Raw genomic sequence first — 42,833 nt, forward strand, 5'->3', positions numbered from 1 at the left:
GCAGGGCTACATAACCTTTGTTCGGGTTTCGACTTTTCGATTCGTCAGCTGAAATCGACAAACCTTATCCCTCCTCGAACTCCACAGCCCGGAAACCGGGACGCTGAAATGAATCCCTGCAGGGCTGCCATTTCCATGGAGTACCCGGCCCCTGCTCGATCAACCATGACGAAGCTGTGACCGAGGGGCTTGTGACCGGGCGCGACCAGCACCCATCCCGCGGCGGGACTACGCTCAGGCGATGCCCGGTCCAGAGACCCTTCCGCCGCCACGCAACGGTGTCGGCCTCGCGGCGTTGGTGCTCGGCATCATCGCCTGCGCGGTCTCGTTCATTCCCGTCGTCAGCGAGTTCGTCGCCGCCCCAGCCGGTATCGGCGCCGTGGCCGCCGCGTTCATCGGCTGGGATCGGATCGAGAACGGTGTGGCCACCAACCGCGCCGACACGATCGCGGGCGGCATCCTCGGCGCGATCGCGCTGGCGGTCACGGCCCTCGTCTACCTCGCGACCCACTCCGGCTGACGAGCGCATTCCGTCGCCATGCACGCGGCGAGCGAAGTCCGTAGCCTGAAAATCGTGATTACTCTCAAGAAGGAAGACGGCGCGGCCGATCTCGCCGGTATCACCAAAATGAGCGTGGGGGTGAGCTGGGATCCGTCGGCGGGTTCCAGCGGTGGAATTCTCGGAATGGCCCGGCGCAAGCGCGGTGTCGACCTCGATCTGATCGCCGTGCTGTTCCAGGGTGCTGAGCCGGTGCGATTCGCCGGCCTGGATTCACTCGATCCGCTCGGCAACGGATCGGTGCTGCACACCGGCGACGAGCAGACCGGTGCGGCCGCGGGCGACGACGAGACCGTGCACGTCACGTTCGCCACTGTTCCCCCCGCGATCGACTCCATCGTCTTCGTGGCCGTCGCGTTCAAGAAGGGCAGTTCCTTCGAGAAGGCGAACAACGTCTCGTTCAAGATCTACGACGCGACCGGGGGCGATACCCAGCCTGTCGCCGATATCTGGCCGTCACTGCTCGGCGCAGAGAACGCCAATGCGATCGCGCGGACCTTCCGCAACGGTCCGGTGTGGCAGCTGGAGGTCCTCGACCGCAAGGGCAAGATCAAGCAGGGCGATCGCCAGGCGTTGCTGCGCTTCGCGATCGGCTGACGTCGCGGCGGCAGGGCCCGGCGCGCAGTGCGCCGAGCTCCGCCGTGGCGCGGCGAACAGACCTCGCACTTTCCCACTTTTGCGACATCGGCGAAGTTCGTCAAGACCACGCGATTTCGGTGTTCCCTGAATAGTTGCTGCGCTACGGTTTTCCGCATGGACGACATCGAGTTGGATTTGCCGAGCGTCGCTACTTCCCACAACGCCGGACGAATTCTGGAAATCGGCGCGGTCGGTCTGCGCAACCCCCTCCCCGTCGACGGCGAACAGGCCCACGCCTATGTGTGCTGCGTCGACGGCACCACCCTGCAGCTCCCGGATTCGCTGCAGAACTGGGCCATGCAAACCCTCGCCGCGAACTTCGACCTACGCGCCACCGGCCTACCCTCACTGTTCCCCTGCCGCTTCGAATTCGGCATCCGCGACGGCGCGGCCTACGCGGTACCGGTGACCCAGCGGTCGCTGCGCGAGAAGGCGAACGCGTGACGACCTGAGCAGAGAATTCCTTTGTCGCACAACGCGTCTACCGCCAATATCTGCGTGCGCTGAAGAACTAGGCGATCGGCGGCAGGTGGACGACCTGGCCCGCGTAGGCCAGACCGGCGCCGAAGCCGAGTAGCAGCGCGGTGTCGCCGGGGTCGGCGGCGCCGGAGCGCACCAGCTGTTCCATGGCCATCGGAATGGAGGCGGCGCTGGTGTTGCCGGTTTCGATGATGTCGCGCGCGACGGCGACAGTTTCGGGCAGGCCGAGGGTGCGGACCAGCGCGTCGGTGATGCGGATATTGGCCTGGTGCGGAACGAACGCGTCGAGGTCGTGAGCCGTGAGGCCCGCGAGGTCGAGCGCGTCACGACACGCCTTCTCCAGAAACGTGACGGCCCAGCGGAAGACCTCGGTGCCGTTCATCCGGATGTAGGGACGTTGCGACGTGCCACCGCTGGCCTCCGCCGCGGCGACTTCGGCGAAATACTCCAGGAAGTCCTTGTCCTGCTTGATCGCCGAGGTGCGCGCGCCATCCGACCCCCACGCGACCGGGCCGATCCCCTCCTGCTCGGCCGGCCCGACGACGACCGCACCGGCACCGTCGGCGAAGATGAACGCGCACCCGCGATCGGTGGTGTCGAGCAGATCCGACAATCGCTCCACACCGATCACCAGCACCTGCCGCGCCTGACCCGAGCGCACCAGATTCGCCGCATCGGCCAACGCGTAGCAGAAGCCCGCGCAACCCGCGGAGATGTCGAACGCGGCGGTGTCGTGCATGCCGAGTTCGGTCGCCACCACCGCGCCCGCCGACGGACCGAGCACCATCTGCGACGACGTCGCCAGCACCACGGCGTCGATCTGCTCGGCGCTCACCCCCGACGCTGTGAGCGCGTCCCGAGCAGCCGCGACACTCATCGAGACGATCGTCTCGTCGGGCTCGGCCCAGTGCCGGGCGGCGATCCCGGAACGGGTCTTGATCCACTCGTCCGAGGACTCGATCGCGTCGACGATCTCGGAGTTGGGCACGACACGGCGCGGGCGGTACACGCCGAGGCCGAGAATTCCCGCGTGGGTGACCGGAACCGCGGTGGCAATGGGGGTGGGCATGACATCCTCTCCATATGAACCGATCGGTTCACGTAGGAATAGGTCTAACATGAACCGATCGGTTCAATCAAGGGGTAGGAGAAGATCGGATGGCCGCCGGACCACGCGCCCGACTCATCGAGCACACGATCAGCACCGTCCAGGAACACGGCGTGCACGCGTCCTCCCTCAGCGAACTACTCGAGCGCAGCAGGACCTCACGCAACTCGCTGTACCAGCACTTCCCGTCCGGAAAGGGCGAATTGGTGCAGACAGCGGCACGGATCGTGGCACGCCTGGTGTACTCACATGTGAGCGCCATGGCGGACGCCCTGCAGACCGCGCCGTCGGCCCAGCAGTGGCTCACCGACCTGCTCGCCTTCTGGCGCGCCCCGCTGGAGAAATCCGACTACACCGCGGGCTCGTTCATGATGGCGGCCGCTCTCGACGAACTCGACCCCGCCGTCCAGTCCATCGCGGGCCAGGCGTTCGCCGAATGGACCGCCCGGCTCGCCGACGGGATCGTCGCCACCGGGATCGAGCGATCGACCGCGGTGTCGCTGGCCGGGTTCCTGCTCACCACCATCGAGGGCACGATCGTGCACAGCCGCGCGCTCAAGTCCGCGCATCCGTTCGACCAGGCGGTCACTCAGCTGACGATCCTGTTCACGGTGCACCTGACCGAACGGTGAGCCGTCTCACGAGATACTGTGTGCCGCATCGAGTTCGGCGCGCAGGGTGGCGATGATCCGGCGACGGGCCGCCGCCCCTTCGGGGCTGGGCGTCAACGGGTAGACGTGCACGAGTCCGGATTCTTCCTGATAGTCGAGGTCGAGGCCCGCCGCGCGTGCCTTCGCCGCCAGCAGGCGGGCGTCGGGGTTCAGGATGTCGTCGGTGCCGGTGAACACGGTGATCGGGCCCAGCCCGCCGAAGTCGCCGAACAGGGGGCTGACCAGGGGGTCCTTCATCGAGAGTTCGCCGCTCCACATCCGGCCGAACACCAGCCCACCGTCGCGACCCAGCCACGGGTCACGCAGCAGAACCGCGTCGATCTCGGGGTTCTCGAGAGTGAGGTCGAGCGCAGGAGAGATCAGCAGCGTGCGGGGGACGATATGACCCGCGTCGCGCAGGTGCAGCGCGGTGGACAGCGCGATCTGACCGCCCGCGGAGTCGCCGGCGAGGAAGGTCGGACCGTAGCGCTCGTCGGCCGCGGTGACCAGTTCGGCGACGCGGGGAATCACCTCCGCCGCGGTGCCGAACGGAATCAGCGGATAGATCGGGACCGTCACGACGAGATGCGTCCGAGCGGCGATCCTGGCCGCGAGTTGCCAATGTTGCGAAGCGATTTCGCCCACCCAGCCGCCACCGTGCGCGTACACGAGGCCACCGCGGGAGATCCCGTCCGACGGGGTCAGCGTGTAGATCGGCCAGCCACGGTCGTGCTCCACCGAGATCTCGACACCGCGGAGTGTGCGCGGCGGACCGTAGGCGAGGGGCCGCAGCGCGCGCTCGCGCACATGCGCAGCGGCCAGCTCGGCATCGACGTAATTCCGGTTGCGCCGGGTGACCCGCAGGAAGCCCGGAATCACGAACCGACTCATCACACCGGGCACCGCGACCTCCACTCGACGACGAGACCGGTGCGGTCCACAGCGCTCGGGCCGAGCGTCACCGGTGCCAGCCAAGCTACTCCGTGCCGGCCTCAGCCGAGGGGCTGCTCGGTGATATCGGTGCGCAAGCTGGTGCCGTTGAGGTCCAGATAGAGCACGCCCTCGGTGACCGAGAGGGTGGCGGTATTGCGACGGTCGACCAGTCCCGCGGCCTCATCGATGAACGCGCGATCGAAACTGACCAGCGGAATCTGCGCCGCGTTGTGAATCTTCTTGCCCGCGTACTGCGCGAGCACCTTCGCCGGGTCGCGGTGGGTATAGACCACAGCCCGACCAGCGAGTTTGCTCCCGCGGTGAATACGGTCCGCGTCGGGCGCGCCGACCTCGATCCACGCGGTCGTCCGGCCGGTCATATCCCGAACCTGCACCGCTGGCTCATCGGTGGCCGAGATCCCGCCGTCGCTGAACACGATCCCTTCCTCGTACTGCAAGCAGTACGCGAGGATCCGGGTGATCATGTACTCGGCCGTCTCCGACGGGTGCCGGGCAACCCGCAACTCGAGATCCTCGTACACCCCCCGATCCACATCGGCGAGCTGAACGGCGAAGTTGTGCAGTGTTGCGCTGAGTGCCATAGGAGCTCCGACCCTACCGGGCCGCGACGTCGACTACTCGCGCACTCCCGGTTGCGCTGACCGGTCCGGACCGCCAGCATCTGTACATGAGAATCACTCACGTTTCGGCTCTGGCCGCCGTTTTCCTCGCACTCGGCACGGCAACCGTTGCGGCAGAACCGAACGCGGCCGACTCACCCCGTCAGGCCATTGCCCGCGCCTACCTCGACGCTCTGGTGTCCCACGACGCGAGCGCGGTCCCCTTCGCCCCCGACGCCACCCGCGTCGAGGTCGGCATCCGAACCGGCTACTCGGGCCCCCAGCTGAGCGCCGACTTGGAGAACGGCCTCCAGTACCGCGTGATCCAGGGCATTCGCGACCTCACCATGTCCGAATCCGGCGACACGGTCACCACCCACTACCTCCTCGACGCCGGAGTGGCCGACATCCGCCTGACCACCGTGGAGATCACCGAGACCTTCGTCATCCCGGTGGACTCCATCCAGACGATCGAGGCCACGATCACGCCGGTGCTGTAACGACCTCGCGGCCGACGAGTTGTCTCGCGCTCACTGATCCGCATCCAGCAAGGCCCGCGGGGCGGCCTGACACCACGAGTCGGTGACGATGGCTTCCAGTTCCTCGCGATCGTCGAGTGACGCCAGGCGGACGCGGACCCAGGGGTTACCGGACTCGTGCGAGGCGATCCAGAATTTGCCGGGTTCGGCGAGGACCAGTTCGTCGCGATCGAGAATCGGGCAGCGGACCGCCATCGAGGTCTCGTCCTCGGGCAGGGTGAGGAACAGCTTGCCCGCGACCTTGAAAATCGGCATGCCCCAGGCGAAATGCTCTGTCGTCTGCGGCAGCGACAGCACGAAGGCGCGGACGTCCTCCCCGGTGACATTCATGCCCACATCCTGACACCACACACCGACACGATCGGATCCATCGCCGCGGGACCGCTAGTCGACGGCACCGAGGGTGGCGACGGTTTTCCTGGCGCGGGAGGCGGTGATCCGGCGGCCGATCACGCCGTGGCGGGGGGCGAAGAGGTAGACGAAGGTGAAGGCGACGCCCTGGGTCACCACGACCATGCCGCCGGCGGCGGTGTCGAGGTGGTAGCTGATGTAGAGGCCGGTCACCGCGCACAGCACCGAGATGGTGGGGGCGATGACGAGCATGCGGGAGAAGCGGTCGGTCAGGAGATAGGCGGTGGCGCCGGGGATGATCAGCATGGCCACCACCAGCACCACGCCGACCGCTTGCAACGCGACCACCGAGGTCAGGGCCAGCAGGGCCAGCAGGGCGGTGCCGAGCACGCGGGGGTTGAGGCCGATGGCGTGGGCGTGGGTGGCGTCGAAGGCGTAGAGGGTGAAGTCGCGGCGTTTGAGGACCAGGGCGACCAGGACGATGGCGGCCAGGATCATGATCTGGATCATCTCGCCGCGGCTCACGCCGAGCAGGTTGCCGAAGACGATGTGGTTCAGGTCGGTCTGGCTCGGCGTCACCGACACCAGCACCAAGCCGAACGCGAACAGGGTGGTGAACACGATGCCGATGGCGGCGTCTTCCTTCACCCGGCTCGTATCGCGGACCACGCCGATCAACGCCACCGCGAGGAACCCGAAGATCACCGCGCCGACAGCGAACGGCCAGCCGACGATGTAGGCCAGCACCACACCGGGCAGCACCGCGTGCGATACCGCGTCACCCATCAGCGACCAGCCGATCAGCACCAGCCAGCACGACAGCACCGCACAGACCACGGCGGCCGTGACCGTGGTGGCCAGCGCGCGCACCATGAATTCGTAGCGCAGCGGGTCGATGAAGAATTCCTCGAGGCTCATCGGTCTCCGTCCACATCCAGGCCGAAGGCCTTGGCCAGGTTCTCCGGGCGCAACACCACATCGGGGTCGCCGTGCTCGAGCACCCGGCGGTTCAACAGCACTGCCTCGTCGGCCAATTGGGGCAACGCGTGCAGATCATGGGTGGACACCAGGATGGTGGCCCCGTCGGCGGCGAGCTCACGCAACAGCGCGGTGATGGTCGCCTCGGAGCGCTTGTCGACACCGGCGAACGGCTCGTCGAGCAGCAGGATCGTGGCCTCCTGGGCGATGCCCCGAGCCACGAACGTGCGCTTCTTCTGACCACCCGACAGCTGCCCGATCTGCCGGTCGGCCAGGTCGGTGAGCTCGACGCGGGCCAGCGCGGCGTCGACGGCGGCACGGTCGGCCTTGCTCGCCCGGCGGGTGAAACCCATTTTCCCGTAGCGCCCGGTCATCACCACATCGCGCACCGACAGCGGGAAACTCCAGTCCACGTCCTCGGACTGCGGCACGTAACCGAGACTGCCCGCCTTGCGCGCGGCGGCCGGGGGGCGGCCGTTGATCAGCACCCGGCCTCGATCGGGCGTGACCAGCCCCATCACGGTCTTGAACAGCGTCGACTTGCCCGAGCCGTTCATACCGATCAGCCCGCACACCCGGCCCGATTTCAGGGTCAGCTCGACAGTGTCGAGCGCGAGCACATCACCGTAGTGGACTGTCACGTCCTGGATTTCGACTACCGGTGCGGTCATTTCGAGACTCCGGCGAGTGCGGTCGCGATGGTCTTCGCGTCGTGGCGGATCAGGTCCAAGTAGGTCGGGACCGGTCCGTCGGCCTCGGAAAGCGAGTCGACATAGAGCACGCCGCCGAACCGTGAACCGGACGCCTCGACCACGCGTTGCATCGGCGCGTCCGACACCGTCGATTCACAGAACACGGCGGGCACGCCGCGCTGGCGAACGAAGTCGATGGTCGAGCCGATCTGCTGCGGGGTGGCCTGCTGTTCGGCGTTGACCGGCCAGATGTACTTCTCGGTCAGCCCCGCGTCGCGAGCCAGGTAGGAGAACGCGCCCTCGCAGGTGACCAGGGCGCGCTGGTCGGCGGGCAGGGTGTTCACCGCGGCGACGAGATCGTCGCGCACGGCGCCGAGCTGCGTCTTGTAGGCATCGCCGTTGGCACGGTAGGCGTCGGCGTGTTCGGGGTCGAGATCGGTGAACGCGCGGACCATGTTGCCGACGTAGATCTGCGCGTTCACCGGCGACATCCAGGCGTGCGGATTGGGCTTGCCCCGGTAGGCGTCCTCGCTGATGTCCATCGGCGCCACCCCCTCGCTGACCACGGCGTGCGGCACATCGAGGTCGGCGACGAACTGGGTGAACCAGGCCTCGAGGTTCAGCCCGTTGTCCAGGATCAGATCAGCCTTGGCGGCCTTCTTGATATCGCCCGGCGTCGGCTCGTACCCATGGATCTCAGCCCCCACCTTGGTAATCGATTCGACCCGCAGATGCTCGCCTGCCACATTCCGCGCCATGTCGGCCAGGACCGTGAAGGTGGTGAGAACCACCTTCTTCCCGTCGTCATCGGAGGTGATCCCACCGCAGGCAGTGAGCGCGAACGCCATGACACTCAGAACACATGCCGCAAGCACCCGGCGGCGCGCCGGCGAACGGTAGAACCCAACCCTCATTCCAGAATTATATTGTTCGGGTAGCCGAACTTTCAAGTTCAGGGCTAGAAACAGTCGCGAGGACGGCTCAGGATGCCCAGGGCGGGGTGAAGGTAGAGCCGTCGGGGAGCTCGGCCGCGAAGCCGACCCGCACAGTCACCAGCAGCCTGGCGATCTCGTCGGCCGAGTTCGCGAGGGCGATCATCGAACCGGCGGGCGCGACCGCCGCGTCACCGGGTTTCATCGGCGCGGATTCGCCGTCGATCGTCATGGTCACCTCGCCCGACAGCACAACGAACGCCTCCTCGCCCAGGATGCGATGGGGCACGCCGACCGAATCGGCCCGAACCTCGGTCTGCCAGACGCACAGCTCGGCACTGCCGGTGCCGGGTCGGACGAGGGACGTGAAGCGGGCGTTGTGCACCTCGTGCACCTGCGCGTCTGCGGAACGGATCACCGGCATTCGAAACCTCCATAAGGTCAAGCAACTTGTCTATATAGTCAAGTAGATTGACTATTATGTCAAGTGCCAGAATGACTGTCGTGCCCGTGAACGCAGACCTCCCCCTCCTGTTGCTCGCGGCAGCGGCCGAGGTGACCGAGGCGGTGCACGCCAGGGTCGCCGCGGCGGGATTCACCGACATCCGGCCGACGCACGGCTTCGCGTTCGTCCGCATGGCGCCCGACGGCGCGACGGTCGGGGAGATCGCCGACCACCTCGGCGTCACCAAACAGGCAGCCAGTCAGCTGGTCGACGAGCTGGTCACCAAGGGTTATGCCGATCGCAATCCACACCCGCGCGATGCGCGCGCCCGCCTGATCACCCTCACCGAACGCGGCTGGGCATGCACGCGAGCCGCCGACGCCGCCATGGCCGAGTTCACCCAGACCTGGTCGGACACCCTCGGCGCGACCACCCTCACCCAGGTCAGCAAGGCGCTGGGTCGCGTCGTCACCCCGGGGCGAGTCCGCCCGAGCTGGTGAACCGCCACCACCGCCGTAACCAAATCTTGCAAACCGACGATGTGCATAACGGGTACCCAACAATCCGAAGAACTGGATTTTCAAAACCTGCGCGGTGTCACGGCGAGCGGCATACTCTCGGATCGAGCGGTGACGCGCCACCGCAGCACCCGGGCCGACGGTCCGGGTAGCGCACTCGTCACGTCACCGTTCGTCTCGATCCCGGAGGGTCAATGTCAGCCCTGGTCACCGTTCACACCGTCGACACCGTCACTCGGCACAAGTACGAGCGGCTGCAGTACACCGGTTCGGCCGGCGTGGTCGCCTCGCTCGAGGACGCCCGCCTCGTGGATCGATGGCGCGCCGACTACCCCGGCTGGGACGGCGAGCACTGGGCGTTCGACGCGGGCACCGACAGCCCGGGACGGCTGCGCCCGATCAATGTCGCGGCGCGCAACAACTGATCAACGCGGTGACGAGCGCCTGATCAGCGCGGTGCGCACCACATGATCAGGCGGCACCCGCGGCAGCAGCCCGATCGATGATCCGCGGGAACGGGCTCGCCGCTTCCAGCTGGTAGGCCAGGTCGAGCAGCGTCCGCTCGTCACCACGGCGCGCGGCCAGCTGGATCGATCCGGGCAGACCGCTGGGCACCAGGCCGTGCGGCAGCGAAATGCCGGGTCCCCCACCGACGTTGTTGAGCGGAGTGAAGCCGACGTAGTCGGCGAGCTTGGCGAACAGCGCGTCGAACGGCTGGCCGGGCGCGAGCTCGCCGATGCGCGGCGCGGGATGCGAGAGCACCGGGGTGAGTAGCACGTCGACCTCGGCGAAATGCCGGTCATAGGCCGCGACTCCCCCGCGCAACCGCCACGTCGACGCGGCCACCGCGAGCGGATTGCGCTTGGCCAGCCCGATCAGACCGGTGGTGAACGGGTCGAGTTTGCGCGCATCGAAGTACCCGCGGTGGCCCAGCCGGAACGACAGTGCCATCGCCGCGGCCATCACCGCCCAGTACTGCTTGAAGTCCTCGACGAAGCGCGGATCCACATCCAGCCGCATCTCGACGATCTCGTGGCCGAGACCCTCGAGTACCTTCGCCGCCGAGGCCAGGACCGCGCCGTTGTCGGCGTGCACCGGCCGGCCGAGGACATCGGCGGTGATCAGGCCGATCCGCAGCCGTCGCGCACTCGGCCCCTCGACCAGACCCACCGGCGGCAGCGCCGGATTCGCGCCGAATCGTTCCACGGCGGCCAGGTAGTGCGCGGTATCGCGGACCGAGCGGGTGACCACGCCCTCGGCGACCAGATGCACCGGCAGTTTGCGGGCGCCGGGCTGGTCGAGCAGGCGGTTGCGGGTGGTTTTCAGGCCGACGAGACCGTTGGCCGCGGCGGGAATGCGGATCGAGCCGCCACCGTCGTTGGCATGCGCGATCGGCACCACCCCGGCCGCCACGAGCGCCGCCGAACCGCCGGAAGAGGCGCCCGCCGAGTACTCCGGATTCCACGGATTGCGGGTCGGCGCGCGATCGGTGAATTCGGTGCTCGCGGTGAGCCCGAATTCCGGCAGCGTCGACTTACCGAGCACGATCACGCCCGAGTGCAGGAACTGCGCGCCGGGACCGCTGGTCACCGTGGCCGGATGCGGTGTGAACGCGGCCGAGCCGTGGCAGCTGGGCAGCCCCGCGATATCGGTGTTGTCCTTCACGAACGCGGGCACCCCGGCGAAGATCCCCGCGGCCTCGGGCGCCGACGCCGCGCGATCGAAGCACGTCACCTGCACTGCGTCCAGCCTCGGATCGACCCGCCGCGTCCTGGCGATCGCGGCCTCGAGAACCTCCGACCGGCTCACCTCCCCCGCGCGCAACGCCGCGGCGACACCGACCGCGTCCAGCGTTCCCAGGGCATCGTCGGTGAATCCGTGCACGGCAGAGCTCATATCCGCAGCGTAATGCGAGCCCGGGTCCCTTCGCAGCAGTAACGAACCTGCTGACCCTTCTCGACTATCGCATTTCTATTGATAATGGTTATCATTAGCATCTTGCTCGAGGTTGGAGGACATGTGGGACACCTGTTGATGGTGGAGAGCTGGGTCGGTTCGATGAGCACCTTGCTCCCGGCGGGAATCGAGGACAGTGGCCACGAATTCAGCTTCCTGACCCGAGATCTCGGGCACTACCTGCGGCCGGGAACACCCCTGCCGCATCCCCTGCTCGGGGCGGCCAACGTGTTCACCGCCGACACCAACGACGAGTCGACACTGCTGCCGTACGTGCGAAAACTGCAGGCGGCATTCGGTTTCGACGGCGTGCTCACCTCGTGCGACTACTATCTGCCGACCGTCGCCGCGATCGCCGCCGATCTCGGCTTGCCCGGGCCCGGCCGGACCGCGGTGGCCGATGCCTGCGACAAGTACCGGACCAGGCTGATCTGCCGTGCCGCCGGTGTCGCCGGTCCCGCCTTCGCCGTCGCGCGGGAATGGGATGAGATCGTGGGCGCCGCAGCCGAACTCGGCTATCCCCTGGTGGTCAAGCCGGTCGACCTCTGCGGCGGGATGTTCGTGCGCCGGGTCGGCGACGAGGCCGAGTTGCGCGTCGCGGTGGACGCCATCGCCGGATTCCCGATCAACGCCCGAGGACAGCACCGCTCACCACTCGTCCTGCTCGAAGAGTGCGTGGACGGGCCGGAATTCAGCGTGGAAACCGTCACCGTCGCCGGGCGGACGACGGTGATCGGAGTGACCGACAAACGGATCACCGGTGCCCCCGCCTTCATCGAGTCGGGCCACATGTTCCCCGCTGCCCTCGAGCCCGGCGATTCCACCGCGGTGGCCGAGCTGGCAGTCGCGGCGATCACCGCGCTCGGTCTCGACGCGACCGTCGCCCACACCGAGGTCAAACTCGGCGCGCACGGCCCCCGCCTGATCGAGGTGAACCCCCGCCCCGCCGGGAATCGCATCACCGAACTGGTGCGACGGGTCACCGGAATCGACCTCACCGCCGTGCACGCCGAAGCTGTCGCGGGCGGCGAGCCCGATGTCACACCCCGGGAGACCGGTATCGCCAGCGCGGCCGTCGCGTTCGCGGTTCCGACGGATACCGGCCTGCTGACCACGGTGGACGGAGCACAGAACTGGGCGGCGGACCCCAGGATCGTGGAGCGCAAACTGGCGGATCCCGGCACCGAGGTGCGTCCCGCGACCGACAACAACACCTATCTCGGTCACGTCATGGTGGTGGACGACATGCACCGCACCACCGGCGATCTCGCACAGCGGTTGATCGCCGATCTCCGTTTCGAACTCGACGCTGCGCGATGATCGCCGCCGACGTGCGCCCCGACTCCGTCGCCGAGCTCATCACGTGGGCGCGCCGGGGCAAGCTCGGACCCGAACCCGCAACCCTGCACGCGTCCACGGCGTTTCGCACCGCCTACGGCACCCGGCACGCGGGCCGCTCTCGCGGATACCGCAACGAGGTGCTGAGCCTGCGGGTCGGCGCGGCGGTGGGCTCATGTGGTCTCGAACCCGGCTCTGCCACCGACGATCTGGTCGACAGCTGTGTCGCGGCGACGATCGACGAACTGCTCGCGCATCCGGTGCCCGCGGTCCGGATCGCCGCGCTCGATGCCTATCTGATGCACGTGCGTCCGCATCCGCACGCGGGTGGCGTGCAGGGCGAACAGGTGGTGATCGAGGGGCCGACCTCGCTGACGAAGTCGCGCCGCCGGGCGAGCACCGTCGTCGACCTGCTGCCCGCCGGGGTGTCGCGGGTACTGGTGGTGGGCGTCGTCGGTTCGCTGCTCGCCGAACTGCGGGCGCGCGCCATCACGTATCTGCCGTGCGACCTCGCCGGTGGCGTCACCGAATGGGGTGAGCCGGTCTTCGAGTCGGTCGCCGACGCTCCGTCGGACTACGACGCGCTGCTGGTCACCGGAATGTCGCTGGGTAACGAGACATTCGACGAATTCCGGGCCGTGGCGAACCGGCGCGGCCTGCCGCTGGTGCTGTTCGCCCAGACCGGCAGCGCGGTGCTGCCCTGGTTCCTGGGCACGGGCGTGCACGCGGTCTCGGCCGAGCCCTACCCGTTCTTCTCCCTCGACGGCGGGCCGAGTGCCGTCGTCACCTACCGAGAGCTGTCATGACACCCCCGCAACCCGCGCTTCTGCAGTTGATCGGCGGCACGCCCGCCGTGCCCATTCCGTCCGGAAACAGCTGGTACACAGCGAAACTCGAGGCAGCGAGCGTAGCGGGCATGAAAGCCCGTGCGGCAGTGTCGATGTTGCGCGCCGCTGCGGCGAGAGGTGAGCTCGCGCCGGGCGCGACGATCATCGAATCCACCAGCGGCACACTGGGACTGGGCCTGGCGCTGGCCTGCAAGGCACTGGGCCATCCGGTGCTGCTGGTGGTCGACGACGAGCTGGAACCCGATCTGCGCGCGTTGTTCTCGGCGTTTCAGATCCCGCTCGACGTGGTCACCGCACCACACCCCTCCGGCGGCTGGCAGCAGGCGCGGCTGGATCGGCTGGCCGCATTGCTCACCGCCACACCGGGTGCGTACTGGCCCGACCAGTACGACAACCCCGACAACGCGGGCGGCTACCAGGCGATGGGCGAGGAAATCCTCGCCCAGGTCGACGGCGTCGATGTGCTGGTCGCCTCGATCGGTTCCGGCGGGCACTGCGCCGGGCTCGCCCGGGTGCTGCGCACACGGTGGCCCCGGCTGCGGGTGATCGGGGTCGACGCCGTCGGCTCCCGGATATTCGGCCAACCAGATCGCCGCCGGCTCATGCGCGGTCTCGGCAGCAGCATCCTGCCCCGCAATGTCGCCTACGCCGACTTCGACGAGGTGCACTGGGTCGACGCCGCCGAGGCGGTCGCGTCGTGTCGCCGGGTCGCGGCGGCCACCGGCATCGCGGGCGGCTGGAGCACCGGCGCCGCCGCCCTGGTCGCGGGCTGGGTCGCCGAGCGTGAACCCGACGCCCGCGTGCTGACCGTGTTCCCCGACGGGCCACACCGCTACCTGGGCACCATCTACAACGACGACTGGTGCCGAACCAACGGTCTCTTCCGCGCGCCCGCCACCGCACCCACCACGATCGCCGCCCCGGACAGCGCCGAAGTGCTCGGCTGGGGCCGATGTTCGATCGTCCGCGACCCTGCCGCTGAGGTGAGCGCGTGACCCCCGCAACGGCTTTCCAGCCCGGAACCGGCAGATGAACGGCATCGACACCTTCCGCGCGCTACCGGGCGCCGTCCGGCTACTGCTCGTGAATCATCTTGTGGGGCATATCGGTTTCTATCTCCTCGTACCGTTTCTGGCCGACTACCTCCTCGACGACCTCGCGCTGTCGGCGGCCGTTGTCGGCATCGTGCTCGGGGTGCGCAATCTCAGCCAGCAGGGTCTGTTCCTCGTCGGCGGCTCGGCGGCCGACCGGCTCGGCGCGCGCGGCGTGATCATGGTCGGCCTGGCGATCAGGGCACTCGGCTTCTCGCTGTTCGCCGTCGGCGGTTCGCTGCCGGTGGTGCTGGCGGCCTCGGTGCTCACCGGTTTCGCGGGGGCACTGTTCAATCCGGCGGTCCGCGCGTTCATCGCCCGGGACAGCGGTGCGCATTCGGCGCAGGCCTTCGCGCTGTTCAACGTCTTCGGCAATGCGGGCTCCGCGATCGGACCGGTACTCGGCACCGTGTTGACAGCGGCGGGCTTCCGGATATCGGCCCTGGTCGCGGCGGCGATCTTCGCGGTGCTGGCCGTGGTGCAATGGCTACTGCTGCCCGCGCGACCGGTGCCCGCGCACGAGGGTGGGGTCGGTACCGACTTCGCGACGGTGTTCACCGATCGCCGGTTCTGGGCGTTCACCCTCGCGCTGATGCCGATGTTCGCTTTGCAGAGCCAGATCTACTTCCTGTTCACCCTGCAAGCGCAGGACAGGGCCGGGCCCGGGCACGGTCCGGCGGCGGTGGCGGCGCTGTTCGTGGTCGAGACGATCGCCGTGGTGGCACTCCAGGTTCGGGTCACCACGGTGCTGGCGCGCCGACCACAGCGCGGGCCCGCGATGGCGCTCGGGATGGCCGTCATGGGAGCCGCGTTCCTCCTGCCTCCCGCCGTCGCGGGGGTGGTGCCGTTCGAGGGAAACAGCGTGGTGGGCACAGTGATCCGGATTGCTCCGGTGGTCGCGGCCGCGGTGCTGCTCGCGATCGGCGTGACCGCGGTGCAACCCTTCGTCAACGAGGCGATCGGCCGCTTCGCCGGAACTCGGCTGACCGGAACCTATTTCGGCGCGTTCTATCTGGCGTCCGGCATTTTCACGGTCGTCGCCACCTCGATCACCGGCGCCGTCCTCGACCACACCGGCGGCCCCCTGAGCTGGCCGCCCTCGCTGCTGTGCGCCGCGGCCGGTGTGCTGTCGGCCCTCGCGCTGCTGCGGCTACACCGCCGCAACCTGCTGCCCGGCCCCGCAGCGATCCGGCCCGAACTCGCACCGGTCGCCGACGACAACACCCCCAGCGAAAGGCGATGACTCCGATGACCATTGATCTCGCCACGCCGGGAATCGGTGTCGGCCGCGCCTACGGAAGCTGCGGCGAACTGCTCCAGGGCGTCACCGAACAGAATCGGCATTTCCTGGTCACGCTCCCCATTCGGCGCGGCACGGTGGCCGTCTTCGAGCCGGGCGGCGACCGCATAGATGTTGTGCCGGAGGGCAAGTCGAAGGCGGCGCGACTCGCGAGCGGGATGGTCGGCCGATCGCGCGTGCTGGGTGGCGGGCGACTCACCCTGCACAGCGAACTTCCCGAAGGCAAGGGGCTGGCCAGCTCCACCGCCGATCTCGTCGCCACCGCCCGCGCGGTCGCCGACGCCGAGGGTCGCTCGGTGCCCGTCGCGGAACTCGAAGCCGACCTGCGCGCCATCGAACCGTCCGACGGCGTCATGTACCCGGGCACCGTCGCCTATTTCCATCGCGAGGTGCGGTTACTCGCCCGCCTCGGCACCCTCCCGGCACTGACGATCGTCACCGGCGACGAGGGCGGCTCGGTCGACACCGTCGAATTCAACCGGGGCGAACCCGGCTTCAGCGCCGCTGACAAACGCGAATTCGACAGGCTGCTCGGCGAACTCGGCCCGGCGATCACCCACGGTGACATCGCCGCGATCGGCGCGGTGGCCACCCGCAGTGCCGTGCTGAGCGCCGCATCGCGTGACCGTCCGCATCTGGACGCGACCATCCGGGCGGCGCGCGCCATCGGCGCGGCCGGAGTCGTCGTCGCCCACAGCGGCACGACCACCGGAATCCTGCTCGCCGACAACGATCCACGTCTGCGCGAGCAGGTCCTCGCCGCGCACGAGATCTGCGCCGCCTTCGCCTGCTCGGTGGCGGTGCATCACTCGTGGCGACCCGGCACACAGCGCGTTCCCACCGTCGATCACCCACACCCGGTGACGATTCCCCGAACAGAGAGCTCTCCGCGATGATCACCGTCGACCAGATCCGCTTCGCCTACGACGGCCGAATCACGCTCGACGACATCAGCTTTGGTGTGGCACCCGGCAGCACGCTCGGACTGATCGGCCCCAACGGTTCGGGCAAGTCCACGCTGCTGCGGCTGATGTACCGGGCACTGCGCCCGGCGGGCGGATCCGTCGTCGTCGACGCGGTGCCGGTGGAGCGGCTGCGCGGGCGCGAGCTCGCGAGTCGCCTCGCCGTCGTCGCCCAGGAAGCGCCGCCGGATACGCCGGTCACCGTGGCCGAGACCGTGCTGCTCGGCAGGTCGCCGTGGGTCGGTGCGTTCCAGGGGTATTCGCGCGCCGACCGGATCGCCGCCGCGGCCGCGCTCGAACACGTGGGGGCGCGGGCGCTGGCCGACCGCCGTTTTGCGACGCTCTCCGGCGGCGAACGCCAGCGCGTCCTGATCGCCAAAGCACTCGCCCAGCAGGCCGACCACCTGCTCCTCGACGAACCCACCAACCACCTCGACATCCGCTACCAGCACGAATTGCTCACCCTGGTCCGCGGTCTCACCGCGACCACCACGATCGTGGTGCTGCACGAGCTGAACCTGGCCGCCCGCTACTGCGACCGCCTGGTCCTGCTCGACCAGGGGCGCGTCGCCGCCGCAGGCACTGTCGCCGAAGTCCTGACCCCGCGGATCCTCGAACCCGTCTACAAGATCCCCGTTCGCCGAACGTCGGCCTTCGGCGCCGTCCAACTCCTCTTCGGCCCGGCTGCCGAACCTCCCGCCACAACACTTCCGTCCGAGACCAGAGAGGCGGCCACGACATGACCGCGACCCTGGTGGCCGATCCGGCCATCGACGACCTCGATCACGCCCGCCACCGCGGCCGCGCAGTGCTGCTGACCGCCGGGCTCACCATCGCGCTCGCCTGCACGCTGGTGGTCGCAGCCGGGCTCGGGCCGGTCGCCGTCCCGCCGGGCACCGTGGCGCGGATCATCGGCCACCATGTCTTCGGTCACCCGGTATCCGTCGATTGGAGCGCCGCCCAGGACTCCATCGTCTGGTTGGTGCGGGTGCCGCGCGTGTTGCTCGGCGCACTCGTGGGCGCCGCCCTGGCGATCACCGGTGCCGTCTTGCAGACCATCGTGCGCAATGTGCTCGCCGACCCCCACATCCTCGGCGTCACCTCGGGCGCGTCGACCGGTGCCGCGGTGTATCTGCTGTTCGGGGTCGCCGCGGCGACCACCGCCACCGCCCTCGCGGCGAGCGCCTTCATCGGCGCGTTGATCGCCACCGCGCTGCTGTTCGTGATCTCGCGGATCAACGGCCAGCTCACCTCGCTGCGGCTGCTGCTCGGCGGGGTGACCATCGGCTACATCTTCTCGGCCGCGACCAGCTTCCTGATCTTCGCCTCCGACCGGCCCGAAGGCGCGCGCACCGTGCTGTTCTGGCTGCTCGGCTCGCTCGCGCCTGCCGCCTGGTCCTCGGTGGCGACCACCGTCGCCGTCGTCGCGGTGGCACTGGTCGCGGTGCTGTTGATGGCGCCCCGGCTGGACGCACTGGCCGCCGGTGACGACACCGCGCGCACGCTCGGCATCGCACCGAATCGCATTCGGCTGTGGGCGTTGCTGATCGTCGCACTCGCGGTCGGCGCGGTTGTCGCCGTCGCCGGAGCGATCGGCTTCGTCGGGCTGATCGTGCCGCACGTGGCCCGGCTGTGTACCGGTGGCACACATCGGCACCTACTCGTGGTCAGCGCGCTGATCGGCGCGCTCTTCCTCGTGATCGCCGATGTGGCGGCACGCACCGTCTTCGCGCCACGCGAACTGCCCATCGGGATCGTCACCGCCACCGTCGGCGCCCCACTGCTCCTCGTCCTGATCCGCCGCTTCCGTGCCACTGGCGAGTCCTGAAACCCGCACTCCACCCCCGCTGTCCCGGTCACGACGACCGGGCGAAATCCCCCCACCGATCGATGAGGACCACCGTGTTCACCCGTGTCATCTCCGCCCGCCGCTCCGCCGTTCCCGTACTCGCCCTCCTCACCAGCGCGATCGTTACCGGTTGCGGCACACCAGCTCCCGCTACCGCACCCTCGGCAAGCGGTTTCCCGCTGACGATCTCGAGCTGCGGTCGCGACGTCACCTTCTCCTCGCCCCCACAGCGCGTCGTCACGGTCGGTTCCATCGCCGCACCACTGATCGCGGCCGCGGGCGCAGCGGACCGCATCGTCACCCGCACCTTCGAAGCCGCCGCCTTCCCCGGCCAGTACGACGAGGCATTGCAGGGCATCGAAATCACCGCGCCCACCGCCGAACTCGCCCGCGAGGAGATCATCAGCAGGGCCCCCGACCTGGTCGTGAGCGTCGAAGGTCTCTCGGTGACCCCCGACGATCTCGCCCAGGTGGGCATACCGCTGATCGTGACCCGCGGCTACTGCCGCGACGCGGCCGGCACCTTCGAGGACGTCTTCGCCGACATCGCCCTCTACGGAAAGCTCTTCGGCACCGAGAGCGCGGCCGACACCGAAGTCACCACACTGAAGCAGCGAGTACAGGCGGTGACCGAACGGCACAGTGGCACAACGACTCCCCGTCCCGCCGCCGCGCTGATCCTGTCGCGCGACGGCGCCCAGCTCAAAGCCTATGGCGCCAAGAGCACAGTCCACGAACAGCTGAAGATCCTCGGCCTCGGCAATGTCTACGGCCAGATCGACAAGCGCAACTTCGAAGCCAACACCGAAACACTCATCGCCGCCGACCCCGAAGTGATCATCCTGCTCACCCAGGGCGACCAGACACCCGACTCGGTGCGCACCGCCCTGCGCCAACGTCCCGAACTGGCCGGGCTGCGCGCGATTCGGGAGAACCGGATCATCGTGGCGCCCTTCGGTTACACCGGGCCCGGACCGGTAGCCGTCGAGGGTCTGGAAGTGCTCGACCGCGAATTGGCGCAGCTGCGATGACCGCCACCACCGGCTACCTCGTCCGCGAGGCAGGCACCGCGGATCTCGCGGGCGCGCGCAGCGTCATGCTCGACACCTTCTACCAGGTGTTCGGCATCGGCTATCTGCCCGAATATCACCAGGACGTGATCGACCCGGACACCGCGTATCTGCGGCATCCGCGCCACCGGCTGTGGGTCGCCGCGCACGAGGGCGTCATCGTCGGCACCACCGCGATCCGGGCGCAGGGGCCCGCCCATCCCCCACATCCGGCCGAGCTCGCGCGCCGCTACCCCGACGAGACCACCGCGCAGCTGTTCCGGGTCTATGTGCGGCCCGAGCACCATCGACGCGGACTGGCCACCCGGCTCGTCACCGCGGCGGTCGAGCACGTGCGCGCCACCCCGGCTTTCGAGCGGCTGTATCTGCACACCGACGCGCGGACACCCGGTGCGCTCGAATTCTGGCTGACCTTCGGCCACATCGTGTGCGACGCCCGAGGGCCACATGGCGGCTTCCAGACGGTGCACCTGGAGATTCCGCTGGATCGCGGCGATCAACAGCCGGTCTGACGGTTCCCTGCTGGCGCGGTGACGGCATACACGGCACTATCGAACGCGTGGAACACTTGCGAATCGCGCGACGTTCGGGCGCTGTGTCGTGACCGCGCTGGCTCCCGGCGAGAACCGGCCCGCGCCCGGTGACCAACTGACCGTCACGGTCGCGAGTTCGGCGTCGGTCGACGTGTCGGCCCTGCTGGTGAACGCGGCGGGCAAGGTGCGCTCCGACGCCGACTTCGTCTTCTTCAATCAGCCGACCGGGCCGGGCGTGGTGTACCGGCACGGCAACGGCGGACCCGATGTGGTGGGCGTGCAGACCTCGGCGTTGCCCGCCGATGTGGACAAGGTGGTGGTCACCGCGAGCCTCGACGGTCGCGGACCCGCGACGTTCGCCGCCGTCGGCACCTTGACCACCACCATCGAATCCGGTTCCACCGCACTGACTTTCCCGATCCCCGGACTCACCACCGAAAGTGGTGTGGTGTGTGTGGAGATCTATCGCCGCAACGGCGCGTGGAAGGTCCGCGCGATCGGTCAGGGTTACGCCGACGGGCTCGCGGGCATCGCGTCGGCTTATGGTGTGAACCTCGACGACGAGCCCGAACCCGCTGCGGCGCAGGGTAATTCCGGTGCCGTGGCGGGCACTGCCGGCGACTCCCGAGGCGCACCCGGCCCAGGTCACCTGCCGCCGCACCCTTCCGGTTCTCACGCCCCGATGCCACCCGGTCAATTCGCGCCGCCCCCTGGGGCACCCCCTGTTCCTGGTCAGCCGGGGACGCCATCCGGCTACCCGCCCGCACCCCTGCCGGGCGCACCTGCCTACCCGGCCGCGCCCACACCGGCCTACCCGCCACCCGCCTACGGACAGCCCGGCGGACCCGCTCAACAGCCAACGTATGCATCTCAGCAAGGAGCCCAGCCCGTGCACAGCGACCTGTTCGACCCCTCGCATGCCGAGGTCAACGGCCTCGGTATCCAGAAGCAGGGCGGCAAGATGGTGAAGGTCGGCATGAACGGGGAGGTGATGGCGCGATCCGGGTCCATGGTGGCTTACCAGGGTGACCTGAAGTTCGAGGCGCTCGGCTCCGGCGGCATCGGCCGCGCCATCCGCCAGCATCTCACCGGCGAAGGCGTGCCGCTGATGAAGGTGACCGGCCGCGGCGACCTGTTCCTGGCCAACAGCGCCGCCGACGTGCACATCATCGACCTCGACGGCACCGACGGGCTCACCATCAACGGCGCCAACGTCCTCGCCTTCGACTCCACGCTGCGCTATGACATCGGCCGCGTCCAGGGCGCCGCGGGCTACGCCTCCAACGCGGGCCTGTTCAACTGCGTCTTCACCGGCCGCGGCCGCATCGCCATCACCACCCACGGCACCCCGGTCGTCCTCACCGTCGACCAGGCCACCTACGCCGACCCGAACGCCGCCGTAGCGTGGTCGTCGAGCCTGCAGACCGGCATCAAGCGCAACGACTCCTTCGGCCTCGGCCGCCTGATGGGCCGCAGCACCGGCGAAGCGAGCACCCTTGCGTTCTCCGGCCGCGGCTTCGTCATCGTCCAGCCCTCCGAACTTCCCCCGGGCGGCCTCATCGGCGGCACCGGCGGCGGCCAGCAAGCGGGCACCGGCGGCAGCATCTTCGGCTGACCCGAACACGGAAAAGGCCGATACCCGCGCGGTCGCGGGTATCGGCCTATGTCCTGCCTGCTAGTTCGCGCGCTCCTTGCGGGCCTGGCGGCGGGCCTCACGCATGTCGTTGAGTTCCTGTTCCAGGCTCTCCGCGATGCGGAACTGGCCCGTGTCGTAGATGCTGGTCGGCTCGATCGCCTCGTAGCCGAAATTGGCTTCGGCGAAAGCCTTTTCGACCCGGGCCTCGATGTCGGAGATGGCGCTCTTGCGGGCGGCGGGAACCGAATCGGTGGCCGGCTCCGGCTTGGCCGGCTCCTTGGCGGGCTCCGGTGCCACCACGGGCGCGGGAGCTGACTTCTTGGCGGTGGCCTTGTCCGCGGAAGACGGCTTGCCGATGCCGAAGCGCTTGCGCTTCTCCGGCGAGCGGCCGTTGCCGTTGGCAACCGGCTCGGTGGGGGTCCAGGCGGGTTCGCGGGTGATCGGCGTGGTAGCGGCCGTTTCGGTGGCAGCGATCGCCTCGGCGCGAGCTGCGCCCGTCATCGGCGGGGTGTAGGTGAGGCGGATACCCTCGGTGGCCTGGCGGCCGAGGATGTTGTCGGCGGGGTCGGGCAGGTCCCTGACCTGGCTGGTCGCGCGGGTGATGGCCAAGCCGTACCGGGCGCTGACCGCGTCGTGGATCAGTAGCGCGACACCGATCATCACCGGCGCGACCGCGTGCACGGCAACGTCGTACCACCGCCCTTCCCGCACGTAGGGATAGGTGTTGAGGGTGACGGTGAGCCCCAGCAGCGCGAGCTCGGCGAGCGCGACCTGGCGGCGGTTGTCGATCACGCCCCACTCGGCGACCTTGTTCGTCCCGACCATGATGATGATCAGACACACGCTGATCATCGCTTCGAGCAGATAGCTGAACCAGAACAGCGGATCGCTCGGCCCACCGGGCGCGATGTTCTGCTGCACGTTCACCGCGGACCACAGCATGCCCGCGCCGACCACGCCGGCCAGTGCCTTCAGCGACCACGACCGGTGCCGGTACAGCGAAGCGAGCTTCGCGTGCGGGCTCGATTCGCGACGCTGGGACGCCATCGCCTTCCTGGCGAGCAGCAGATCTCGCATGTCGGCCTTCTCGATCGCTTCGGTGGTCTGTCGGCTGCGGTCCGATGCGGACGCCATCGCCTGGGTGTGCTTCCAGCGCTGTTCGCGATCCTGTTCACGGATGCGTTCGGCGAGTTCGCGTTCGGCGCGCAGCTCATCTTCGGAGAGCGCGTCGGTGAGGGCCGGATCGAATTGGTAAGCGAGACGCCCGCGGGCACGTTCGACTCGCTGGGCGAGCTGGCTGACGTCGTCCTCGAGACCGGATTCGATCGTCATGCCAGACCACCGCCCCGGGCGCGCGAAGGCAGGCAGGTGACCACAGGTGTGAACGGCACGGACCATTCTTACAGCATGTCTGGAAACTCCGATAGTTTTCAGGCACCGCCCTTCTCGGGCGTCGTCGGGCTGACAGTATTTGCTGTCGCCGCTATTGCCGACGGGGTGGAGGTCGCCCGCTGCGATACCGCTCCTGAACCGTTGGCCGCTGGGCTGAGTCAGGAACGACACCTGGCGAAGTCGTTTTCTCGCAAAACGGTGCTCTGCCTGTGGAACGATCAGTGCGGCCCTGTCGTTGGCGGATCGAGTGTTCCTCTGCGAGTGTGGGTTCAGCGCAGATCGTGACCACAACGCGGCGCGGTCGATCCCGACCCAACCCTGGCAATCACTGTCTTCGCGCGGCTCATGACGGTGCGCCGGATGCAGATCGGACGATTCGGTAGTCAGGCTGACCCGGGCAGAGTCACTGACCGCGCTGTGTGTGGTCACCGACCCGGACAGACGCCCGCCCGGTTTTCGCCTGGATGCTGCGGAGCCGAAACGACGAGACAGTTTTGCCCTTACTGTCGAAACGGGGAAACCCGATCCGCTTACATTGCGGACCGCGTTCGACAGTCGTGTGGCGGCTCATCATCAGCGAGTGTGACACAGGCCACCGACATCACACTGAACGCGCAGCCACAGGACAGTTCCAGGTTTCAAGTGCGCTCAGAGCAGACATCGCGAGGTGACCTGCGTTGATTTCGCGAACACTTGTCGGAGCTCCGTGTCATGCTGTGCGCCACCACTGGGGAGTGGGTGGACTGACTCGAAGGGGACGAGCATGTCTATGGAGGGAACGGTGTTGTCGCCCGCGCCGCATTGCGAGCCGCGGTTGGAGGGTGGGGAAGAGGTGCCGCGTTCTGTCGCCGTGAATACCGCTGTGCCTCAACGGATTACTGGTTCCGGTCGCCCGAGGGCCGCGGGCGGAACGCCGGCGAGTATCCGCAGGGCAGTGCGCGCCTCCTGCACGCAGGCAGCGCCGACCGGCGAATCTGTAGCGACCGCAAAGCGATTCGCCGAGCAGGTGCTCCGGCTGCTCTTGGAGGTGGTCGATCGGCGCAGATCGTCGACTCACCTGCGCGCTCACACAGACGCGCGAGTACTCGCCGCCATCAACACCATGCTCGCGCAGGACTTGGTCCCCGGCCGGGGCTTGGGCAGCGCCACCCTGACCCGCGTGAAACTGACCGCGACACAAGACGGTGCCGCCGAAGTCTTCGCTTCGTATCAGCGTGGGCCGCGGACTCTCGCTATCGCCGGCCGCATCGAGTCGACCAAGGACAGCTGGCGCTTGGTCGCGGTGCGGATGTTCTGATCGCCACCGACGGTCGAAGCGTGGATGCCGAAGTCGATTTCGACGAGCTCCTGAGCGAGGTCCGTCGACTGCCTCAACGCAGCGCGGCGACGCCCGAGAAGTCATGGGGTGCGCGGTGATTGCGATCGGAAAGGCTGCCGAGAGCGTGGTCGGGGTGAAGGCCGAAGTATTGCCTGCGGGTCCGGCTCGTCCAGGCCATCGCCGCCGCGGCGGCGATGCGGTGGAAGTGGACGGTGTAGCCGTGTTCGTAGATGCGCAGCAGGGCGTAGCCCCCGGGGTACTCCTTCACGGCCGCTACCTCCAGGTATTCGACGTGGCCGGAATCGGGGCGGCTGCGGCGATTCCGGTGGGTGTGGCCGCTGTGGTGCAGGAATACGCCAGGGGCCGTTCGGTAGCAGGCTTGCAGTGCGGCCACGCTCGCACGATCGAGAACGAAACCGGGGCCGCCGGGGTTGCTCAGTGCCGCATAGCGGGTCGCGGGGTGGTGGCCGAAGATCAGCGTCGGGCGGTCGGGGTCGGCGGCGAGGGTCGCGCGGAGCTCGGCGAGTTGGCCGGCGCCGATCGTGCCGCCGGAACCACGCCTGCGCGTGGTGTCGAGACCGATCAGGCGCAAGCCACCCAGCTCATGGCAGGTGAGTTGCCCGAACGGCTGAAACACCTGGCCCCAGTGATCATGCGCGCCGCGCGGAACGTCGTGATTGCCACGGCAGACGAAGTGATCGCTGCCCGCCCTGCCCCAGGCGTCCAGACGCGCCGCGATGCCCGCGCACTGTTCGGCGGTGCCACAATCGGTGAGATCGCCCGCGACCACCAGATGATCTGCCGCGCGCTCGGGTCGGCGGATGTCGTGCAGCAGTGCCTCGGTCATCACCTGCGGGTAGTGGCCGTCGTCGTGGCGCAGACCCGGCGGCAGCCCGGCGACGATCAAGCCGCTGCGGTCCTCGCCCCAGTGCAGGTCGTTGGCGAGGGCGATCGTGCGCAGCAGTCGCCCCGGCGGTGGCGGCGCGGTGAGGAAAACGCCCGTGACCTCCGGAGTTCCCGGGCGTCGAGTCACCCAGGTACGGCCGGGAACAGCGGTTTCGCCGTCGGAGCAGGCCCGGAAGCGATATCGGCGGCCCGGCTCGAGACCGCGCACTTGCGCGTAGTGGTGCGCGGTGCGACGGCCGTCGAGGTAGCGGGTCACCGGTGTGGCCGAGCTGTCGGCGGGCGCGAGCAGTACTTCGGTGTCGGCCGCGGCCGGGCGAAGCTGTCCCGCGCGATCACGTCGATGGGTCGACCACGTGAGGATCACCGTGTCGTGAGTGACCGTGACGACCTCGAGATCGGTGACGACGAGCCGATCACGCACGCCGCTCCACGAATACGGCCGCGCCATCGGCGCACGCACGGTGGCCGCCGCCGCCCCCGAGGCGGCGTTGACCAACCATGCGGTGTGCAGTCGCGGATCGAGCATGCCGGGCTCCGTTCGCCGTCTCTCGCTGACGGTACGGTGCCCGGCTGAACACCCGTGGGCGGTGATGTGGACGTTGATCGCCCAGGTAGCGACCGGAAAGCGATGACGCCGCCGTCAGTCGTCGCGCGGCATCTTCCGCAGCTGCTGTGTCCCATCGCTGTGCGGTGGGTCGCCGTCGAGTCCGTCGGGTAGCCGCCGCGCCCCACTGGCTACCTCGGCGATGAGATCGTCGTAACCACAAGCCAATTCGTGCAGGCGCAGTTGCGCGGCACGCAGTTGGGCTTCGGCCCCGCAGGCCAGCGCGCGGTAGGTGAGCGCGGCGAAATGGGCCATGCGGTCCACGACGGCGCCGATGCTCTCGGTGTGCATGGGTGCGGAGGTCGCCGGAGTGGGTGAGCGGATCACCACCCAGCGGTCGATCTCGCAGACCAGACGCGCACGCGCCCAGTCGATCTCGCTGGTATCGCCGGGAATCTGCTGTTCGCGGCGTTCGTGCAGGGTGGCCAGCTCGTGCGCTGCGGAGAGGACGGGATCACTCGCACCGGCGACCCCGCAGACCGCCTGCATCATCTGCGCTCGGTCCGGCAGTACCGCTTCCGGTCCGGGTCGTCCCGTCGAACCGCTGCCGTCCGTGTCCACTGTTGCCGCACCGTCCCCGTCGTCGGTTTTGTACCGCTTGTCGAAGGACATTCGTCTCGGCGGGGACGACGGATAGGTCACGAAATGACCCCCCAACAGCGAAAACCGGCCGCGAACAAGAGTTCACGGCCGGTCGCGATCACCGATCGAGCTGGAGTATCACAGGCTCCGGGCGATGATTTCCTTCATGATCTCGTTGGTGCCCGCGTAGATCAGCTGGACGCGGTTGTCGACCCACATGCGGGCGATCGGGTACTCGTTCATGTACCCGTAGCCGCCGAACAGCTGCAGACAGGTGTCGGCGATCTGCATCGCCTTGTCGGTGGTCCACCACTTCGCCATGGCGACGGTGGGGATGTCGAGTTCGCCGCGGAGGTGCTTCTCGACGCAGTCGTCGATGAACACACGCGCGATGCGGGCCTCGGTGGCGACCTCGGCCAGCTTGAACTTGGTGTTCTGGAAACCGAACACCGGACGGCCGAACGCCTCGCGCTCCTTGGTGTAGCGCAGCGTGTGGTCGAGGGCGACCTCCATGCCCGCGACCGCGCCCATCGAGACGATCAGGCGCTCCTGGGGCAGCTGCTGCATCAGCTGGATGAAGCCCTGACCCTCCTGGGTGCCGAGCAGGTTGGTCACCGGGACGCGCACGTCCTCGAAGAACAGCTCGGAGGTGTCCTGGCCCTTCTGGCCGATCTTGTCGAGCACGCGACCGCGACGGAACCCTTCGCGATCGGCCTCGACCAGGACCAGCGAGACGCCGGAGGCGCCCTGAGTGGGGTCGGTCTTGGCGACCAGGATGATCAAGTCGGCTTGTGCGCCGTTGGTGATGAAGGTCTTGGAGCCGTTGATGACGTACTCGTCGCCGTCACGGATCGCCTTGGCCTTGACGGCCTGCAGGTCGGAGCCGGTGCCGGGCTCGGTCATCGCGATGGCGCCGACGACCTCGCCGCTGGCCATCTTGGGCAGCCAGTACTTCTTCTGCTCCTCGGTGCCGTAGGCGAGCAGGTAGTGGGCCACGATGCCGTTGTGCAGGCTGATTCCCCACGAGGTGTCGACCGCGCGGGCCTGCTCCTCCATGAGCACGGCCTCGTGCGCGAAGGTGCCGCCACCGCCGCCGTACTCCTCGGGGATCGAGATGCACAGCAGGCCGACTTCGCCCGCCTTGTTCCACAGGTCGCGGTCGACATGGTGCTGCTCGCGGTACTTGTCGATGTTGGGGACAAGTTCCTTGGCCATGAACGCACGGGTCATGTCACGCAGGGCGTCCAGGTCCTCGTTCATCCAGCTGGACCGATTGGCGGCCATCGAGTCTCCTTGTTCGGCTCGGCACAGCACCGGTCCAGGCGTGACCGGTGGTTACGGACACCAGTGTGCCGCAGTATTGGCGTCGTGACAATAGTGCTGCCGAAATAGCCTCTCACCAGCGCATCATCGGTAAAGGTGAGAACGGATGGATGAGCGCGCGCCGGACTGTCAGCTCCACCAGCTTGAGATGGAAGCCGCTGTCCGGGTACCGCCGCATCAGTGCGGAGTAGGCCGCGTAGGGCAGTCCGTAGCGGCGCGCACCGAACGTCACGTCGATCAGATCGGCCCGCCGGAACAGCTCCACCGGATCGGTCGCGGCGCCCGCCGGGCGCACACGATGGTGGTCGCGGATCATCTCGGTGACGAGCTCGGCGATGTCCTCCCGGTCGTGCGTGATCAGCCAGTCGCCCGCCAGCGCGCACGACGGTTCGAGATAGTCGAAGGTGCACGCCGCCCAGATGCCGAGATCGTGGAAGGTCGCCGCGGTGCGGAACTCCTCCCGCGAGCTCGGCGGCGGCCCCGGCTCGCCGCTGCGAGCGAACAGGAGATCGGCTGAGCGCAATACCCGCAGCACATGATGGAAATAGGCCTTGCGGTCGGCGCCGAGCCGGGCAGTCCACGGTTCGAGTCGTTCGGCGATCGCCTGGTCGAGTTCGCTTGTGTGCTCGGTCAATTCGTCACTCCGAAGTAGATCTCACGGGCGTGTGCGAACCCCCCGGCACCCCCGAACCAACCCTAGGTGTCCACGATGGGCGCCGCTCGGCGAAACGGAGTTTCTCTCGAACAGCCCGGGCTCTGCGGATCGGGTGTCCCAACCTTCATGCCAACGTCGGCATGAAGCGACAACGCTCGATAAGAGCAGCCTCTGAGAACCTGGCCGGATTCCGGACATCCGCTCAGAACAGCGTCATCGGCTCGTCGGACTCGGGTGTCGGCTGGGTGGGCAGGTCGGGGACGATCGCACGGACCTCGTCGTGGAAACGGCGTGCCAGGCCACGCGCCGCGGCATTGTCGGGCGTGTGCACGAAGACCGTCGGCGAGCGACCTTCGCGCAACCAACCCGCGACCGTCTCCACCCACGGCTGCCAGCCCGCGACGGTGCGGTCGGTGTCGGCGCGCCCGTGGTAGCGCACGATCGGGTACTCGGTGAGCGCCCGCATCCGGCGCGGAACGCGAGGCTTCTTCGCCCGTGCCTCGAATTCGGAGGGGTCACCCGGTGGCCCGTCGAACAGGACCGTCGTGTCGAACGGCACCCATTCGGCCCCGATCCGCCCGAGCACCCGTTCCAGCTGCACCGCGGCCCGCTCGTCGTCGAAGAACGCTGGATGACGCACTTCCACCGCGCAGCGCAGTCCACCGGGCAACTCGCGCTGGAAGCGCGCGAGGGCGCCGAGATCGGTCGGGCCGAACGAGGCGGGCAACTGGATCCACAACGCGTGCACCCGCGGCCCGAGCGGTGCCATCACGTCGAGGAACGCCCCGAGTTCGGCGCCCGCGTCGACGAGTCGGCGCTCGTGCGTCACCGCCCTCGGCGGCTTGAGCACGAACCGGAAATCGGGCGCGGTCTGTCGCGCCCATGACTCGACGGTGGACGCGGACGGCGTCGCGTAGAACGTGGTGTTGCCCTCGACCGCACCGCAGTGCCCGGCGTAGGCACGCAGGCGCTCCCCCGGCGCGGGCAACCGCTGCTGCCATTGCGGATGCGTCCACATCGCACACCCCATCCGCAGCTCACGCACAGGCCGACGGTAATACAGCGACCGGCCGCCCCTAAAATGAGACCGGTTGCCACCAGTTCGCCCTGTGCGCGGGCGGCGGGAGTAGCGGTGTCCGGCCGAGCAGATCGGCGACCGTACGACCGCCACATCCCTGAATTCCGGTGCGCGCACAACGGAAAGGGCCTGTGATGGCGATTCTCACCACCGAGCGGCCCAGTGCTGTCTCCGTCACCCGCGCCTGGCTGGGCGTGTCCGCCGCCATGGTGGCGATCGCGTGGGGCGGCAACGAGTTCACGCCGCTGCTGGTGATGTACAAAGCCCACGGTCTTGCGCTGACCGCGGTCGACCTGCTGCTGTTCTACTACGTCCTCGGCATCGTGCCCGCCCTGCTCATCGGCGGCCCACTCTCCGACCGGTTCGGCCGCCGCCCCTTGATGCTGCCCGCACCACTGATCGCCGCGGCCGGTTCGCTGTTGCTCGCAGTGGGCGCGGCCTCGGTGCCGATGCTGGCGGCCGGGCGGATGCTGTGCGGTGTCGCGCTCGGACTGGCGATGGCGGTCGGCGGCAGCTGGCTCAAGGAACTGTCGCAACCTCCGTTCGCCGCCGCTGCCACAGGCAAGGGGGCCCGGCGATCCGCGATGAGCCTGACCGCCGGGTTCGCCCTCGGCGCGGGTGTGGCGGGCACCCTCGCGCAGTGGGGTCCGCTGCCCGATTCGACCGCCTATCTCGTCAACGCGGCGCTCTGCGTCGCGGCCGCGTTCTGGGTGGCTCGAACACCGGAAACCGTGACCCGCCGAGCGAATCCGGGCAGGCTGCGCGACGACTTGAAGATCCCCGCCGCCGGGCACCGGCGATTCCTGCGGGTGGCGGTGCCGATCGCCCTGTGGCTGTTCACCGCCAACGCCACCGCCTACGCGGTCCTGCCGACGCTGATGCTGCCGCGCGTGCAGCAGGCCCCGATCGCCTTCTCCGCCCTGGTCACCATGGTGACGCTCGGCTGCGGATTCACCATCCAATCGGTGGCGCGACGCATCGACCGTCCCGGCACGGCGCGCGCGGCGGTGGTCGCGCTCGTGCTGCTCACCACCGGCATGGTTCTGGCGGCGTGGACGGCGGCCACTTTGAGCATCTGGGTGACGCTGCTGACCGCCGTGGTGCTCGGCAGCGGTTACGGCATCGGCCTCGTCGCAGGGCTGCAGCAGATCGAACGTCTCGCGGGCCCCGGCGACCTCGCGGGCTTGAACGCGGTCTTCTACTCGGTGAGCTACCTCGGCTTCGGCGTGCCCGCGGTCCTGTCGTCCCTGCACAGCGGCCTCGGTTTCGGCTACCCAGCCATGTATCTGGTCACCGCCGCGATCGCCGCCGGTTGCCTCGCGCTCGTCGCCGCGAACTACCGCGAACGGATCTGAGCGCAACCCTGTCCCGCTGAAGCCGTCGCCCGCGCATCGGCCGACCCCGACGATCCGCGACCGCGCGTTACGGTGGATCGAGTGAGCACCGACCCCGTCGAAACCCTTCTCCGCTGGCAGGATTCCGGCGCGGTCTGGCGGGTCGTCAGCCGCCGACCCGACTCCGTGACCATCGCCCTCTACGAGTGCACCGGCGGGCAGGAAGCAGACCGCTTCACCTCCACCGATCCCGCGCTCCTGCGGTTTCTCGGCGAACGCGCCACCAGCGAGGACTGACCCGCCCGCGGTGAACGGGGTTACGCTGGTTGGCGCTATCGCTTCACGCCCGTCGGCCCACACGGCCGGATCGCCAAGTGAGGAGAGACCATGTCGGCCCCTACCGGACTACCCGCTGGAACCTGGGTCATCGACCCCGCGCATTCCACGCTCCAGTTCTCCGTGCGCCATCTGATGGTGAGCAAAGTGCGCGGCCGATTCACCGATTTCGCGGGCACGCTCGTGGTTCATCCCGACGGCTCCGCCGATGCCGATGTCGAGATGAAGGTGGCTTCGGTCACCACCGACAACGCGCAACGAGACGGGCACTTGGCCAGCGCCGACTTCTTCGACGTCGCCAACCACCCGATCGCCACCTTCAAGGCCACCGGTTTCACGGCGCGCAGCACCGAGTTCTCCGTCACCGGCGACTTCACCATCCGCGGCAACACCCACCCGGTGACCCTCGAGGTCGAATTCCTCGGCACCGGCCCCGGGATGGCCGATGCCCCGGTCGCCGGTTTCTCCGCGACCGCCACCATCAACCGCCGCGATTTCGGCCTCACCACCGACATCCCGATGGCCGACGGCGGCGCCGTGATCGGCGACAAGATCAACCTCTCGCTCGACGTCGAGGTCGGCCTGCAGAGCTGAGCGGCACCGAGCACAGGAGGGGCGCATGTCAGGACGACGTTTCCGAGCCGGCCTAGCCGCCGGGTTCCTGGTGCTGGTCGCGGCCTGCGGCGGCTCACCCACCGAATCCGGGACCGAATCCGCCGCCCCACCTGCCCCGGCGATCTCGGTCGCGCCGGAAGACGGCGCGACCGAGATCGATCCGCTGGGCCCGGTGCGCGTGAGTACCAGCGACGGGCAGCTCACCGCGGTCACGATGACCAACGAGCAGGGCGGCACGGTCGACGGCATCCTCACCCCCGACCAGTCGGCATGGAAACCGTCGGAACCACTGGGCTACGGCCACACCTACACGGTCACGGCCGAGGCGGTCACCGTCACCGGCCGGGTCGGGCCGATCACCTCGTCGTTCACCACGCTGGCGCCGAACAACCAGACCAAGGTCTATTTCCGAACCACGGGCGGCACGGAACTCTCCTCATCGGGCACTTTCGGCGTCGGCACCGTCGTCGTCGCGCACTTCGACGAGGACGTGCCCGATCGCGCGACGGCCGAGAAGCACCTGTCGGTCACCACCGATCCGCCCGTCACCGGCTCCTGGTACTGGCTCGACAACCGCAACGCCCACTGGCGGCCCGCGAACTACTACACGCCCGGCACGAAAGTGACGCTCACCGCCGACATCTACGGCAAGGATCTCGGCGGTGGCCTCTACGGCCAGGAAGACACGAAAACCAGCTTCACCATCGGCCCCTCGCACGTCTCGATCGTCGACGACAACGACAAGCAGGTGCAGGTGTACGAGAACGGCACGCTGATCAAGACGATGCCCACCTCGCTGGGTATGGGCGGCAGCCAGACCGTCGCGGGCAAGACCATCACCTTCTGGACCCAGCCCGGGGTGTACACCGTGATGGACAAAGCCAATCCGGTGATCATGGACTCCTCCACCTACGGCCTGCCGGTGAACTCCCGGCTCGGCTACAAGGAATCCATCGGCTGGGCGACCAGGATCAGCACCGACGGCATCTATTTGCACCAACTCGACGACACGATCTGGGCGCAGGGCAACACCAACGTCTCACATGGCTGCCTCAATCTCAGCGGCGAGAACGCGCGCTGGTTCTACAATTTCTCCCAACCCGGCGACGTGGTCGAGATCAGGAATACCGGCGGCGCCCCGCTCGAGGTGTGGCAGAACGGCGACTGGAGTGTGCCGTGGGAACAGTGGCAGGCAGGTAGCGCGCTGCGGTGAACGGGGACAACGCCTTTCCGCCGCCGCGCCGGGAGACAGCACGACGGGGACCACAGCGCGTCGGCAAGCACGCCGCCACCGACCCTCGCGCGCCACGGCGCGGCCGCGCTCGCCGAGCCGGGTTGATCATGGCCAGAATGCTCGTGGCCACCACCGCACTGGCCGTCCTCGCGGGCACCGGCCTGGCCTGGTCGGCCAAGCAGGACTTCGATTCCGGCTTCACCCATTCCACCGCACTCGGTGAGGACGCCCCGCGTTCCGGCGGCGGCGCCGTCAACATCCTGTTGATCGGCCTGGACACCCGCAAGGATCTCAACGGCAACGACCTGCCGAAAGAGGTGCTCGACCAGTTGCACGCCGGCGACGGCACCGAGGGCGGCTACAACGCGAATTCGCTGATCCTGCTGCACATTCCGGCCGACAAGAGCAAGGTCGTCGCCTTCTCCATCCCCCGCGACAACTATGTGCCGGTGACGGGAATCCCCGGCTACCAGCAGATCAAGATCAAAGAGGCGTACGGCCTGAAAAAGGCCGCGGTGCAAGCGAAGTTGATCGACCAGGGCGAAAAGGATCCGGTGGTACTGGAGCGGCGCGGCCGGGAGGCCGGACGCGCGTCCATCGTCACCACCGTCCGCAATCTCGTCGGGGTTCCGATCGACCGGTTCGCCGAGATCTCCCTCGCGGGCTTCTATGACCTGGCCACCGCTGTCGGTGGGGTCGACGTGTGTCTCAACCACGCCGTCGACGACAGCGAGTTCTCCGGCGCGAGTTTCCCCGCGGGCAGGCAGCATCTCGATGGTTCACAAGCCCTGGCGTTCGTCCGCCAACGTCACGGACTGCTCAACGGCGACCTCGACCGCACTCATCGTCAACAGGCTTTCCTCACCTCGGTCGCCAAGTCGCTCAAGGACTCCGGAACGCTGACCAACCTGAGCCAACTCACGGAACTGATGGACGTGGCGCACCGTGACGTGGTGCTCTCCGACGGCTGGAACCTGTTCGACTTCGCCCGCGACATGGGCTCCGCCGGCTCGGTACCGGTCGAATTCCGCACGCTGCCGGTGGTGCGCTACGACGTGATCGACGGTCAGGACGTGAACATCGTCGACCCGGCCGCCATCAAACGGGAGGTGCGGGCGGCCTTCGGCCAGGAGGTGCCGGCGACCACGACCACGGCATCGCCCCTGACGAGCGTGGTCGATGTGCACAATGTGGGCACCGAGAAAGGGCAGGCGGCGGCGCTCTCGGCCGCGCTGACGAGCCGGGGCTACGATGCGGGCCTGATCGGCAACGGTGATTCGAGCGACGGCCAGTACTCGGCCATCACCTACGGCCTCGGTGCCGCCGACGATGCGCGTGCGCTGGCGGAACTTCTCGGCGGGCTGCCGGTTTCCGCCTCGCCGTCGATCGAAGACGGGCGGATCAAGGTCGCGCTCGGCGCGGACTTCACGATGCCCACCGAGCTGAGCCCGACCACATCGACGACCACTCCCCCCACGACCACGACATCCGGCTCGATGCCGCTGCCCGACCAGGGAAAACCGTTGTCCACCAACATCGGCGACACCATTCCCTGCGTCAACTGAGCGACCTGCGCCGCGTCAGCCGGGCGCGGGAGCCGGGCGCGCGGGGCGGATATCGGTCGGCCACCGGAATGCCCAGTGGCCGACCGTCTCTCACTCCTCCGGTGCGTCCGGATAGGCCTGCTGCCGGTATCCACCGCGCAGCGTCCCGTCCAGATACGCGGCCTTGCAGGCCCGTCGGGCGATCTTCCCGCTCGACGTCCGCGGAATCGATCCCGCGGGCACCAGCAACAGGTCGCGCACCATCACCCCGTGCCTGCGGGCGATCGCCGCGCGCACCGCGTCCGTGATCGGGCCCGGCTCGAGTTTCGCCGCGCCCGTCCCTCTTTCGGCGACGATCACCAATTGCTCCGCCGCCGGATCGGACACCGTCCCGGCCTCGAGCACCGGTGCGGGCAACTGGCCCGCCTGCACCGAGAAGGCCGCGATGAAGCCGGGCCGCAACGCCGTACTGGCCTCCTGCGCCGAGTATTCGAGATCCTGCGGATAGTGGTTGCGCCCGTCCACGATCACCAGGTCCTTCACCCGGCCGGTGATGAACAGCTCGCCGTCGTGATAGGCGCCGTAGTCGCCGGTCCGCATCCACTTCGCGTCATCGGGCGCACCCTCGGCGCGACTACCGACCGGCATGCGCGCGACCACCCGATTGCGGAAGGTCTCCGCGGTCTCCTCCGCCCGACCCCAGTACCCGATGCCCATATTGTCACCGTGCAGCCAGATCTCACCGACCTCGCCGTCGCGACGCTCGATCCCGGTACCGGGATCGACGATCACCGCCCACTGTGACCGCGCCACGTGTCCGCACGACACCTGCGCCACCGCGTTCTCGGCGTGCTCGTCGCACTCCACCATCCGGCCGTCGTTCAACTGCCCGCGATCGACATAGACCACCCGCGCCTCGTCGTCACGCTTGGTCGCCGACACGAACAGCGTCGCCTCGGCCATCCCGTAGCACGGCTTGATCGCGGTCTTGGACAGCCCGTAGGGCGCGAACGCCTCGTTGAACTTGCGCATCGAGGCCACCGACACCGGCTCACTGCCGTTGATCAGACCGATCACGTTCGACAGGTCGAGCGATTCGTCTCCCTTGGGCAACCCGCGCATCGCCGCGTGTTCGAACGCGAAGTTCGGTGCCGCCGAATAGATTTCGGCGCCGTCCGCTTGCGCGGCCAGCTCCTTGATCCAGCGCGCGGGCCTGCGCACGAACGCGCTGGGCGACATGATGGTGATGAACTTGCCACCGATGGTCGGCAGGATCACCGTGAGCAGCCCCATGTCGTGGAACAGCGGCAGCCAGGTGACCCCGCGGGCGTTCTCGGTGATCCCGATGGCATCGATCATCTGCAGCAGGTTGGTCCCCACCGAGCGGTGGGTGATCTCGACACCGGCGGGCACCCTGGTGGACCCGGAGGTGTACTGCAGATACGCCACGCTGTCGATATTGATGTCGGGCCTGCGCCAGCGCGTGCCGACGGTGTCGGGAATCGCCTCGACCGCGATGATTCTGGGCCGTTGCGCCGCGGGCTGTTCGCGGAAGAAGTTGCGCACGCCGGCCGCCGCGCTACCGACGGTGAGCACCGCGGCCGGTTCGCAGTCGCCGAGAACGGCGTGCAGCCGGTCGCTGTGGCCCTGCTCCTCCGGATCGAACAGCGGCACAGCCACATTCCCCGCGTACACCGCCGCGAACAGCGCGACGACATAGTCGAGGCCCTGCGGCGCCAGCACCGCCACCCGGTCGCCGGGCTGGGTCACCTGCTGCAATCGCGCGGCCACCGCGCGCAGCCGCACGCCGAACTCACGCCAGGTCAGCTCCTGGTATTCCCCCTCACGTTCTGTCGAATAGTCGATGAAGCGATAGGCCAGGTCGTCCCCGTTGGCCTCGCTGTGTTTGTCGACGAAGTCGATCAGGGTCTGATCACCGGGAATCCGGATAGTCCCCAGTTCGTCTACATAGTCGTCGAAAGTCTCGCCGATCATTCCCAATCCTTTTCAACGCACATTGACTCCGAATCCGCCACCACAAGGCGAATCGTCAATACCGTCCGAACGAGATCGCCACGTTGTGACCGCCGAAACCGAAGGAGTTGTTCACCGCGTAATCGATGCGACCACGCCGCGCCTGACCCGACACCACGTCCAAATCGATTTCGGGGTCCTGATTGTCCAGATTCAGCGTGGGCGGCACGATGCCGTCGCGCACACTGAGCACCGTCAGCACCGATTCGAGCGCACCGACCGCGCCGATCGAATGCCCGAGAGCCGATTTCGGCGCGTACACCGACGCGTGCGAGCCGATCGCCTTCGCGATCGCATTGGCCTCGGCGGTGTCGCCGATCGGGGTCGCGGTGGCGTGGGCGTTGATGTGGGTGACGTCGGTGCGGCTGATCCCGCCGGTCTGCATCGCCCGCGTCATCGCCCGCGCGGCGCCGGTGCCCTCGGGATCCGGTGCGACGAGGTGGAATCCGTCGGAGGTGACGCCCGCGCCGAGCAGCCGGGCGTGAATCGTCGCGCCCCGCGCCTTCGCGTGCTCCTCGGTCTCGATCACCATCATCGCGCCCGCCTCGCCGAAGACGAACCCGTCACGGTCGGCGTCGAAGGGACGCGAGGCCGCCTTGGGATCGTCGTTGCGGGTGCTCATGGCTCGCATCTGCGTGAACGCCGCGATCGGCACCGCCTGAATGGAGCCCTCGACACCGCCGGTCACCACCATGTCGGCATCGCCCATCATGATCATCCGCCACGCGTTGGCGATCGCCTCCGAGCCCGACGAGCAGGCCGACACCGGCGTGGAAACCCCGGCCCGCGCACCCAATTCGAGGCCGACGCAGGCCGCGGGACCGTTGGGCATGATGGCCTGCACGGTCAACGGCGAGACCTTGCGGTAGCCGCCGTTGCGCAGCCGATCGCGGGCGTAGATCAGCGATTCCGCGCCGCCGAGGCCGGTACCGATCGAGACGCCGAGCCGGTCGCGGTCCACGACGGGGCTGCCCGCGTTGCGCCACACCTCGCGGCCGAGAACCACGGCCATCTGTTCGACGTAGGACAGTTTGCGCGCCTCTTCGCGGGTGAGCGAGAGGGTGGGCGACACCTTCAGGTGGCCGCCGATCCGCACCGGCAGTTCGAAATCGTCGATGAAGGAGTCTTCCAAGACGTCGATTCCGCTCTCGCCGTTGAGCAGACCTTTCCAGGTCGAGTCGACGTCGCCCGCGATCGACGTGGTCGCCGCCAGGCTCGTGACCACGATGTCCGTCATAATTTTTCGCTCACTCTCTCTAGCTATGCCACGACTGAACGGGAACCGCTGATGGAGCTGAACTGGTGGAGCGTATATGCACACGGCGCGACGCGCCCAAATTCCGAAACAGTGCGAAGGAACACCGTGTCGTTTCCAGGCGCGATGCGCCGGGTCTATTGTGACGACGGGCAACACTACCGGACCGACGCAACTCTCGCTTTTCACTAACCGGAAAGGGCAACGAGCGTGGCCAGGAACCTGACCCAACTGGAACTACTGATCGAGCTGGAACCCATCGCCGCGAGCAATGTCGACCGCCATCTATCGATGGCCAAGGACTGGCACCCGCACGATTATGTGCCGTGGGACCGTGGCCGCAACTTCGCGTCCATGGGCGGAATCGATTGGGACCCAGAACAATCCGCCCTCAGCGAACTCGCCAAGGCGGCCATGGTCACCAACCTGCTCACCGAGGACAACCTGCCCTCCTACCACCGTGAGATCGCCGAGAACTTCTCCAAGGACGGCGCCTGGGGCACCTGGGTGGGCCGCTGGACCGCCGAGGAGAACCGGCACGGAATCGTACTGCGCGACTACCTGGTGGTGACCCGCGGGGTCGACCCGGTCGCGCTCGAACAGGCCCGAATGATCCACATGACCAACGGATATTCGGCGATGGCCGTCGTGGACGACAAGGCGCCGGGCTTCGACATCCACGCCTCGACCGGCGCCGGATTCCTGTTCTCCGTGGCCTATGTGACCTTCCAGGAACTGGCCACCAGGGTGAGCCACCGCAACACCGGGCGGGTCTGCGACGATCCGATCGCCGACCGCATGCTCGCCCGCATCGCCGCCGACGAGAACCTGCACATGATCTTCTACCGCAACCTGTGCGCCGCCTCGCTCGACCTGGCCCCCGACCAGACCATCGAGGCGATCAACACCATCGTGCAGAACTTCCAGATGCCCGGTGCGGGCATGCCCGGCTGGCGACGCAACGGCGTGCTGATGGCCAAGCACGGCATCTACGATCTGCGCCAGCATCTCGAAGAGGTACTGATGCCGGTGCTGCGCAAGTGGAACATCTTCGAGCGCAATGACTTCGGGCCGCGAGGCGAGCGCGCTCGCGAGGATCTGGCAGCCTTCCTCGATCGGCTGGGCGGGGACGTTCTCCGCTTCGAGGAACAACGCGATCGCTCACTGGCGCGAGCGGCCGGGCGCGAGCGGCAATCGGTCTGATCGGTTCCGGCCCGGCCGCTACCGGGCCGGATCGCGGCGCGCGTCGTTCTTGTTGCGGTACATCGCCGCGTCGGCGGCGTGCACCAATTCGTCTACGGCGCCGGGCAATTGCTCGAAGAAGGCGGTGCCGATGCTGGCGCCCACGGCGAGCATGTGTCCGTCCACCTCGAGCGGCTCGGTGAGCGCGGACAGCAGCTCGCCGGCCAGTCGCGCCAATTGCGCTTCACCGGAACATCTTTCGACCAGCACCAGGAACTCGTCACCGCCGATGCGGGCGGCGAGCGCCTTGTCCGGGCGCACCGCTTCGCGCATCCGGTCGGCCACGACCTCGAGCACACGATCTCCGATCGTGTGCCCCCACAGATCGTTGATCTCCTTGAACCCGTCGAGGTCCAGATAGCAGACCCCGATCGGCGGTTGCGCTTGCGCCAGTCGGTTGAACAGGTGCGGGCGGTTCGGGAGACCGGTGAGCGCGTCGTGATTGGCATCGTGCCACAGGCGGTCGGCGAGCTGCTTGCGCTCGGTGACATCGACCGCGACGCCGATCAGGAACTCGATACCCCCATCGGTGCCGCGCACCGCCGACATCGACAGGTCGATCGCGGTCACCCGACCGTCGGCATGTAGATGCTCGGTCTCGGTCCGGAAGCTCTCGGATTCGCCGGCGACCATCAACTGGAGTTGTTCGAACGCGAAATTCAGGTTCTGCGGGCCCAGGATGTCGGCGACGGTCCGGCCCGGCATCGTCTCCGGGGTCTGGCCGAGCATATGGGCCATGATGGCGTTGCAGTTGATCACCTGGCCGGTCATGTCGACGGTGCCGATGCCGACGAGCGCGCCGTCGAAGACCGCCTCGAAACGGGCTTCGGAGAGCGCCCGGCGGTTCTCCGCCTCCTGCGCCGCGGCGAGCACCGCGGCCAGCGTGGCCTCCTGCTCGGCCAGCGCGGCGGCCCGCAGCGCCGCGGTGAAGCCTGCCGCGAAGTCGGCGGCCAGGACGATCGCCCGGTCGCGGATCTGCGGTAGCGCGGGGTCGGCCGGGCCGTCGGCGACGAGCTCGACCAGATCGGCACAGATCACCGGCACCGAACGGCTCACCGCCGACGGGTCACGGTAGTTGGCGGCGACCAGCATCCGAGCCGCCCGTCGCGCGATGTCCGGGTCCTCCCCACCGCGTGCCGCGTCGATCAGACCGGTGCACAGGGCAGCCAGCATCTCTTCGATCTGCGAGCGGTTGAGGGTAGGAGCTACGACACCATCGAGGGCATCCGCCCACCGCCGCGCCAGCTCCCACGACCCCACTGCTTCATCCACCTGTCATCGTCTATCGCACCCGCCATGTCAGGCGGTCTATTTCTTGATCGCGACACCGCCCATGCCGAGCGAGCGGCCCGGCTTCTCGTGCTGATCGCGCTCGGACTCGGGCCGCCACAACGGCAACTCGACAACGCCTGGCTCGACCGAATCCCATCCCTCGAACAACGCGACGATCTCATCCTTGGACCGGAAATGAATACCGACCTTGGACTGGTTCACCGAGTGCGTACCCAGTTTACCGGCGTCATCGGGCCGAAGCTCGGAGGTGAGATGTGAAATGGCTATAAAACTACCCGCTGCCACCACTTCGCGCAGCGCTGCCACCTTGCCGACCGGATCGTCCACATCGGGCACCAGATGCAGCACCGCGATCAGCAGCAGCCCCACAGGGGCGTCGAAGTCGATCAACCCTGTCTCGCGCACCGCGGCGACCAGGTCGACAGGTTTGCGTAGGTCGGCCTCGATCGCACCCGCGCGCTCGTTCCCCTGCAGAATGGTTCGCGAATGAGCGACGGCCACCGGGTCGATGTCGACGTAGAGCACCGTGGCCTCCGGGTCGAGCTCGTGCACGATCTCGTGCACGTTGCCCGCGGTGGGGATGCCCGATCCGACGTCGAGGAACTGCCGGATTCCGGCATCGAGCATGAAGCGGACCGCCCGGCGCAGAAACGCGCGATTACTCAGCGCCAACCGCGGCAGGTCTGGAACGAGCCCGGTAGCCATCTCCGCGGCGTCCCGGTCGACCGCGAAGTTGTGCGAGCCGCCGAGCAAAGCGTCGTACATCCGAGCCGGACTCGGATGCTGCATATCGACACCTTCGGGCGCCCATACCGGCCGTTCCATCGAATTCCCCTGTCTGCCATTACCGCACCGCACCCTCGCAACCCGCGATGACGCCTCCCGCATCGTAATCGGCGCCACCGACATCGGCGCGGCTATCCATTAGCGAAAGTCATGGCCTCGACCGATGGTGGTGCCGGGGCCTATTTTTCGGAGCCGTACGGCTGGGCCCACAGGGGGGCCACATCCGGGGTCATAGTGGCGACGACCGGGATACCGGCCGCCAGAAAATTGTCCAGCGCCCGGCGCATATGGTCGGCGGAGGTGATCAGGACAGCTTTGGTCACGCCGAGCGCTTCCATCATGCGCGCCGAGAACTCGGCATTCTGCACGGTGGAACCGGCTTCGGTTTCCGCGTGCAACCGGTTCCTGGCGACACCACGAACATTGAGCCAGTCCGCCATCACCTGTGCCTCGGTGACACCGTTGCGTGGGTTGCCGCCGGTCACGATCACCGGCGAAGCGGGCGACATAAAGGCCTGAATCAGCGCCGCGTGCAAGCGATTACCCAATTCGGGCCGCATCGTGCCATCGGGCAGCAGACCGTATCCGAGCACCACGATCGCCGTCTCGGGGCCGTAGGTGGCCGGCAGCACGATCCCGGCGAGGCCGGCGACCGACCCGACCGCGCCGATCAGTGGATCGGCGGATGGCGCGGCGGCACCGAGTGGCGCGGTCGCGACCGCGCCGACCAGTGCGGCAGGCAGCACCAGGACGGCCGCACAACGGCGCAGTGCCTGGTGAGTGAAGAGCCAGTTCATGGTGACCTCCCGAAGCGACGTCGCATCATCGTCGCTGACCGGAACCGCCGACATGCCCATTTCTGAAATGTTGATGGTTCGGACTGTTCGCCCCGGTTCGGGAGGTATCCTGGGGAACGCAAAAAGGCCCTCCAACCGAAGTTGGAGGGCCTCTCGCAAAGATGTTCCGGCAGTGTCCTACTCTCCCACACCCTGTCGAGTGCAGTACCATCGGCGCAGGTGGCCTTAGCTTCCGGGTTCGGAATGGGACCGGGCGTTTCCCCACCGCTATAACTACCGTAACTCTATGAAACTGTCACACAGAGAGCCACAACCAGAAAACCCACACCCTCCCCCACGGGAAAGCACGGACCAACCGATCGTTGTCTCCATGATCTGCGTGCTGTTTCAGAAACCGCACAGTGGACGCGTAACACCTTCGTAGTAAGCCCTCGGCCTATTAGTACCAGTCACCTACACCAGTTACCTGGCTTCCAAT

44 protein-coding genes, 1 rRNA gene and 1 pseudogene are annotated in these 42,833 nt (G+C 67.9%); 25 read left to right on the top strand and 21 right to left on the bottom strand.

The window, feature by feature from the left end:
* The first annotated feature begins 241 nt into the window (after nt 1-241).
* From ACFVVI_RS12260 to ACFVVI_RS12270, 3 genes are all read left to right on the top strand, one after another.
* Nucleotides 242-520 carry a hypothetical protein gene (locus ACFVVI_RS12260; protein ID WP_387445323.1) on the top strand — a complete coding sequence of 93 codons (279 nt, stop codon included), beginning with the start codon at nt 242-244 and terminating at the stop codon, nt 518-520.
* Between the two features lie 54 nt (nt 521-574).
* Nucleotides 575-1,156 carry a TerD family protein gene (locus tag ACFVVI_RS12265; RefSeq protein WP_101464103.1) on the top strand — a complete coding sequence of 194 codons (582 nt, stop codon included), beginning with the start codon at nt 575-577 and terminating at the stop codon, nt 1,154-1,156.
* Nucleotides 1,157-1,312: 156 nt separating this feature from the next.
* The gene (locus ACFVVI_RS12270) at nt 1,313-1,642 is read left to right on the top strand and encodes a hypothetical protein (protein WP_378994692.1); all 330 of its coding nucleotides are present in this window, start codon (nt 1,313-1,315) and stop codon (nt 1,640-1,642) included.
* Nucleotides 1,643-1,709: 67 nt separating this feature from the next.
* On the opposite strand, the gene ACFVVI_RS12275 is transcribed toward ACFVVI_RS12270, so the two are convergent.
* Complete coding sequence (locus tag ACFVVI_RS12275) at nt 1,710-2,747, bottom strand: beta-ketoacyl-ACP synthase III (RefSeq protein ID WP_378994695.1); 1,038 nt, start codon at nt 2,745-2,747, stop codon at nt 1,710-1,712.
* Between the two features lie 89 nt (nt 2,748-2,836).
* Between ACFVVI_RS12275 and ACFVVI_RS12280 the strand changes: the two genes are divergently transcribed.
* A complete protein-coding gene (locus ACFVVI_RS12280) occupies nt 2,837-3,418 on the top strand; it encodes a TetR/AcrR family transcriptional regulator (protein WP_378994698.1) in 582 nt (193 codons plus the stop codon).
* 6 nt (nt 3,419-3,424) lie between these two features.
* Here ACFVVI_RS12280 and ACFVVI_RS12285 read toward each other — a convergent pair whose 3' ends face one another.
* Together ACFVVI_RS12285 and ACFVVI_RS12290 are read right to left on the bottom strand one after the other, a co-directional pair.
* Nucleotides 3,425-4,327 (bottom strand): alpha/beta hydrolase fold domain-containing protein, encoded by a 903-nt coding sequence (locus ACFVVI_RS12285; protein ID WP_387445325.1) that lies wholly within the window; start codon nt 4,325-4,327, stop codon nt 3,425-3,427.
* 101 nt (nt 4,328-4,428) lie between these two features.
* Nucleotides 4,429-4,971 (bottom strand): YaeQ family protein, encoded by a 543-nt coding sequence (locus ACFVVI_RS12290; RefSeq protein ID WP_378994702.1) that lies wholly within the window; start codon nt 4,969-4,971, stop codon nt 4,429-4,431.
* Between the two features lie 86 nt (nt 4,972-5,057).
* On the opposite strand from ACFVVI_RS12290, the gene ACFVVI_RS12295 reads away from it, so the two are divergent.
* Nucleotides 5,058-5,489, top strand: a complete 432-nt coding sequence (locus tag ACFVVI_RS12295) for a hypothetical protein (protein WP_387445327.1) — start codon at nt 5,058-5,060, stop codon at nt 5,487-5,489.
* A 30-nt stretch (nt 5,490-5,519) separates the two neighbouring features.
* Here ACFVVI_RS12295 and ACFVVI_RS12300 read toward each other — a convergent pair whose 3' ends face one another.
* The 5 genes from ACFVVI_RS12300 to ACFVVI_RS12320 form a co-directional block, all read right to left on the bottom strand.
* Entirely contained in the window at nt 5,520-5,858 is a 339-nt protein-coding gene (locus ACFVVI_RS12300; RefSeq protein WP_378994706.1) for an MmcQ/YjbR family DNA-binding protein, read from the bottom strand.
* Nucleotides 5,859-5,912: 54 nt separating this feature from the next.
* Entirely contained in the window at nt 5,913-6,797 is an 885-nt protein-coding gene (locus ACFVVI_RS12305; RefSeq protein WP_378994708.1) for a metal ABC transporter permease, read from the bottom strand.
* Nucleotides 6,794-7,528 (bottom strand): metal ABC transporter ATP-binding protein, encoded by a 735-nt coding sequence (locus tag ACFVVI_RS12310; RefSeq protein ID WP_358116468.1) that lies wholly within the window; start codon nt 7,526-7,528, stop codon nt 6,794-6,796. The genes ACFVVI_RS12305 and ACFVVI_RS12310 overlap by 4 nt, the downstream gene beginning before the upstream one ends.
* Nucleotides 7,525-8,397: a metal ABC transporter substrate-binding protein gene (locus tag ACFVVI_RS12315; protein WP_379317876.1), complete on the bottom strand. Its 873-nt coding sequence runs from the start codon at nt 8,395-8,397 to the stop codon at nt 7,525-7,527. Before ACFVVI_RS12315 ends, ACFVVI_RS12310 begins: the two co-directional genes overlap by 4 nt.
* A 133-nt stretch (nt 8,398-8,530) precedes the next feature.
* A complete protein-coding gene (locus ACFVVI_RS12320) occupies nt 8,531-8,905 on the bottom strand; it encodes a cupin domain-containing protein (RefSeq protein ID WP_378994713.1) in 375 nt (124 codons plus the stop codon).
* Between the two features lie 80 nt (nt 8,906-8,985).
* Here ACFVVI_RS12320 and ACFVVI_RS12325 point away from each other — a divergent pair, with 80 nt between their 5' ends.
* Both ACFVVI_RS12325 and ACFVVI_RS12330 read left to right on the top strand, forming a co-directional pair.
* Entirely contained in the window at nt 8,986-9,426 is a 441-nt protein-coding gene (locus ACFVVI_RS12325; protein WP_379315229.1) for a MarR family winged helix-turn-helix transcriptional regulator, read from the top strand.
* 212 nt (nt 9,427-9,638) lie between these two features.
* Nucleotides 9,639-9,869 carry a hypothetical protein gene (locus ACFVVI_RS12330; protein WP_378994717.1) on the top strand — a complete coding sequence of 77 codons (231 nt, stop codon included), beginning with the start codon at nt 9,639-9,641 and terminating at the stop codon, nt 9,867-9,869.
* A 46-nt stretch (nt 9,870-9,915) separates the two neighbouring features.
* Here ACFVVI_RS12330 and ACFVVI_RS12335 read toward each other — a convergent pair whose 3' ends face one another.
* On the bottom strand, nt 9,916-11,340 hold the full coding sequence (locus ACFVVI_RS12335) for an amidase (protein WP_387445331.1): 1,425 nt from the start codon (nt 11,338-11,340) through the stop codon (nt 9,916-9,918).
* Between the two features lie 102 nt (nt 11,341-11,442).
* On the opposite strand from ACFVVI_RS12335, the gene ACFVVI_RS12340 reads away from it, so the two are divergent.
* The 10 genes from ACFVVI_RS12340 (at nt 11,443) to ACFVVI_RS12385 (ending at nt 22,006) form a co-directional block, all read left to right on the top strand.
* Entirely contained in the window at nt 11,443-12,720 is a 1,278-nt protein-coding gene (locus tag ACFVVI_RS12340) for an ATP-grasp domain-containing protein (protein WP_387445333.1), read from the top strand.
* Nucleotides 12,717-13,544 carry a hypothetical protein gene (locus tag ACFVVI_RS12345; RefSeq protein WP_387445334.1) on the top strand — a complete coding sequence of 276 codons (828 nt, stop codon included), beginning with the start codon at nt 12,717-12,719 and terminating at the stop codon, nt 13,542-13,544. Before ACFVVI_RS12340 ends, ACFVVI_RS12345 begins: the two co-directional genes overlap by 4 nt.
* The gene (locus ACFVVI_RS12350) at nt 13,541-14,581 is read left to right on the top strand and encodes a PLP-dependent cysteine synthase family protein (protein ID WP_378994726.1); all 1,041 of its coding nucleotides are present in this window, start codon (nt 13,541-13,543) and stop codon (nt 14,579-14,581) included. The genes ACFVVI_RS12345 and ACFVVI_RS12350 overlap by 4 nt, the downstream gene beginning before the upstream one ends.
* A 34-nt stretch (nt 14,582-14,615) precedes the next feature.
* Nucleotides 14,616-15,920, top strand: coding sequence for an MFS transporter (locus tag ACFVVI_RS12355; RefSeq protein WP_387445336.1), 1,305 nt, complete (start codon nt 14,616-14,618; stop codon nt 15,918-15,920).
* 5 nt (nt 15,921-15,925) lie between these two features.
* The gene (locus ACFVVI_RS12360) at nt 15,926-16,873 is read left to right on the top strand and encodes a hypothetical protein (RefSeq protein WP_387445338.1); all 948 of its coding nucleotides are present in this window, start codon (nt 15,926-15,928) and stop codon (nt 16,871-16,873) included.
* Entirely contained in the window at nt 16,870-17,682 is an 813-nt protein-coding gene (locus ACFVVI_RS12365; RefSeq protein WP_387445339.1) for an ABC transporter ATP-binding protein, read from the top strand. Before ACFVVI_RS12360 ends, ACFVVI_RS12365 begins: the two co-directional genes overlap by 4 nt.
* A complete protein-coding gene (locus ACFVVI_RS12370; RefSeq protein ID WP_387445340.1) occupies nt 17,679-18,767 on the top strand; it encodes a FecCD family ABC transporter permease in 1,089 nt (362 codons plus the stop codon). The genes ACFVVI_RS12365 and ACFVVI_RS12370 overlap by 4 nt, the downstream gene beginning before the upstream one ends.
* A 74-nt stretch (nt 18,768-18,841) precedes the next feature.
* On the top strand, nt 18,842-19,819 hold the full coding sequence (locus ACFVVI_RS12375) for an ABC transporter substrate-binding protein (RefSeq protein WP_387445342.1): 978 nt from the start codon (nt 18,842-18,844) through the stop codon (nt 19,817-19,819).
* Entirely contained in the window at nt 19,816-20,370 is a 555-nt protein-coding gene (locus tag ACFVVI_RS12380) for a GNAT family N-acetyltransferase (RefSeq protein WP_387445343.1), read from the top strand. Before ACFVVI_RS12375 ends, ACFVVI_RS12380 begins: the two co-directional genes overlap by 4 nt.
* 88 nt (nt 20,371-20,458) lie before the next feature.
* The gene (locus tag ACFVVI_RS12385; RefSeq protein WP_387445345.1) at nt 20,459-22,006 is read left to right on the top strand and encodes an AIM24 family protein; all 1,548 of its coding nucleotides are present in this window, start codon (nt 20,459-20,461) and stop codon (nt 22,004-22,006) included.
* 60 nt (nt 22,007-22,066) lie between these two features.
* Here the strand turns inward: ACFVVI_RS12385 and ACFVVI_RS12390 are convergent, their stop codons facing one another.
* Entirely contained in the window at nt 22,067-23,359 is a 1,293-nt protein-coding gene (locus ACFVVI_RS12390; RefSeq protein ID WP_378994743.1) for a hypothetical protein, read from the bottom strand.
* A 265-nt stretch (nt 23,360-23,624) separates the two neighbouring features.
* Here ACFVVI_RS12390 and ACFVVI_RS12395 point away from each other — a divergent pair.
* Nucleotides 23,625-23,768: pseudogene (locus tag ACFVVI_RS12395) on the top strand (zinc ribbon domain-containing protein); the annotation flags it as partial.
* A 585-nt stretch (nt 23,769-24,353) separates the two neighbouring features.
* Nucleotides 24,354-24,716 carry an Rv3235 family protein gene (locus ACFVVI_RS12400; RefSeq protein ID WP_387445347.1) on the top strand — a complete coding sequence of 121 codons (363 nt, stop codon included), beginning with the start codon at nt 24,354-24,356 and terminating at the stop codon, nt 24,714-24,716.
* A 73-nt stretch (nt 24,717-24,789) separates the two neighbouring features.
* On the opposite strand, the gene ACFVVI_RS12405 is transcribed toward ACFVVI_RS12400, so the two are convergent.
* The 5 genes from ACFVVI_RS12405 to ACFVVI_RS12425 all read right to left on the bottom strand — a co-directional run bounded on the left by ACFVVI_RS12405 (nt 24,790) and on the right by ACFVVI_RS12425 (nt 29,852).
* Complete coding sequence (locus ACFVVI_RS12405; RefSeq protein WP_387445349.1) at nt 24,790-26,169, bottom strand: metallophosphoesterase; 1,380 nt, start codon at nt 26,167-26,169, stop codon at nt 24,790-24,792.
* Between the two features lie 114 nt (nt 26,170-26,283).
* Nucleotides 26,284-26,859 (bottom strand): DUF4254 domain-containing protein, encoded by a 576-nt coding sequence (locus ACFVVI_RS12410; protein WP_387445351.1) that lies wholly within the window; start codon nt 26,857-26,859, stop codon nt 26,284-26,286.
* Between the two features lie 108 nt (nt 26,860-26,967).
* Complete coding sequence (locus ACFVVI_RS12415) at nt 26,968-28,113, bottom strand: acyl-CoA dehydrogenase family protein (protein WP_387445353.1); 1,146 nt, start codon at nt 28,111-28,113, stop codon at nt 26,968-26,970.
* Between the two features lie 112 nt (nt 28,114-28,225).
* A complete protein-coding gene (locus ACFVVI_RS12420; protein WP_387445354.1) occupies nt 28,226-28,786 on the bottom strand; it encodes a hypothetical protein in 561 nt (186 codons plus the stop codon).
* 223 nt (nt 28,787-29,009) lie between these two features.
* On the bottom strand, nt 29,010-29,852 hold the full coding sequence (locus ACFVVI_RS12425; protein ID WP_387445355.1) for a DUF72 domain-containing protein: 843 nt from the start codon (nt 29,850-29,852) through the stop codon (nt 29,010-29,012).
* 167 nt (nt 29,853-30,019) lie between these two features.
* Here ACFVVI_RS12425 and ACFVVI_RS12430 point away from each other — a divergent pair, with 167 nt between their 5' ends.
* From ACFVVI_RS12430 to ACFVVI_RS12450, 5 genes are all read left to right on the top strand, one after another.
* A complete protein-coding gene (locus ACFVVI_RS12430; RefSeq protein ID WP_387445356.1) occupies nt 30,020-31,240 on the top strand; it encodes an MFS transporter in 1,221 nt (406 codons plus the stop codon).
* Between the two features lie 81 nt (nt 31,241-31,321).
* A complete protein-coding gene (locus ACFVVI_RS12435) occupies nt 31,322-31,516 on the top strand; it encodes a hypothetical protein (protein ID WP_378994757.1) in 195 nt (64 codons plus the stop codon).
* Nucleotides 31,517-31,606: 90 nt separating this feature from the next.
* A complete protein-coding gene (locus ACFVVI_RS12440) occupies nt 31,607-32,149 on the top strand; it encodes a YceI family protein (protein ID WP_378994759.1) in 543 nt (180 codons plus the stop codon).
* 25 nt (nt 32,150-32,174) lie between these two features.
* Nucleotides 32,175-33,383 (top strand): Ig-like domain-containing protein, encoded by a 1,209-nt coding sequence (locus ACFVVI_RS12445; protein WP_387445358.1) that lies wholly within the window; start codon nt 32,175-32,177, stop codon nt 33,381-33,383.
* On the top strand, nt 33,380-34,969 hold the full coding sequence (locus ACFVVI_RS12450) for an LCP family protein (protein WP_387445359.1): 1,590 nt from the start codon (nt 33,380-33,382) through the stop codon (nt 34,967-34,969). Before ACFVVI_RS12445 ends, ACFVVI_RS12450 begins: the two co-directional genes overlap by 4 nt.
* Nucleotides 34,970-35,059: 90 nt before the next feature.
* Here the strand turns inward: ACFVVI_RS12450 and fadD32 are convergent, their stop codons facing one another.
* Nucleotides 35,060-36,940, bottom strand: coding sequence for a long-chain-fatty-acid--AMP ligase FadD32 (gene fadD32, locus ACFVVI_RS12455; protein WP_378994775.1), 1,881 nt, complete (start codon nt 36,938-36,940; stop codon nt 35,060-35,062).
* A 58-nt stretch (nt 36,941-36,998) separates the two neighbouring features.
* On the bottom strand, nt 36,999-38,246 hold the full coding sequence (locus ACFVVI_RS12460) for a KasA/KasB family beta-ketoacyl-ACP synthase (RefSeq protein WP_378994777.1): 1,248 nt from the start codon (nt 38,244-38,246) through the stop codon (nt 36,999-37,001).
* 201 nt (nt 38,247-38,447) lie between these two features.
* Here ACFVVI_RS12460 and ACFVVI_RS12465 point away from each other — a divergent pair, with 201 nt between their 5' ends.
* Nucleotides 38,448-39,440 carry an acyl-ACP desaturase gene (locus tag ACFVVI_RS12465; protein ID WP_379314937.1) on the top strand — a complete coding sequence of 331 codons (993 nt, stop codon included), beginning with the start codon at nt 38,448-38,450 and terminating at the stop codon, nt 39,438-39,440.
* Nucleotides 39,441-39,458: 18 nt separating this feature from the next.
* Here the strand turns inward: ACFVVI_RS12465 and ACFVVI_RS12470 are convergent, their stop codons facing one another.
* The 4 genes from ACFVVI_RS12470 to rrf all read right to left on the bottom strand — a co-directional run bounded on the left by ACFVVI_RS12470 (nt 39,459) and on the right by rrf (nt 42,636).
* On the bottom strand, nt 39,459-40,751 hold the full coding sequence (locus ACFVVI_RS12470; protein ID WP_387445360.1) for a diguanylate cyclase domain-containing protein: 1,293 nt from the start codon (nt 40,749-40,751) through the stop codon (nt 39,459-39,461).
* Nucleotides 40,752-40,787: 36 nt separating this feature from the next.
* Complete coding sequence (locus ACFVVI_RS12475; RefSeq protein ID WP_379317210.1) at nt 40,788-41,597, bottom strand: SAM-dependent methyltransferase; 810 nt, start codon at nt 41,595-41,597, stop codon at nt 40,788-40,790.
* A gap of 140 nt (nt 41,598-41,737) precedes the next feature.
* Nucleotides 41,738-42,355 carry a YdcF family protein gene (locus ACFVVI_RS12480; protein ID WP_378994771.1) on the bottom strand — a complete coding sequence of 206 codons (618 nt, stop codon included), beginning with the start codon at nt 42,353-42,355 and terminating at the stop codon, nt 41,738-41,740.
* A gap of 164 nt (nt 42,356-42,519) precedes the next feature.
* A 5S ribosomal RNA gene (rrf, locus tag ACFVVI_RS12485) occupies nt 42,520-42,636 on the bottom strand.
* Between the last annotated feature and the right edge of the window lie 197 nt (nt 42,637-42,833).

It is taken from the genome of Nocardia sp. NPDC058114 (genome assembly GCF_042884695.1).
In the GTDB taxonomy this organism is placed as follows: domain Bacteria; phylum Actinomycetota; class Actinomycetes; order Mycobacteriales; family Mycobacteriaceae; genus Nocardia.

Bases quoted from the DNA above. Each gene is read 5' to 3' on its own strand.
- ACFVVI_RS12365 (WP_387445339.1), top strand. From the start codon at position 16,870: ATGATCACCGTCGACCAGATCCGCTTCGCCTACGACGGCCGAATCACG.
- ACFVVI_RS12480 (WP_378994771.1), bottom strand. From the start codon at position 42,355: ATGAACTGGCTCTTCACTCACCAGGCACTGCGCCGTTGTGCGGCCGTC.
- ACFVVI_RS12280 (WP_378994698.1), top strand. From the start codon at position 2,837: ATGGCCGCCGGACCACGCGCCCGACTCATCGAGCACACGATCAGCACC.
- ACFVVI_RS12370 (WP_387445340.1), top strand. From the start codon at position 17,679: ATGACCGCGACCCTGGTGGCCGATCCGGCCATCGACGACCTCGATCAC.
- ACFVVI_RS12305 (WP_378994708.1), bottom strand. From the start codon at position 6,797: ATGAGCCTCGAGGAATTCTTCATCGACCCGCTGCGCTACGAATTCATG.
- ACFVVI_RS12440 (WP_378994759.1), top strand. From the start codon at position 31,607: ATGTCGGCCCCTACCGGACTACCCGCTGGAACCTGGGTCATCGACCCC.
- ACFVVI_RS12275 (WP_378994695.1), bottom strand. From the start codon at position 2,747: ATGCCCACCCCCATTGCCACCGCGGTTCCGGTCACCCACGCGGGAATT.
- ACFVVI_RS12345 (WP_387445334.1), top strand. From the start codon at position 12,717: ATGATCGCCGCCGACGTGCGCCCCGACTCCGTCGCCGAGCTCATCACG.
- ACFVVI_RS12390 (WP_378994743.1), bottom strand. From the start codon at position 23,359: ATGACGATCGAATCCGGTCTCGAGGACGACGTCAGCCAGCTCGCCCAG.
- ACFVVI_RS12330 (WP_378994717.1), top strand. From the start codon at position 9,639: ATGTCAGCCCTGGTCACCGTTCACACCGTCGACACCGTCACTCGGCAC.
- ACFVVI_RS12380 (WP_387445343.1), top strand. From the start codon at position 19,816: ATGACCGCCACCACCGGCTACCTCGTCCGCGAGGCAGGCACCGCGGAT.
- ACFVVI_RS12285 (WP_387445325.1), bottom strand. From the start codon at position 4,327: ATGAGTCGGTTCGTGATTCCGGGCTTCCTGCGGGTCACCCGGCGCAAC.
- ACFVVI_RS12405 (WP_387445349.1), bottom strand. From the start codon at position 26,169: ATGCTCGATCCGCGACTGCACACCGCATGGTTGGTCAACGCCGCCTCG.
- ACFVVI_RS12360 (WP_387445338.1), top strand. From the start codon at position 15,926: ATGACCATTGATCTCGCCACGCCGGGAATCGGTGTCGGCCGCGCCTAC.
- ACFVVI_RS12445 (WP_387445358.1), top strand. From the start codon at position 32,175: ATGTCAGGACGACGTTTCCGAGCCGGCCTAGCCGCCGGGTTCCTGGTG.
- ACFVVI_RS12335 (WP_387445331.1), bottom strand. From the start codon at position 11,340: ATGAGCTCTGCCGTGCACGGATTCACCGACGATGCCCTGGGAACGCTG.
- ACFVVI_RS12320 (WP_378994713.1), bottom strand. From the start codon at position 8,905: ATGCCGGTGATCCGTTCCGCAGACGCGCAGGTGCACGAGGTGCACAAC.
- ACFVVI_RS12355 (WP_387445336.1), top strand. From the start codon at position 14,616: ATGAACGGCATCGACACCTTCCGCGCGCTACCGGGCGCCGTCCGGCTA.
- ACFVVI_RS12290 (WP_378994702.1), bottom strand. From the start codon at position 4,971: ATGGCACTCAGCGCAACACTGCACAACTTCGCCGTTCAGCTCGCCGAT.
- ACFVVI_RS12260 (WP_387445323.1), top strand. From the start codon at position 242: ATGCCCGGTCCAGAGACCCTTCCGCCGCCACGCAACGGTGTCGGCCTC.
- ACFVVI_RS12315 (WP_379317876.1), bottom strand. From the start codon at position 8,397: ATGGCGTTCGCGCTCACTGCCTGCGGTGGGATCACCTCCGATGACGAC.
- ACFVVI_RS12300 (WP_378994706.1), bottom strand. From the start codon at position 5,858: ATGAATGTCACCGGGGAGGACGTCCGCGCCTTCGTGCTGTCGCTGCCG.
- ACFVVI_RS12350 (WP_378994726.1), top strand. From the start codon at position 13,541: ATGACACCCCCGCAACCCGCGCTTCTGCAGTTGATCGGCGGCACGCCC.
- ACFVVI_RS12415 (WP_387445353.1), bottom strand. From the start codon at position 28,113: ATGGCCGCCAATCGGTCCAGCTGGATGAACGAGGACCTGGACGCCCTG.
- ACFVVI_RS12270 (WP_378994692.1), top strand. From the start codon at position 1,313: ATGGACGACATCGAGTTGGATTTGCCGAGCGTCGCTACTTCCCACAAC.
- ACFVVI_RS12295 (WP_387445327.1), top strand. From the start codon at position 5,058: ATGAGAATCACTCACGTTTCGGCTCTGGCCGCCGTTTTCCTCGCACTC.
- ACFVVI_RS12310 (WP_358116468.1), bottom strand. From the start codon at position 7,528: ATGACCGCACCGGTAGTCGAAATCCAGGACGTGACAGTCCACTACGGT.
- ACFVVI_RS12430 (WP_387445356.1), top strand. From the start codon at position 30,020: ATGGCGATTCTCACCACCGAGCGGCCCAGTGCTGTCTCCGTCACCCGC.
- ACFVVI_RS12410 (WP_387445351.1), bottom strand. From the start codon at position 26,859: ATGTCCTTCGACAAGCGGTACAAAACCGACGACGGGGACGGTGCGGCA.
- ACFVVI_RS12475 (WP_379317210.1), bottom strand. From the start codon at position 41,597: ATGGAACGGCCGGTATGGGCGCCCGAAGGTGTCGATATGCAGCATCCG.